Genomic DNA, 46824 nt, shown 5'->3' with positions numbered 1-46824 from the left:
CCTGGTCTTGCCACCGGCCTGTGGGAAGAACTGCGCATCGCGCAGTTCTTCCCCAAATGGTCCAGGGCTTGCCCTGGTTCGGGTCGAGGGGCGAACAGCCCCCGCGGGGTCCGGGGCAGCGCCCCGGCGCGACGCCTCGCGATGAGACCAATGCTCAGTCCCAGGCGAGCTCCAGCGATTCGAGGCGGCGGGCGGTGGCGCTCGGGAAATAGGTGAGCTTCTGGCCCGGGACGAGGCGCAGGCCTGGCAGGCGCTGGGTCAGGACCTCCAGCGCGATGCGGCCTTCCAGGCGCGCGAGCGGCGCGCCGATGCAATAATGAATTCCGTGTCCGAATGCGAGGTTCGGCGCCGTTCGGCGGAGGTCGAACCGGAGCGGTTCCTCGAAGCGCGCTTCGTCGTGGTTCGCCGAGATGTACGCGATCTGCAGGCGCTCGCCTTTTTTGATGTGCACGCCGCCGATCTCCACGTCCTCGAGCGCGGTGCGGTACATCGCGTGAATGGGGGAGGCCGTCCGCAGGACCTCCTCGACGATGGAGGGGATGATGCCCGGGTCCTTCCGTGCCGCGGCGAAGAGCTCTGGATCACGTGCGAGCTCGAGCGCCGCGGCCGCGATGAGGCCGGCTGTGGTCTCGTAGCCGGCGAAGAGAATCTGCAGGAGCATGTTGACGAGCTCGGCCACGCCGAACGGCGGATCCAGGGCCGCGGCGCCGGTGACGATATCGGAGAGTGCGTCGTCGCGGGGGTTTTTCCGACGGTCCTCGATCGCGTCGGCGAGGTAATGCTGGAAGGCGACGAATCCCTTCGCATGCTCGAGGAGTGACGGGAGCGGATCCTGTCCGGCGAAGACTGCGGTGCTGTTCGTGGTCCAGCGATCGACCTGATCGAGGTGCTCGCGGGGCAGCCCGAGCAGGTCGACGATGAAGTTCCCCGGCAATGCGATCGCGAAGGCGTGCACGAGCTCGACGTGGCCTTTCGTGAGGAAATCGTCGACGAGCCTTTCGGCGATGTCGCGGAGGATCGGCTCGAATGCGGCGAGACGGCGGAGCGAGAGGGCCTTCGTGACGAGGGCGCGCCCGCGCGTGTGGATCGGGGGATCGCTGTCGACGAGGCTCGGGAGGAGCGGATACCCCTTCATGAGCTCGGCGAGGAGCTCCGGCGGGGGAGGCGCTGTGGCGGCCTTGGGCGTGATCGAATCGAGCGACGAGAACCGCGAAGCGTCTTTCGCGACCGCGCAGACGTCCTCGTACCGGGTCACGACCCAGAGGCCGAGCGAATCACTCCAGAAGACGGGCTCGTCGCGGCGCGCGCGGGCATAAAAGGGCCGCGGATCGTCGAGCATGGGCGAGGCGAGCGGGAAGTGCTCCCGGCCGCAAGCGGACCCTCCTCGGCTCGTCACACGGGATTCGGACATGAATGCCTCCGTGGCGCGCGACGTGGCGCCGCGCGCTCGTTGTACGGGGATGTACTGAACCACGAGGGAGCGACGCGCGTCCACAAAATGCGTATGCTGCGGCCTGCGTAATGCGGAAAGGCAGGGCGGTGTGATGCATCGAGGTTTCTTGGTGGCGCTCCTCGGGATCGGGCTCCTCGCGTGCTCGTCGAATGAAACGGGCGTGAGCGGAAGCGCGAGCGGAAGCGGAGGCGGCGGCGGAAGCGGCGGCGGAAGCGGCGGCGGAAGCGGCGGCGGAAGCGGAGGCGGGAGCGGCGGCGGGGGCGGAAGCGGCGGCGGAAGCGGCGGCGGCGGCGGGAGCAGCGGCGGCGCTTGTGATCCGGCGGCGGGGACCTATTTCGTCGAGAATACGGGCAACGACGACGGTCCGGGCACGTCGGCCGAGCCGTTCCGGCACATCGCCGTCGCCCTGGAGGCCGCCCAGCCGGGGGACACCGTGGTCGTCCGCCAGGGCACGTACGACGAGCGCATCACGTTCCCGCGCTCGGGCGCGCCCGGGGCGCCGATCACGGTGCGCGCGGCCTGCGGCGCGCGGCCGATCCTCGATGGAACGAACCTCATCGGTATGGGCGAGGTGGGGATGTTCAACATCGTCGATCAGGCGCACATCGTCGTCGAGGGGTTCGAGATTCGCAACCTCACGGGCGTAAATGGCAATTTCCCCGCGGGCGTCTGGGTCCGCGGCGCCGCGCACGATATCGTGATTCGCGACAACGTCATTCACGACATCCTGGCCGAGAACGGAGGCGACGGCACGGGCGCGCACGGCATCGCGGTGTACGGGACGGAGACCACGCCGGCCGAGCGAATCTCGATCCTCGGCAACGAGCTCCACGATCTCGTCCTCGGCTGGAGCGAGGCGCTCGTGGTGAACGGGAACGTGCGTGATTTCGAGGTGCGCGACAACCACGTCCACCACGTGAACAACATCGCGTTCGATTTCATCGGGTTCGAGGGCGATGTCTGCGGCTCCTGCTCTCAGGACGACGTGATCGACGCGCCCGACGTGAACCGCGTCCGCAAAGGCCTCATCGTGGGCAACCTGGCGCACGACGTCACGAGCGCCGGCAATCCCGCCTATGGCAACGAGAAGGCCGCGGGCTGCTTCTACGTGGACGGCGGGGCGGATCTCATGATCGAGCGGAACACCGCCCACGATTGTGATCTCGGCGTGGAGCTCGCGAGCGAGTGGTTCGGCAAGTCGACACGCGCCATCGTGGTGCGGAACAATTTTCTGCACGACAACGACGTCACCTGCATCGTGACCGGCGGGTACAGCAGCGGGAACGGCGGTGGGGGCGGGGCCGCGAAGAACAACGTGATCGTCAACAACACGCTGTTCAATTGCTCGCGCGACGGCTGGGCGGACGCGGCGATCCTCTTGCAGAACCGCAACGAGGGCAACGTGGTTCAGAACAACATCGTGGTCGCGACGATGGGCACGAGCGCGGTCGTCATCGCGGGCAGCGGCAACACGGGGAACGTGTTCGATTTCAACATCTACTTCAACGGGGGCCTCGACGGCGCTTCGGGCGGCGCGAATTCGCTCACTGTAGACCCGAAGCTCGTGAATCCGCTGAACGGTGATCTGCACCTCTCGCCCGACTCTCCCGCGAAAGACAAGGGGAGCGGCGCGGTCGACGTGGGCGCGATGGACATCGACGGGGAGAACAGGAAAAACGGTCCGGTCGACATCGGCGCGGACGAGCTCTGATCAGCCCCACCGCACCTCGTAATGGGCGCGGCGCTCGCCAGGTTTGTCGCCCGGCCACGTGCACCAGGGCTCCCAGATGCCCTCGTCCTTGCGCAGCGAGCGCGTGTCGACGCGCATTCGCCCGAGATCCCGCGGAATCGTGATCAGGTTGTAGAGACGCGGCACGGACGCGGGGCGATGGTCAGCGGGCGCCCCGAAGCTGCCCGCGCCGACGACGTGGATCCGCCGCGCGGGATGCAGGTATCCTACGAGATCGGCGCGGTCCTCGTGGACGTGCCCATGCAGGACGGCCCGGACGTCAGCGCGGCGCAATCGTTCAAGGAAAGCGTCGTCCGTCATCTTTTCATTGCCCGTCACCGGGTGGTGGAAGACGGCGAGCCGCAGGACGGCGGCGTTCGCGTCGAGGTCCCCGCGCCGCTGCGCCTCCTCGATCTGCCGCTCGGCCTCGGCGAGGGCACGGGAGAGCGCGCCCGGGTGAATGGCCGAGCGGCCGCGGTGGTATTCGTCGATCTCGAAGGCCGAGTTCAGCGCGACGAACTGGACCCGCTCGGCCGGGAAGAGCAGGGCGATCCCTTGCTCCTCAGGTGTGAGCGGATACTCGCGCAGGCAAAGCGGGTGGTAGAGGTGGCGGGAAAAATTGCGGAATCGATCGGGATATCGCGTTTCGTCGCGCACGAGGTAGCCGCTCTCCTGCTCGACGAAGCTGCCGGGCGCGAGGCGCTTCGGGTCGACGGCGCGCCGCTTCTTGAAATCGTAGACCTCGGTGTCCCAGTCGAGATCGTGGTTGCCGGGCACGACGATGCAGCGCTCGGCGGTGAGGTTCATCGCCTCGGCAAGGCGCGAGAGGAAATGGCGCGCGGCCTCGAGCTCGCCGGGGCTCGCGCGGTTCGAGAGGTCGCCGGAGACGACCACGAAATCGAGCTTTTCCAGGGCGAGCCCCTCCACGCGGTCGCGCAAGTCCGTGAGCAAGGGCTGGAGCAGGGTCTCGGGGTCGTCGCCCTCGTGGAGGTGCAGGTCGCTGAGGTGGAGGATTCGAATGGGCGCGGGGGGTTTGTCCGAGGTGACGCGCGCGACGGCCATGGCCATCCGCGCGGCCTCGACGCTCTCCTCGCGCCGGCGCTCGGCCTCGCGCCGCAAGGCGAAGATCGGGGCGGCGAGCGCGTCTTTCCCTTCGACCCGTGGGACGAGCGGGGTGCGGGCGTCACATTCGGGGCAGCCGATGTCGGAATGGCCGCCGACGAGGCGGCTCTTGACGGTGTCCTCGGGCAAGACGTACCCGCACGCGCAGCGCACGGAGGCGCGCTCGACGAAATGGACGCCGCGCTGCTTGAGGTGATCCTCCAGAAACCCCGCGAAAAGCCGCCGGACCTCGTCGGGCGTGTCCGGCGAAAAGGCGACTTCGAGGCCCCCGCGCGCCTTTCCGCCCGGGGCTCGGGTCATGGATAGCCGCGACAGACCTTCGCCCGGGAGGCCAAAATCGGCGCGGCCGGGGCCGAGGCGCGCGGGGCCGAAGCGCCGGCCGAGGGCGAGGGCCGTGACGGCGGAGGCATACACCTCCGAGGCGGGGCGGCTCATTTCGTACCGAATGGCGGCCGGCAAAGCGGCGGCGACGGGATCGGCCGGATCGGCGGCGGGCGCGGGGGCCGGGAAGAGGGCGGGGAAAACGAGCAATCCCTCGTGGAGGAAACACGTGCCTTGTTCGAGCAGGAGCGCGATGACGCCATCGAGGACGCCGAGCTCCTGATCCTTGCGTAATCGCTCGCCGGGCGGGATGCGCGGGAATCGCGCGGCGGGGCCGAGCAGCGTGGCGATGTCGAGCGCGGGGACGCCGTGGGGGTTGTCGCGGGCGAGCAGGATCAAGGAGCCGGCATACCGGGCGATCTGCTCGACTTCGAGGACGAGGGCGCGGGTTCCATCGGACAAACGTATGTCCGCGACGAGGCCCTGGCGGGCAAGCTGCGAGGCGACGGCGGGGATCGCGACCGCAAGCTCGGCGTCGGTCTCGTCCTGGGCCACGCTGGCCTCGAGCTCGAGCAGCGTGAGCACGGCGCGGCCGGCCTTGCGGGCGCGCTCGACATGCGCGCGAATGCGCTCGAAGAGGACGGGGCGGCTCGTCGGGCCGAGCGAGGACCAATCGATGGCGCCAAGGATCGTGCTCTTCAATTCGGAGATGCCGCGGCCCGTGCGGGCGCTCGTGGGCACGTACGCGAGGGCGCCGACGTGGGTGCGGAGGCGCTCGCTCCCGGAGCGATCCTCGGGGGCGCGCTCGGCGTCGTCGAGTTTTGTACCGACGAGCAATCGGCGAGGCGCGTCGTCGTGCTCGCCTCCGTCGCCGAGGTGATCGTTCCACGAGGCGATTTCATTCTCGGCGGCCTTGCCGCGGCCGGGCTCGAAGACGAGCAAGGCGAGGGAGGTGTCCCGCAAGAAGAGGGGATGGACGAGGCGGTATTCGTCCTGGCCGCCGAGATCCCAGACGACGAGCTCGCGGCGATGGTTTTTCGGGACAGGCATGTCGCGCGGGAGGCGCGCGTCGCGAATGGGCCAGAAGCGCATTCCATGCGTGGAAGGTTGCTCCTCGTAACGATCCTCGGCGAGGCGGAGGGCGAGGCAGCTTTTTCCGGCGCGGCCCTCGCCGAGGAGGACGACCTTGGCCGTGGTGGTGTGGAGCGTGGTGGAGGAGGGGGCGCGGCCACGGAGCGCGTCGATATCGACGTTGAAGAGGGCGAGGGCGCCGGTCGGCGAGGGAATGGTGAGCGTGGGCTCGGTGGGGGAGAAGATGGCGCCTGCGAGGTAATTCGTGGCGGATCGCAATCGCGCGACCGGCTCCCAGGTATCCGTGCGCCAGAGCAGGACGAGGCCGTCGCGGGAGCGGGAGGCGAGGAGGCGGCCGTCGTGCGAGAAGGAGAGGCTCGTGACGGCAGCGGAATGGCCTTCGAGCTTGGCGAGGAAGGCGCCATCCTGGAGGCTCCAGACCGCGATGGTGCCGTCGTCGGCGGCGGAGGCGACGTGGGGCGTGCGGGGCCGGAACGCGAAATCGAGGACGGAGCCGCGGTGGAAATGGGCGGCGCGGGTGAAGCCATTTTGCGGCAAGGTGCCCGCCGGGATCGTGGAAATGGCGACGAATCCATCGCCCTTGCCGCCGGAGAGGAGGAACTCGCCGTCGGGCGAGAAGGCGAGGGCGAGGATTCCATCGGGGCAAAAGCCGTGATCGAGGTAGCCGATGGGGAGGAGCCCGTCGGCATCGAGGAAAAGAATCTTGCCGTCGGGCATGCCCGCGGCGAGGACGTTCTCGGGCGACCAGGCGAGGCTCGTGCCGGAGATCTCGTGCAGCGTGCGGAGGCATTCGCCGTTCGAGGCATCCCAGATGGAAAGGTTCGTCCCGGCACGCGTGGCCATGCGACGCCCGTCGGGGGCGTAGCAGAGGTCCATCGCGTCGGAGCCGGCGCGCGCGAGCCAGCGATTCGATTGCGTGTCCGCGTCCCAGACGTGGATCTTGCCCCAGAATGAAATGGCGGCGAGCGTGTCGCCGAGGGGCGAGAACCGGACGCGGGCGAGCGGGCCGCGGTCGATGGGCAAGGAGCGCAGGAGGGTGAATTCGGAGGGGACATCCGCGGAAGCGGGAGCGGATGCGGGCGCGGGAGCGCGTGCGGAAGCGGAGGCGGAGGCGTGCGCGGAAGCGGGACCGAGAGCGAGGCCGCGCGTGGCTCCGGGGGCGCGCGCGGGGACGGGGGAGGGAGCGAATGCGGCGACGGAGGGGGCGATGGGCGGCGGGCGAGGGGGCGGCGGGGGAGCGGCCTCCTTCTTCGATTCGAGCGGCTCGGGCGCGGGCGATAGGACGGGTTTTGCTGCGGCCTGCGGGGCGAATTCTGCGGCGATCGGCAATTCGAGGGCTTCGTCTTCCGCGAAATCGTCGGCCTTTGCGGGAAGGGCTGTGCGCCCGTGGACGAACGTCCGTCGGAGCGATTCGTCCACGCCGAGGGGAAGCAGCGTGGGGACGGGGACGAGCATGGCCTCGTTTTGCGGCGAGGAGGCCAGGGTTCGAGGCCATAACGAGAGAACCCCCTCGCCGAATGCGTCTGCGAACGTGAGCCGACCGACCACGTATCCATCCATGGAATCGGGCGTGATCCAGCCGCCGAAGAAAGGGGCCGTGCAAAGCGGCGCATGGGGCTCGTCCAACAAAATGGGGGCTTTTCCGCGGCTGCTCCCAGCCAAGTGGACGGCAAAGCGGCCAGGCGGGGCCATCCGTGCCAGCCGGTCGCGAGCACGGGGCGAGAGTCCGGAAGGCGGGTGGTGCGTGAGCAAGATACAAGCGTCGTGGCGCTCGGACCAGGCAGGAAGGTCGCCCGCTGCCGCCTCGATCTGACGCGGATCGATGTCGAGACGCCCATAGGCGCTCGACGCGGAGAGCTCGAGGAAGGCGGTGTTGAGGCCGGCGATTCCGTAACGGTGGCCGTCTTTCGTGACCGTGGCCGCAAAATCGCCGGGAAGAAGACCCGGGCGGAGGTGGAGTTCGATGTCGCCGGGGCGCTCGTGGTGGAAGGCCTTCATCCATTGCTTGAACGGGGCGAATGCAGCCTCCACCGCGTGCCGCATCGGGTGATCGGCGTCGTCGAAGAACGCCTCGCGTGTCGCTCCTTCCCAGCTTTCCGGCTCCGGGGCGGCGCCCCTGGCGATGCGGACGAGGTCGTGGTTGCCGGGCACCGCGAGCAGGGCAGGGCGTGCGCCGAGCCGGGCGAGAAAGTCTTGAAGCGAGGCGAGCCCCTCCGTGACGAGGTCGTACTCGCTCTCCGTGCCACTCGTCGCGAGGTCGCCGGTGACGAGGATGAGGTCGAGGGAGCCTGCGCGGGCGTGGAGCTGCGCAAGGTCCCGCTCGATCTCCTCGCGGAAGCGGGGCCTTTGCCACAGCGTGCCGTGGGTTCGGACGTGCAGGTCCGTGAGGTGCAGCCAGCCGAGTCCGGCCATGTAGGGGGCTCCCGGGGGGTGTCGACCGGCGCCCATCGTATCCCCCGGCCCTCGCGTCCGGCAACGACGGCGGGGGGGGCGTGGGTTGGTTTGTCTTGATGAACTGATGGGTAAACCACGTACCTATACGAATGTTGTGAATGTTTCTTTGTTCATGTTGTGTTTGGTTTGAAACATGTTGCTACCAGTCCTTTCGGGCATGTTTGTCCAGATAAACTGAAGTTTGGGCCACGGTCTGGTGCTGTGGATTTTTGCCCGTAGTGGAATTTGTTGATTGTTGTCACCCAAACATCTTGCTACCAGTACTTTGGGGCCGTTTTTCCTTATCGGCGAGGGGCCTGCGCGGGGCGCTCGGGGGTCCTCCGGAGCTTTTTCCGGTCTTCCGGGTGTTTTCGGGCCATTTTTGTCGGTTTTTGCGTCATGAACCCACCTGGATTTTGACGCGTTGCGTTGTTGTGTATTATGATCAATAATCTATAAATTAGATTGTCTAGTAAAACGTGTTTCTTGTAAAACTTTGGTTCGTGTTGCTTGTGATATTTATTGGTTTGTCGCGAAAATAAATTGTAGTTGAATGAAATAATGTGCGCGGCCATTGCGCCAAGTCGGCGCTCGATGGTCGCGATAGGCGGGAATGAAATGTCGGAAAATCGAATCAACGAGGGGCAGGGCGCCCCTCGGATTGCTTTTTCAGGCCGCGCTGCGGCTCACGAGAACGAGCGGATCCGGGCCGGGCGCCGCCTCGAAGCCGCCGAGGCCGTCGAGTAGCTCCCACGTCGCGCAGAGATTGGGCGTTTCCTCCGACGACGCCCAATCGCCCGTGCGCGCGAGCGGGCCGCCGACAATCTCCGGATCCGCGTCGATTCGCTCGCGCACCACCACCTCGCCCGCGTGCGCCGAGACGTTCACGTGCACGCGTGGATCCGATCCAGAACGCGACGCGAGCGCCGTGTGCAGGTCGAGCGCGAAATCGAGCGCCACCTGCCGCTCGTCCTGCCAGCTCACAGGATCCCGCGGCAGCAGCCGGAGGCCGAGCACCTCCGCGCTCGTGCTCGTACACAACGTGTAGCCCGCGCTCCGCATCCGATCCTCGGCGCTCGCCAGGATCCGCTCGATCTCGGCCGCGAAAAGATCCGGCGCGTCCTCGGCGTCGGCGCGCAGCCGGATCTCGATGAAGATGCCCACCGCGAAGCGCGGGAGCTGGTGCGAGGACGAGCGCAACGTGCCCGCCGAGGTCGCGTGGCGCAGCGCCCGCACGAGCGCGTGCACCGACTCGTAACGGCGCTCGGGCCGTTTTTCCAGGCACTTCAAGACCACCGCGTCGATCTCGCGCGAGACGGGGACGCGCTCGCTCGGGCGCGGCGCAGGCTCCTCCAGGTGCTTGCGCACAAGCTCGCCGGGGAACGAGGACTCGAACGGCAAACGGCCCGTGAGCAGGCGATAGAGGAGCGCGCCGAGCGCGTAGACGTCGGTGCGCGCGTCGACCGGCGCGCAGAGGAGCTGCTCGGGCGCCATGATCGTGAGCGTGCCGATCTGCCGGTTCACCGAGGTCAGGCCCGCGCTCGACGTGCCCGGATCGACGAGCTTCGCGATGCCGAAATCGAGGAGCTTCACGCCGCCGAGCCCGCCCGTCGCCATCACGTTGCTCGCCTTCACGTCGCGATGGACGATGCCCGCCGCGTGCGCCGCGCCAAGCGCCGCACACACGGGCTCGAGGATCTCGAGCGCCTCCTCCGGGCCGAGGCGACCACGCATCGAGAGCAAGACGTCGAGCGTGACGCCGGGGAGATACTCCATCACGAAAAACGGCGTTCCGCAGGAGAGCGCGCCGACTTCCTTGATCTCGACGATGTTCGGGTGGCGGATGCGCCGGAGGAGCTCGACCTCCCGGACAAACCGTTCGATCATCTTCGGCAGCGGCGCGAGCGTCGGATGCAGGACCTTGATCGCCACAGGCTCCGCGCGGCCCGCGGGATGCGCGCGGTACACCGAGCCACACCCGCCGCGCGCGACGAGCCGGTCAATGACGTAACCACCAACGGACGTCCCGACAGCAAGGGGGACGTCGTGATCCTCGCCGCCGCCCATCCCGCCTCCGCCAAGAAGCCCAGATCGACCCATCATGCCCTCCCCCGGTGCGATCGCGATCCTACGCCACGGGTATGACCCGAAATGCGCCGCGTCGGCAACCGATTTCCGCGGTATCCGTGCTTGTCGCGAAGCCCAATGATCGCCGCGACGCGCGATGGAATCAGGGTACGCACGGGCCTGATGGGGCCGCTCCCGATCCCCCCGACCCTAGCGCGGCATCAGGGCAATTCCCGATGCACTCGTCGAGGGTCACCCGTTCGCAGGACGCCCGTACTCCAAGTTCGTCGTGTCCTGTGCCGGCTCCGTGTTTCGCGCTATCGTGAGGGGAATCTCTGAGACGGGGGGGGTACATGTCTCGGAAATCAATGGTCGCGTTTTTTCCGTTCGTGCTCGTAGCGGTCATGCCGGTCATCGGTTGCGTGGGGGGGCCGGATCTCGACGAGGAGGACAGCACCGAGGTCGTGGGCGAGGGGGCCCTCGGCATCAACATTCTGAACGCGCTCGTTCCCGAGGCGCTGACGGCGGGTGGGGAGTTCGCCAAGGCGCCTCTTTCGGTGGACGCGATGGTGCCGGAGGCGCGCGCGGCTATCGAGGACTCCTCGGAGCAGGGGAGGCTCGCGCGGATGTTCCTCCGTTATGCCGTGGGCTGCGCCCTCGGACCGGACCAGGAGCTCTCGTACTCCTGGACGGACCTGCACGGCGATGTCCACAGAGAAGTGTACCAGGGCATCGCAGGGCTTGCCCCATCGTGGGAGCAAGCGCCGCTCGACGAGGTGGGCCAGCAGTGGGTGTCGGCGTGCCTCGGCGCGCGCACGAATCGTTACGGCAGGGCCGTGGAGATCTCGATGCATGGCTCCGCCGATGTGCTTGCGGAGGTGCATGACGCCGAGATCAAGGGATTCCCCTACGAGGAGGGGGCGTTCTGGGGAAACGTCTTCTTGCCCGAGCCCTATCTGCGTACCTGTTACAACCCGGCGAACGTCGAGCAGGCCCGGAACAAGTCGCGTGATTGCGCGGCAGGTCTCGCGGGCGCGGGCGACGAGGACTGCGGTATCATGGAGATCATGGGACCTTGCGCGAGCCAATGCGAAGCGCTCGGCGAAGGCCTGTACCATGCAGGCTGCACCGCACCCCAATCTGGGGTTCCTTCCGGAGGGAAAACGGAGTATGTGATCACCGTTTTCCTGCCGTAAAGATGATCGCACCACTGCCGCCGCCGGAGCACGACGCAACCATCCGTCAAGGACGGAAAGTATCGCGTTGTGCTTCGTGCGGGAGGCGGGTGGGGGCCTCCGGGTGTCCGGAGCATGGTCGTCCACTCGAAGGGGACACGGCGCCCGAGCTCGTATCCGAGCCCGAGGCGCCGCTGCCCGAGTTCCGCGGCTACCGCACCGAACGAATGCTCGGCCGGGGCGGGTTTGGCATGGTGTACGCGGCCGTGTCGACAGCGCCGCTGCCAAACGCCGGGCGCCGCGTGGCCATCAAGCTGGCCCGGGACGATCGGGCCGGCGCCGCGCAACGGCTCGCGCACGAGCTCGTGGCGCTGCGCCTCGTGGGCCCGCCGCACGTGCCCGAGGTGCTCGACGCAGGCGTGCTCGCCGCGGGTTCACCCTACATCGTGATGGAGCTCATCGAGGCGAGGACGCTCGCGGAGATCCTCGTCGCCCACGGCGGGCCTCTGCCCCCGGCCGAGGCCTGCGCGATCACCCGCGCCTTGCTCGGATCGCTGCGCGCCGTGCACGACGAGGGGCTGGTTCACCGCGACATCAAGCCGGAAAACGTCCTCGTGACGGAGCCGCCGGGCCGCGCGACGGTGCTCGACCTGGGGCTCGCGCGGCGCGAAGGCGTGATGCCGGCGCGCGTGACCCCGCCCGAGGAGGGCGCGATGGTCGGCACGATCGAGTACATGGCGCCCGAGCAATGCGAGGGTCGCGCGGAGCTCGATGCGCGCGCCGACGTGTACGCGGTGGGCGTGATCCTGTACGAGATGCTCGCCGGGCATCCGCCGTTCTGGGGGCCACCGGCGGCGGTGCGAGAGGGGCATCTCTCCCGCAGGCCCGCGCGGCTCGAACGTGCGGCCGGGACGCCGGTCCCGGCGGCGCTGGAAGACATCGTGCTTCGGTGCCTGGAGAAGGATCCGGCCGCGCGATACACGAACGCGACGGCGCTCGACGAGGCGCTCGCGGCGATCGCTCTCGGGACGGAGGCCGAGGTGCAGAGAATCCCGGATGTCGCCGGGGATCCCGCGACGAACGGGGTGGGAAAAACCCAGCCCCCGGATCGGGGCGTGTCGGCCGATGCTCGAACGAGGTCGTCCGATGCGTCGGCGTCCGAGCGGCGCACGGTGGCCTTGCTGCACTTCACGTCGCAGCTCGATCCGATCGCACTGCAGGGACGCATCGAGCCGATCGGCGGGCACGTGATGCGCGCCTCGAGCGGCCGGTACGTGGTGGCGTTCGGGCACGAGGCGGACGAGAACCCGGTGCGCCTGGCGATTCGCGCCGCGCAGGATCTCGTCGCGCGCGGGATCTGCGAGCGGGTGTGGATCGATCTCGCGAACGTGTCCGTGACGACGCGGCCCGACGGGTCGAAGCGGCTGCTTTCGCCGCACCTCGCGCGGATCGGGCAAGCGCCGCTGCCGGCGTCGACCGCGCCGATCCTGCTCTCGCCGACGGCGCGCGCGGTGCTGACGGAGGCCGATCTCTCGGAGCTGCTCTCGTTGTTCGGGGCGAAGACCGTCGAGGAGAGCGAGCTTTCGGGGGCGGAAGATCCGACAACGCGGCTCGGGCACGTGGGGCCGCCGCTCGTCGGTCGGGACGATCTGCTGGAGACGCTCACGCTCTCGGCGCTGCGGTCGGTCCGCGAAGGCGTGCCGTCGGTCGCGGTGATCGTCGGGGATCCGGGGCATGGCAAGAGCCATTTGCGCAGGCTCTTGGTCGAGCGTCTGCGCACGCTCGTGCCGCTCGGAGCGGCGGTGGATCTTCGCGCGCCGGAGCCGATCGTCGGCGGCGGCGACAGCGTGCGCGACTTGCTTTCTGCGGCGCTTGGTCTGCCCGCGTCGATGCCCGTGGAGGGGCGCAAGGCCGCGCTGCGCGAGCGCCTCGGGCCGGCGAGTAGCCCCGAGGCGGAGGCGGCGCTCGCGCTCGCGCTCGGCTGGGTGGGGCCGCCGCGCGGCGACGAGACCACGGACTTCCCGGGCCTGCGCGCCCTCGAGGCCGCGCCCTTCGCGCTCGGCGCGACCCTGCGCGTGGCTGGCGGCGAGGCGCTGCGGAGGCGCGCGGAACGGACGCCGCTCTGCGTGGTGCTCGACGACGCGCAGTTCGCGGACGAAGCAACGCTCGGCATCCTGGAGCACGCGACGCTCGCGGAGGCGCGGGCGCCGATCTTCGTGTGCGCTCTCGGCCGGCCCGTGTTCCGGGAAAACCACCCGTCCTGGGCCGAGCGCGCCGCGCACCGGGACGTCTTCGATCTCGGCCCGCTCGATCCGCAGAGCGCGGCCTCGCTGGTGCGCGCGCTGCTCGCGCCGGCGGAGAACGTGCCAGAGCTCGCGGTGCGCAGGCTCGTGGAGCGGACGCAGGGCATTCCGCTCTTGCTCGTCGAGCTCGTGCGTGGGCTCAAGGGCGCCGGAATCGTGCGCCGGCACGAGGGCGGCCGCGGGTTTTACGTGGCGACGGACGAGCTCGATCGGGTGCCCGATCTGCCGCTCATCGAGTGGCTCGCGCACCGCGAGATCGACGCGCTGTCGCCGGCGGAACGGGCGCACGCGAGGCTCGTGGCGACCGTCGGGGCCGAGGTCACGCCGGAGGAGATTTCCGGCATCCTGCGGGGGATCTTGCGCCGCCTCGATCAGAGCGGCGAGTCGAGCGAGTTCCCGCTCGACGCGCGGATCGGCATCGAGCGATTGCTCAACACGGGCGTGCTTCGCCGGCAGCGTCACGGCCGCGTCGGCTTCCGGCACGCGCTCGTCCGCGAGGCGATCGCCCGCGGCGTGCCCGAGGCGCTCCGCCGCAAGATTCACCTCACGTGCGCCGAGTACTACCGCGACGCGCCGGGGCCGCCGGAGGGGCCGCCCGAGGAGCAACGGCTGCCGCAGCTCGCATACCACGCGGCCTGCGCGGGGCTCTTCGACGTGGCGGAGGCGGCCTACATGGCGCTCGCCGAGGCGGCGCGGGCGAGGCACGCGTACGTCGATGCCGAACGTTTCTACACGCTGGCCCTGGAGCAGCAGGCGAGCACGGGGATGTGGCGTGGCAACGCGTACCGCGGCCGCGGGCTCATGCGATATCGCGTGGGCCGCTATCACGACGCGCTCGCGGATTTCGCCGAGGCGCGCGCGGCGGCGAGCGCGGCGGGCGATGAGATGGAGATCGTCGAGATCCTGCTCGACGAGGCGACGGCGCTCGACTGGATGGGCGAGCACGGGGCCTCGCGCGACAAGGTGCAGGAGGCGCAGGCGCTCGTCGCGGGCCGGGCGACGCCGCTGCTCTCGGCGCGCATTCTGCTCGGGATCGGGCGTTCGCTTTATCGCTTCTCGCTCAAGGAAGAGGCGCTCGACGCGCTCACGCGCGCGGCGTCCGAGGCGGCGGCGCTCGGCGAGGCGGGCTACGAGACGCAGGTGATCGCGCTGCTCATGCTGGGCTACCTGGAGCAGGGCATCGGCCGGCACGCGGAGGCCGAGCGCGCGCTCGATCGGGCCGTGACCTTGTGCGACGCCCACGGCGACGCGCTGCACCTCGCGGCGTCGATCAACACGCGCGGCGTGCTCCGCGGGTTCCAGGGGGATCGGCAGCGGATGATCTCGGACCTCGAGCGGGTCATCTCGCTCGGCCGCGAGCTCGGGCAGGACTACATCGAGTGGACCGGCCACTTCAACTTGGGCGAATGCCTCTACCTGATGGCCGAGCTCGAAGCGGCCGAGCCGCACGTGGCCCAGGCGCGCGCCATCGACGAGCGGCCCGTGGGCGGCGAGCCGCGCCTGGCGAGCATCCTGCTCCAGGCGCGGATGCTGCTCTATCGCGGCGACATCGAGAACGCGCGCGCGCTCGCCTCGCGGGCCCGCGGCGGGACGTCCGCGCCGCTGACGGTGCCTTCGGACGACGTGCTTTGCTCGATGATCGAGCTCGCGACCGAGGACGCGGGCGACGAGGCGTGGGAGGCGCTCGAGGCTCGCTCGGAGCGGTACTCGATCGGGCAGGAGCGCATCGAGGTGGTCGAGACGCGAGGCCTGTCCGCATTGCGGCGGGGGAGGCGTCGCGAGGCGGCGCGTCACCTCGAACGCGCGCTCGCCCTGTCGCGGCAGATCCCGAACGTGATCGGCAAGCGGCTGGCGCGGCACCTTGCCGAGGCCATGCGCGACTAGCGCCGCGATCGCGGGGTCGGGCCGGTTTTTCCACAAGCGGCGGACGGTTCGTAGTAGAAAAACCGAGGGGGCGTTCCGTACGTCGCGCGCCGCCCGGGGATCTCCGCCCATGCAGCTTTGGACCGCGATCGCACTCGCCCTCGGTGTCGTCCTCGTCGGAGCCGCCGGTTTCCAGCTCGCGCGGCCGAAAGCCCTGCCTTCGGGCGGCAAAGGAGAACGCAAAGGGGAAGGGGGCAAGGCGGACGACGCGCCCGAAGTCCCCGCGAGTACACGTGCGAGCAAGCCCGCGCCGGAGCGAACGAGCAAGCCCGCGCCGGAGCGTTCGAGCAAGCCCGCGCCCGAGCGTTCGAGCAGGCCCGCGCCCGAGCGTACGTCGTCGGACAGACTCCTGCCGAAGATCGCCGAGCCGAACGAGGACGAGGACGACAGCGAGCTCACGGTCATCACGTTGAGCCCGAAAATGCCGCGCCTCTCGGACCTCTCGAACGACGACGAGCGCGAGGTCGAGGAGCACCCGGACGCGCCGGCGAAGGCCATCGTCGTGGACGACGACGCGGCCGCGGACGAACCGACGCGCGCCTCGCCGTTCATCCTCGTGAGCGCCGCGGGGCAGACGGACAAGGGGCAGAAGCGCAAGAACAACGAGGACAGTTACGTCGTCGTCGACGAGCACGGCCTGTTCGTGGTGGCCGACGGCATGGGCGGGTATGCGGGCGGCGAGATCGCGAGCGCACTCACGGTCGAGGTGATCGAGAAGGCGTTCAAGACGCAGAAATTCGAGGGCCCGGCCTACGAGAACGTGCCGCGCCGGGGCCAGGAGCTCGCGCGCAGCATCCAGATGGCGAACAAGGCCGTTTTCGAGAAGGCCGCCGGGGACCCGATGCTGAAGGGCATGGGCACGACGGTGGTGGCCGCGCGCTTCTCACTGAACAAGCAACGCCTCTACCTTGGGCACGTGGGTGACAGCCGCTGCTATCGGCTGCGTGAGGGGAAACTCGAGCAGATCACCACGGATCACACGATGGCCGCGCTCGGCTTCACCGGCCCCGCTTTTGCACATCGCCTGAACCGCGCGGTGGGCACGCAGCCGTCCGTGGAGATCGATCTCATCATCGGGCGCCCGCGCCCCGACGATGCCTACCTGCTCTGCTCGGATGGGCTTTCGAAGATGGTGCCCGACGAGGAACTGCGGCAGATCCTGGTCGAAACCAAGCATCCGCAAGAGGCCATCGACAAGCTGATCGCCCGCGCCAACGAGAAGGGCGGGCACGACAACATCACGGCGATCCTGGTCTGCGTGAAGTCGCCGGCGGAGTACATTCGATCCCTGCGTGAAGCGCCGACAGCTGAACAAGCGAGCTGAGACGATCGTCGGCCGTTTTGCACTCGCCGCGTTGGGCGCGCTCTCCATCGGGGCGATGTCGTTCGTGGTCCTCCGCGATTTCAGCGCGCCTGCGATCACGGCCGCGGCGCATCTCCCCGCGCTCCCCTCGGCCCGGCCCCCGGAGCCGCCCAACGCCGCGCCGGAGGCGGCTCGGGAGCCGCAAGAGCGAGCGGATCGCAATATCTCGCGCGAAGGCTACACGCTCGTCTCCGCGGGCGCGCTTTTCGTCCCGTCGTCGTTCGCGTCGGCCGATGGCACGTTCGATCTGCTGATTCATTTCCACGGCAACGCCGAGCTCGTCGCGGAGAGCGTGGCCGCGGCGGGGCTCTCCGCGCTCGTGCTCGTGGTGAACGTCGGCGTGGGCTCGGGCGCGTACGACACGCGGTATGCGGCGCCCGCGATGCTCGATTTCGATGTGGCGCGGGTCGTCGAGACGGCGGCCGCGCGTGGGCTCCGCGGGGCGCGACTCGGGCGGCTCGCGCTCGCGGCGTGGAGCGCCGGCTACGGGGCGATCGGGCGTATCCTCGCGCGGGACGAGGCGTTTTCGCGGGTGTCGGCGGTGCTGCTTTGCGACGCGCTCCACTCGAACTTCGTGGACAAGGGCAGCCGCGAGGTCGACATGGAGCGTATCGCGCCGTTCGTGCGTTTCGCCGAGAAAGCCGCAGCCGGCGAGAAGCTTTTCGTGATGACGCACTCGGAGATCGGCGAGTTCCGTTATGCGACCACGACCGAGACCTCGGACGCGATCCTCCGCGTGATCGGCATCGAACGATCCCGCACGATCGGCTGGCCCGATCGCCCGAGTTTTCCCCTGGGGCGCGCCGTCATGTCGACCGAGCGCTGGCTCGAGCAACGCAGCGAGGCGCGGCGCGGCGAACTGCGTATCGCGGGGTATCGCGGGTTCAAGGAGGACGACCACATCGCGCACCTCGCGCAGATGTCGTCGACGGTGCTCCCTTCGCTCGTCGAGTATTGGAAGCGCCGGTAGGGAGCCGCTGCGCCGGGGTTTCACCCCGGACCCGACCAGGGGCTATCCGCCCCTGGACCTGGACCAGCGCAAGCGCTGGACCCGGGGTCGCTGAACTGCGCGATGCGCAGTTCAGCGAACAGGCCGAGGCAAGACCAGCGACGACCTTGCCAATCAAGACAGCGGCGCTGACGCTTCAAGCGGCAACGCCGTCCCACCGGCTCGTGGAAGAACCGCGCATCGCGCGGTTCTTCCAACCCGAGTCCAGGGCTTGCCCTGGTTCGGGTCGAGGGGCGAACAGCCCCCGCGGGGCCCGGGGCAGAGCCCCGGCGCGGCGGCCCCATGTTGAGGGTTTACCCCTCGTCCCGCAGCGCCGCCTCTGCCGCATTCCTGCCGCAGGCGCCGTGCACGCCGGCGCCCGGGTGCGTGTACGAGGAGCCGAGGTAGAGCGCGCGGATCGGCGTTCGATAACGGAAGTACGGGAACACGGGGCGGAAGAAGAGCTGGTGCTGGATCTGCGCCGAGCCGCCGCCGAGATCGCCGCCGAGGAGGTTTTCGTCCATCGCTTCGAGGTCCGGCGGCGTGACGATCACGCGCGCGAGAACGCGCTTCTTGAAGCCCGGCGCGAGCTCCTCGATGCGCGTCTCGATTCGATCGGCGAACGATTGTTTAACCGCCTCCCAGCCGCCGGGCACCGTGGGAGGAACGCGCGAGTAGGCCCAAAGCGTGTGTTTGCCGGCGGGCGCGCGTGTCGGATCCGCGAGCGTTTGCTGGCCGATGACGAGGTACGGATCCTCGGGCAGCTCGCCGCGGCGCACCTCGGCCGTGAAGCGCGCGAGATCGTCGAGGCTGTCGCCCGTGTGCACGACGGCCGAGCGCGCCGCGTCCTCGCACGACCAGGGCACCGGGCCCGAGAGCGCCCAGTCCATCTTGAACGTGCCGAAGCCGTGCTTGAAGTTTCGCATCGACTCCGCGAGCGGCGTCGGCACGAGGTCCGGATCGAGCAATCGCAGGTACAGCGCGGGCGCCGACGTGTCGGCGATGATCGCGCGATCGGCCTCGATCTCCTCGCCTTGCTCGGTCACGACGGCCGCGGCGCGGCCCTCGCGCACCACGATACGTTTGACGCGCGCGCCCGTCCTCACCACGCCGCCGAGCTGTTCGAGCCGCTTGATCAACGCCCGCGTGATCGAGATCGCGCCGCCCTCGGGAATCGCGAAGCCGCCGCTCGACGCGAGCATGGCCAGCATGAAGCCCACGATCGCCCCGAAGGGATCGTCCGGCCCGACGTCGGTGTGCAGCGCGAGCGCTGGAATGATGCGGCGCGCGGGTTCGGTCCGGAACGTCCTCTCCGCGTAGCCGCGCCCGCTCGACGCGGCCACGGCCGCGAGCCGGAGCAGGTTTGCCGGGCCGAAGCGGAGCATCTGCCCCGCGGCGGGCAGCGTGGAGAGCAGCGCATCGAGCAGCCCGTCCCGCGTCTGCGCGTGCCAGCGCGCGAGCTTCTCCCAGGCGGGTCCGTCCTCGCCGAGGCTCTGCTTGCTCGCGTCGAGGTCGCGCCCGATGGCGGCGCACGTGCCGTCCTTGGCGGGGTGGGCGCTGTCGAGGGGCGCGTGGCGCCAGACGAGGCCGGCGTCGTGCAGGTCGAGGGGGAGCAGGGCGGGGCTCGTGGGGCCGAAGGGGAAGAAGGCGGCGCCCACGTCGTGGAGGAAGCCGGGCAGGGTGCTCTCCTCGGTCCAGACGGCGCCACCGGGCCGGCGCTGGGCCTCCAGCACGAGCACGGACCACCCGGCCTGGGCGAGGTAGTTGGCGGCCACGAGCCCGTTCGGACCTGCGCCGATCACGATCGCGTCGGGGGTGATCATGGAGTTTTGTGTAGCACGGTGAGAAGCGCCGGTGTTCGTCCGGTCGTGTTCCCGTAGCGGCCGGGGCGCCACAACGCGTACCCTCGGCGAACGATGAACCAAGGCCCTGGTGCGTCCTCCACGTCCCTTCCGATCGAGCGAGGCGAGCCTTCTGCCCTCGTCGAGGACGCAAGGACGCGTCGCGGACGGTGGACCGCGTGGGTGCTCACGTGGGTCTCGTACGCGACGTATTACTTGGGGCGCAAAGGGATCAGCGTCGCGAAGGCGCCGATCATGGAGAGCCTCGGCAAGGACGTGCTCCGCAACGTCGAGACGGCGTACCTCGCGGCGTACATGGTCGGGCAGTACGTGAACGGCATGCTCGGCGATCGCGTCGGCGCACGGAGGCTCGTGGGCGTCGGCATGCTCGTCTCGGCGGGCGCGTGCCTCGCGTTCGGGGCGTCGAGCGTGGGGATCGCGTTTCTCGTCGCGTTCCTGGTGAACGGCTTCGCGCAATCGTCGGGCTGGCCGGGCAACGCGAAGGCGATGGCCGAGTGGACCACGCCCGAGAATCGCGGCCGCGTGATGGGCGTGTGGGCGACGTGTTATCAGGCCGGCGGCATCATCGCGACGTGGTTCGCCACGTTCATGCTGAGCCTCTACGGCTGGCGCGCGTGCTTCTGGGGCCCGGCGGTCGGGGTCGCGCTCGTCGGCGTGCTCGTGCTCCTGTTTCTGAAGCCGGGCCCGAGGGCGGTGGCGGTCGTGCCCGGGCGCGACGTGACGACGATCGTCGATTTCGGCAAGATGGATGAAGCCTCGATCCGAGCGCTCCAGCGGGAGGAGCGGAACCGCGTGCTCCGGAGCCCCACGGTGTGGTTTTACGGCGCCTCGTACTTCGGGATGAAGCTCATCCGGTACAGCATCCTGTTCTGGCTGCCGTTTTACCTCACGACGGCGCTGCATTATTCGAAGACGGGCGCCGGGTACATGTCCATTTCGTTCGAGGTCGGCGGCGTGCTCGGCACGATCACCATGGGGGCGATGTCCGATCGATATCGTCATATCTCGCGCTCGGTCTTCGCCGCGGCGTGGCTCGTGCTCCTCGCCGGCGCGATTTTCCTCTACGCGCAGCTCGGCGCCACGGGCACCGTCGCCAATTTCGTGATGATGGCGCTCGTCGGCGCGCTCCTCTTCGGGCCGGATTCGCTCATCAGCGGCGCCGCGGCGCAGGACGCGGGTGGGGCGTACGCGGCCGCCACCGCATTGGGCGTGGTGAATGGCGTCGGCTCGATCGGGGCGATTCTTCAGGAGTACGTCACGCGGGGCGTGAGCGAGCGCTACGGGTGGGACAAACTGTTTTACGTCTTCGTCGCCCTGGCGGTGTTCTCGGCGGTCTGCCTGATCCCGACGTTCCGTCCGCGGAAGGCGTGAGTCACTCGCATTCCTTGTACGACTCGCCGAGCGAGCACCAGGCGGCCTCGCAGGAGGCTTGATCGCCGCCCTGCTCGAGCTTCTTCGCGGCCACGCAGCTCTGCGAGCTCGCGCAAGCGCCGCTCTCGCCGCACGTGTTCGTCACGAGATCCGCGCAGGTGAAATCGCTCGGGCAGGACCTTTGCCCCTCGTCGGAGCAGCCCGCCGCCGCCAGACACGCGAGCACGAGCGCGCCAAAGAGCCCCCGAAAAACGCGCCCGCTCATGGCGTCTCCACGACGAGGCCGAGGTTTTGCCCGAGCTTCTGGAGCAGCGTGATCTCCCGCTTCAGGTTCTCGTCGGACAGGGCCGCGTCGGCGCTCGTGAGCCGCGCGATCGCTCCTTCGAGCCGCGCGGCCGCGTCCTCGGCGTCGAGGCTCCCCGTGTGGTAATCGCCGCAGAGCCGCTTCAGCACGAGGTATTCGTTCGTCACGGCGAGCGTCCGCGCGATGTGCGGGGTCGGCAAGAGCGCGTCCGTCGGCCCCGGCAGCGTCTGGAAGGGCAAGCGCATCGAGAGCGTGTCCTTTTCGAGAACGCCCTCGGGCGTCTCGTATTCGATCGTCACCGAGCCCGCCTCGATCGCCTCGCCGGAGACGAGCGGCTCGAGGTTCGACCCATCGAGCCGGAGCACGATCCCTCCTTTGCGTTTGCTCAGGAACACCGTGCTCACGTCGAAGAGCTTGCCGCTGCCGTGCTCGCCGATCTGCGGCACGCCGTAGACGTCGGAGACCTCGGTCCCCTCGGCCGCCGCCGTGGAGACCTTGAGATCATACGCAATGGGCGTCACCAGGAAATCGAGCTCCTCCTCGAAGATCGGTTTCACGTCCTCGGCGCCCACGAATCGATAGTTTCCGCCGCGCAGGTGGGCGATCTGGTCGACGAACGAGGCGTCGAAGTCCGAGCCGAAGCCAAAGAACGTAAAACCGATGTCGAGGGCCGAGGCCGCAGTGACCATCGACTGGAAGCTCGCGGCGTCGGTCGCGCCGACGTTCGGCATCGCGTCGGTGAACACCATCAGCCGCGAGAGCGTGTCGCGCTGCACGTGCTCGTCGATCACGGCATACCCGAGCATCATGCCCTCCTCCATCGAGGTCGAGCCGCCGGTCGTGATCTCGTCGACCGCGGCGTGCAGCGATTCCTTGTCGGAGACGGGCGTCGATTCCTGGATCGTGTTCGCGCTCGAAGCGAACTCCACGATGGCCACGCGATCATCGGGCCGGAGGTGGTCGACGAGCGCGTGCAGCGCGTCCCGCACGTGCGGGAGGTTGCCCTCCATCGAGCCGCTCGTGTCGATCACGATGCCGAGGTTCAAGGGCTTGCGGACGAATTCATCCTCGCGGATGTTCGATTGCATGCCGAGCTGGACGAAGATGTCGCGCGCGTCGTCGTCGAGGCCCACGTCGAGCCCCGCCGCCGTGTCGATGCAAAGGGGTTTTGCGCAGAGCGTGGGGGCCGCGAGGGCGAGGTCGTGCTCGGAGTAGAGGCCCTCCGGGGTGAAATCGTCGAGCGTGGGGACGCCGCCCGATTCGATGATGCTGCGCGCGAGCCCGATGTCCTGGGCGCCGCCGGGCGTGGCCCCGAGAAAATCGCCCCCAGCCGAATACCCGCCACCGCACCCCGCAGGCGCGGCAAGGGCGAGCACGAAGGCGAGGGGACGAAACGAGGGACGGAGCTTTCCCGCAAACGATGTTCGTCGATGCATGTCGATTCCAATCCAAGGCAAGGGTTTTCTCGACGCAGGGGCATCCCACCCCGGCGTCGAGACCCTCGATGAAATCGCGCGTTCCGGGCGGCGTCAAGGGGGCCTCCGCCGTCAACTGGGAAAGGTAGGCCGCCTCCGTTACCATGAGCCCTTGGAGGTCTTCATGGTGTCCTTGTCTTCTCGTCTCGGTCCCACGCTTTGCGCGCTCGGCGCGGCCGCCGTCCTCATGGCCCCCGGCGAGGCGCGCGCGGACGACGACATTCACTGGTTCTCGCCCGGGCTCATGCTCTCGCTGAGCTTCGGCGACAAGATCAACTTCGGCCTCGGCCTCGACGCCCGGTATTCGCTTCTCTTCGTCGGGGATACCGGCTGCTTCTCCGGCCCCCGTGGTGCTATCGGCGCATTCGCGCAGGCGTCCTGGCTCAACTTCTCGTCCGCGGGTCGGTTCGCCGCGGGCATTCATGGCGGCGTTGGCCTCCGGGAGACTCCGTTCGGCGCGAACGCCGAGGTCGGCTGGACATATCGCACGGCGCTCTCGGACCAGCACCCGGGCGGTCACGGGATCCACGTGGGCCTCGGAGGCATCGGCGCCGAGATCGTCGACCTGGCCTTCCGCGGCACGATTCCCTGGCCGGGCGACGAGAGGAAACCCGAGTTCACGGTCGCCTTGGGCGCCCATTTCCCGCCCATGTACGGAGAACCGGGCATGTGTATCGTCGGGCGGCCTTTGCGCATGAACGGCCGATACGTGTTGCCGGGCATCGCCGGGAAACCGCGCCGCGGGAGCGCGCGCCGGGCAAGGATTGACGAGACCACGCGGGCCGCGCTCGCGCAGGCCTTCCAGGACGACGCGCGCGCGGAGTGCGCCTCGATTCCGGCATTTCTCGCCCTGGCGCGGGATCTCGCAGCGGTGGGTGCGCCGCGGGATCTCGTGGACCGGGCGCTCGTCGCGGCGGCCGACGAGGTGCGGCACACGGAGCTTTGTGCCTCGATTGCAGGGGATCTCGCGTCGATGACGCTCGCGCCGGAGCTCTTGCCGGCGCCGCGGCGCTCGGGGCTCGATCGAAGGCGGGAGCTTTCGCGTCTGTGCGTCGAGTCCTGGGAAGACGGCTGCCTCGGCGAGGGCGCCGCGGCGGAGCGGGCGCGGAGGCAGGCGAGGGGAGCGAAGGATCCGGGCATGGGCGCGGCGCTCGGGGCGATTGCGGAGGACGAGGCGCGGCACGCGGAGCTCGGATGGCGGGTCGTAGAATGGTGCCTGTCCGAGGGCGGGAAGCCGGTGCGGGACTCTTTGGGGGAGGCCGTGGCGGCGTCGCCGGAGGGGCCGGCGCGGGAGGAGGTGCCGGAGGCGGAGCCGGCAGCGTGGCGCGCCCATGGAAGGATCGGGCAGGCCGAGATCGACGCGTCGTGGGAGAAGACGCTGCGTTTGGCGCGGAACACCGCGGAGGGGTTGCTTTGAGCCTGTCCGTGACGTGATTGTCAGGGGTCCGCCGACGGCGGCGCCTCGAATTCAAGCACCCCTGCGGAAGGCATGCGCCGTGCATTCGGGCCCGGCACCACCGGGACAACCCCCCACGGAGGCCTCGATGAATCCTGCGCATGTCTTCCGCCGTTCGCTCGCCCATCGTCTTTTCGCCCTGCTCGCGCTTCCAGCCGCGGGCGCCGTCGTCTCCGGATGCTTCATCGGCACGAGTTGCCCCGACAATGACGAGCCCATCGCCGCCGAGCGATGCTTCACCTGGCCGCCGGAGGACGCAGGCGCAGGCGGCGGCGGCGGTGGGAGCGTCGATCCGCTCGTATGCCCGTCGCGGGACGAAGCGGTGACTCGGCTCAATGATCAGTTCTTTGCGTCTCACACGGTCAAGAGCGACGGGACGCTGAAGAACGGCCAATGCTGCTATGCCACCGAATTCATTCCCTACTGCGAGGGGCGGCCGTACCTCGTCGGCGAAGTGGCCCGCACGGCGCCCGCGATCCGCGGCCGCGGGGATGGCGGGTGGGGCGCGCAGGCCTCGAGCGGACCCGATGTTTCGGCCATCGAGCCCGACCTCCGGGCAGCGCTCGCAGCAGAATGGACGCGCGACGCGCTCTTCGAGCACGCATCGGTGGCCTCATTCGGGCGCTTCGCGCTGGAGCTGCTCGCCGTGGGCGCGCCAGCCGAGCTCGTGGAAGAGGCGCACCGGGCAGCGCTCGATGAAGTGCGGCACGCGCGTCTCTGCTTCGCCCTGGCGAGCGCTTACGCAGGCGAGCCGGTGGCGCCGGGGGCGTTCCCCTTCGGAGGCGCTGCGGAGGTGGTGGCGGATCTCGCGTCGATTGCAGCGCGCACCGCGAAGGAGGGATGCATCAACGAGACGATCGCAGCCGTGATCGCGGCGGAGCAATGCGCGAGGGCCGAGGATCCCGCGGTCGCCGAGGTGCTCGCCGGCATCGCGGCGGACGAGGCGCGGCACGCGGAGCTCGCATGGCGCACGGTGGCGTGGGCGATCCGCGTGGGAGGCGAGCGTGTGCGGGCAGCGGTGGAGGAGGTCTTCGTGGGCCTGGGGCAGGGAGCCGTGCTGGATGCGGGCGGCGCGGAGGATCCGCGGCTCGCAGCGCACGGGCGGCTCGCGGGGGCGGCGCTCTCGGAGGCGACGGCGCGGGCGCTGGAGGAGGTCGTGGGGCCCGCGGCGGGTGTGTTGTTCCAGAGCGTAGCGCCGGGGTTTCACCCCGGACCCGAGCAGGGGCTATCCGCCCCTGCACCCGGACCAGCGCAAGCGCTGGACTCGTGACGATGAACTGCGCGATGCGCAGTTCATCGAACAGGCCGAGGAACGACCCCTGCCAAGCAAGACAGCGGCGCTGTCATTTCAACTGGCAACGTCATTCCTGGTCTTGCCACCGGCCGCTGGAAGAACTGCGCGAAGCGCAGTTCTTCCACAAAAGGTCCAGCGCTTGCGCTGGTCCGGGTCGAGGGGCGGACAGCCCCCGCGGGGTCCGGGGCAGCGCCCCGGCGCGGCGGCCGCCCCGGGGTCACGCCCGCCGCGCGCGGTCGGCTTCGAGGAACGCGCGCGCTTCGGCCTCGGTTTCGACGAATATGAAACGCGTTTTACCCGGACGAAGGACACGCATGGCGTGGTTGAGCATCGTGAGGAGCGTGCGGGTCTGGAACGAGGCGCCGTAGCTGACTACGGCGGCGATTTGGTCGAGGGGCAGGCCCTTGACGAGGGCCTCGCGGGCCTCACGCGTGGGCGCCCCGCCCCCCCGCGCGTCGCGGAGGATGTAGATGCGCCAAGCGGGCGGGAAGGTGGCGAGCGCGTCGAGGAGTTCCTCCACGTGCTCGCGCGTGATGTCCCCGTCGATGCGCGTGTGCAGCACGTCGGGTGGCTCGACCCAGGCGAGGTGCGGACCGATGCTCCGCCGACCGCTCGCGTCGTCGTCCGTGGCGCCCATGCAGGAGCACTGTATCCGGGGTAGGGGAGCGTCGCGACGGGGAGCAGGGTATCGACTGGCAAAGCTGACCGTGGCATGCGCGCGCGTCGGCGGAGCGCTCGTCCGGTGTGACGGGCTGATCTGCGAGGCCGCGAGGGGCGCCCGTCCGTTCGGACGGGTGGATCTTGTGGTGGCGCAGATCACGCGTTCCGTTCGGACGGGTGGAGCGCGGGGTGGCGCAGATCACGCGTTCCGTTTGGACGGGTGGAGCGCGGGGTGGGAGCGGGGCCTCCGTCCGCTTGGACGGGCGGGCCTCGCGGCGGGTCAGCCCTCGGGGGGCGCGGAGGCGTCGTCGTCCTCGTCGTCCTCATCGGCGACGGCCGAGCCCGACTTGTTGAGCTCCGGATACAGGCTGTCGATGAAGTCCTGCGAGAAGTGCGTGCGGAGGCGGCCATCGATTTGATCGAGCGTCTCGCGCAGGTCGAAGATGCCCTTGTTCACGGCGGCGCGGAGGGGCGTTCGTTGCTCCTCGAGCGCGTTGGCGGACTTGTTGAAGGTGCGCAGCAGGTTCGCGGCCTGATCGAGGGTATCGGCGAGCGGCCCCGTGCCCGGGATCTTCGCGGGGAGCGAGCGAAGCGCGCTGGCCGCGCGTTCGGCGTGCTCGACGGTCTTCGCGTGACCGGCGCGGAGGACACGCGAGAGGGAGGTTTTCGCGAGAATGGCGCCGAACCCGCCCGGCAGAATGCTGTCGATGTCCTTGCGATGCGGGCGCATGGCCCCATCGGCCGCGCGCTGGGCCTCGTCGCAAAGAAAATTGGCGACGCGCTGACGCGCGCGAATGTCGAGGTGCGCGTGCTCGACGAAGGCGCGATAGGGAGCGACGGCGCTTTCGAGCCCCTCGACCCGCGGCCCGAGCACCTCGATTTCCGCCGCGAGGGCCTTCTTTTGAACCTCGGAGAGGCGATCGTTGACGTCCAGATGAGCGATCATCGTCCGGAGGATCTCGCTGCTCCAGCGGACATGGCGGGCGCCGGAGGCGGCGCGGCTGAGTTTTCGCATGGGGTGGGAGGTTACGGAAGAAGGGACGGGGAGGGCAAGGGGAAATACGATCGATCGCCGAACTCAAGCATTCACGATCACAGCCGCACTCTTCGCCAGGATCACCACCCGCTCCGCCGGCTTCCCGTCGAACGCGAGCACGTTCCCCCCGTCGCGATACCCGCCCTGGCTCGCGTGCCCCGGCAACCCCGCCCCCGACCTCCACTCCGCTGGCCCGAAGACCTCGATCTCGTCGCCGTCGTTCACCACGATGGATAGCGGCTCGTTCCAGTCCTTCGCCGTCCCGCCGAGCTGCGCGACCACGAATGCGTCGTCGTCCACGAGCGCCGTGCCGGACTCGTCTTCGACCAGGAACACGCCTGCCGCGCTCAGTTCCTCCACGGTCACGGCCGTCACCGCTTCGACCTGCGTCCCGCGCTTCGCCGAGACGAGCCCAACCGTCTGCCGCTTACGGCGCTCCAGGAACGCCGCGACCGGCTGGCCGAGCGGACCCTTTACGGGCTCGAGGACCCGGACCCGACCCCGCACCCGGCACACCCCGCTCGCCGACCCGATCGGGGCCACCGCGGGCGCAGAAGCAATGCGCGCTTGCAGGACGCGGAGGCGCGCGCGAAGGCGCTTGATGCGCGCGCCGATGAAGGATCGATACGCCGCGTAAATCCCACCCCAGACCACGACCTGCACGCCGATCAAGAGCACGACCAGTTCGACGTTACCGGTCCCGTACTGGTGCGACGTGAAGAACGTCAGCACGAACGCGATGATCGCGATCCACCGCGCCCACGGGTCCACGAATGCCGCGAACGTCGGGTGCCCCAGGAACACCGCGGGCGGAGAGAGCGCCGGGACGCCGGCCTTGTCCACGAGCTCGAGCTTGCAGCGGAGGCACTTGTCTCCGCCCAGGCCCGTGTCACCGCATTGCGGACAGGAGAACGGAGGCTGATTGCGCATCGCTCATCCCACGAGCAGAGCGCTCGCCATGTTTCGATTGGAAGCAATCGCCTGCCCGTCGCGCGAGGCCACGAGCAAGCCCACGTCCACGATCTCGGGGAACTTCGCAATGCCCCGCTGGGCCGCGCGCGCGGCCGGAATGCCCTCTTCGAGCCAGTCGTAGACCGTCTTCGACAGGAACCGCCGCACGATCTCCTCGCCCACGCCCGTCGCGGCCACCGCGCCCGCCGGGCCCGCGTAGACGCCGCAGCCCATGAGGGGCGAATCGCCCACGCGGCCCTTCAGCATGTACACCGTCCCGCCCGTCGACGCGGTCGCCGCGAACCTTCCCTGGCTGTCCCGCACGACCGCGCCCACGGTGTCCTGGAAAGGCGCCTCCGCGCCGAAGTTCCACAGCGACTTCCAGTCGATCGAAAGCCACGGCGCCGCGTCCGCCGCATAATCGCCGTCGCCCTGGCCCCGGAGCTCCGCCATCGCCCGCGCATGTTTGGCCTGCGCCTTCTCCGTGAGCGGATCGTAATCGGGGAACCGATGCGCCCGGGCAAACTGCGTCGCACCGTCCCCCACGAGCAGCAAATGCGGCGTCTCCATCACCTTCGCCGCGACGAGGATCGGATTCTTCACGCGCTGAATGCAGGCGACCGCGCCAAACCTCGCGTCGCTCGTCATCACGGACGCGTCCATTTCAATGGTGTTCCCATCGAAACGCAGGTTCGAGCCCGTCCCCGCATTGAAGCGCGGATCGTCCTCCAGGATGACCGTCGCCGCGAGCGCCGCTTCGAGCGCGTCACCGCCGCGCTCCAGCACCGAGCGCGCCGACTCCGCGGCCTTCACGCAGCCGTCCGAATGGACGTGCGGCGAGGCCGCGCCCCCGTGCGTCAGAATGGCGTATTTCACGTTCAGGCCTCGTCCGGCAGGGAAGGCAGGTGCGACGTGCGCTCCTTCCCCCAGTAAATGACCTGCTTCCAGCAGGCCGTGACGTCGTCCGCGAACACCACCACGAGATCGCCCGGCCGCGCCATCGAGAGCGCCGTCTCCACGGCCTCCTTCTCGTCGAGCTTCTTCAGGATGTGCTCCTCGCTCTTGCCCGCCTCCCGCGCGCCTTCCGCGAGGAGCGACGCGATCTCGCCGGGCTTGCGGCCTCTGCGCGCCGCATCCTCCTTCGCGATGACCACGTCGAACGCGCGCGCCGCCTCGCGGCCGACCGCGCGGATGTCGTCGTCGCGCCGATCACCCGCGGCCATGAGCACGCCGATCGAGCGCTCGCGCCGGAGGCCCAGGACGAGCTCGGCCATCTTCGCCATCGCCGCCGCGTTGTGGCCGTAGTCGACGATCACGCGGAACGGGTGCTCGTCGAAGACGTTGCAGCGGCCGGGCGCCTGGAAGAACGAGGTCGTGAACGTGCGCAGGCCCTGGCGGATGTGCTCGAGCGAGACGCCCATCGAGAAGGCGATCGCCGCGGCCGCGAGCGCGTTCTCGACGTTGAACTTCGCCTTGCCCTCGAACGTCGCCGGGACGAGGTGCGTCCACGTGACCGGGACGTGCCTGTCGCCGTCGTAGATCGTGATCATGTCGCCGTTGACGCCCTGCTCGAGCACGACCGCGCGCCCGCCCGCGCGCACGTGCTTGCGGACGGTCTCGTTCGAAGGCGAGCGCGTGAACCACATGATGCGGCCGCCTGCCTTGTCCGCCATCTCGCGCACGAGCTCATCGTCGGCGTTGAGCACGCTCGTGCCGCCGTCCCGCACGACCTCGACCACGAGCCGCTTCACGAACGCGAGATCCTCGACGGTCTCGATGCCCGCGAGGCCGAGGTGATCCGCCGAGACGTTGAGCACCGCGCCGACGTCGCACCGATCCCAGCCGAGCCCTTCACGAAGAATGCCGCCGCGCGCGGTCTCGAGCACCGCGGCTTCGACGGTCGGATCCGTGAGCACGACGCGCGCGCTCCACGGGCCCGTCATGTCGCCCTTCAGGATGCGCTCGCCGTCGATGTAGATGCCGTCCGTCGTGGTGAGGCCCGTGCGCTTGCCGCTCATCTTGAGGATGTGCGCGACCATGCGGCTCGTCGTGGTCTTGCCGTTCGTGCCGGTGATCGCCGCGAGCGGGATGCGCGCCGGCGCGCCGTTCGGGAAGAGCATGTCGAGCACGGGCGCGGCGACGTTGCGCGGCGTGCCCACGGTCGGCGAGACGTGCATGCGGAAGCCGGGCGCGGCGTTGACCTCGACGATGACGCCGCCGTGCTCGCGCACGCTCTTCGAGATGTCGGGGCAGATGAGATCGATGCCCGAGACGTCGAGGCCGACGACCTTCGCCGCGCGCACGCTGACGTCGATGTTGTCCGGGTGGATCACGTCGGTGCGGTCGATCGCGGTGCCGCCCGTGGAGAGGTTGCCCGTCGAGCGGAGCGCGAAGACCTGGCCTGCGGGAAGCACGGTCTCCAGCGTGATGCCGGCCTGGCTCATGAGGCGGTTTGCCTGATCGTCGATCTCGATCCGCGTGAGGACTTTTTCGTGGCCGACGCCGCGGCGCGGGTCGCTGTTCACGACGTCGACGAGCTCTTTGATCGTGCTCTTGCCGTCGCCGACGACATGGCCGGGCACGCGCTCGGAGACGGCGACGACTTCGCCGTTCACCACGAGCACGCGATGATCCTTGCCGGGCTGGTAGGTCTCGACGAGGACGTAGCTCGAGAGGTCGTAGGCCTTGGTGTACGCGTCGCGCACGGCCTCGGGCGTCGTGAGGTTCAGCGCGACGCCGCGGCCGTGCGAGAGGTCCATGGGCTTGACGACGACGGGGTAGCCGATGCGCTCGGCGGCAAGGGCGGCCTCGTCGGCGGAGTAGACGCGCTCCTGGTGCGGCACGGGCAGGCCCGCGCGCTCGAGCAGCGAGTTCGTGAGCTCCTTGTCCTGCGCGATCTCGACGGCGATGTGCCGCGTCTCGCTCGTGACCGTGGCCTGGATGCGCTTCTGATGCGTGCCCCAGCCGAACTGCACGAGGCTGTGCTTGTTGAGGCGCATCGTCGGGATGCCGCGGCGCTTCGCTTCGTCGACGAGGCTACGCGTCGAGGGGCCGAGCGCCATGCGCTCCGCGAGCCGCGCGAGGTCCTCGATCTCGGCGTTCAGGTCGGCGAGCTTCGGGAGGTGATCGGGGAAGTGATCGGGCAGGAGGCCCTGCAAGTAACGCAGCGCGAGCTCACCGGCGCGCCTACCGACCGACTCCTCCTCAAAACTGTAGACGACGTGGTAGACGCCCTCGCGGTACGCCGTGCGCGTCTTGCCGTACGTGACGGGCGTGCCCGCGAGGCACTGGAGCTCGAGCGCGATGTGCTCGGTGATGTGGCCGAACCACGTGCCGTCGTGGAGCCTGCGGATGAAGCCGCCGGGCTCGCCGTAGGAGCAGCCGTGCTCGTGCAGCGTGGGCACGTCGGCGAGCAGCCGATCCACGAAGCCAGGGATCTTGTTGCTCGGGTACTGCTCGAGCTCCTCGAGGTCGAGGGTCAGGCGAATGACGGGGCGGTAGCCGTAGAGGTTGGGGCCGCGGTAGACGCGCGTTTCGAGCAGTTTCACGGTGCCTCTTTGCTGCGGGATGGCCACGAGGGCTGGCGGCCGTCGATGTCGTAGCCGCAGCCCTGCGTGAGGACGTGGACGGACAAACCAAGCAGCGCCGCGGACGAGTTTCGCGGGACCTCGTGGATGTCGGTGTGCTGGATCTTCGAGCCGTCGATGACCGTGACCGTGCCGCGGCCGATGACGTCCATCTTCTTGTCGGCGCGCAGGACGATCGCCGTGTCCTCGTCGATGCCGACGCCGATCAAGAAGGGGTTCATCGCGACGGCGGAGAAGAGGCGGCCGATGCGGTGGCGCTGCGCGAAGTGCTGGTCGATGACGAGCTTGCGCGTGAGCCCGAGTCCCGGCGCGAGCATGACGAGCTCGCGGCGCGGCGCGTAGCCCTTCTTGCCCTGCGCGATCATGTGGTCGCAGAGGACGCTCGCGCCCGCGGAGGTGCCGGCGACGACGCAGCCGCCCCGGTGCGCGCGGCGGATGGTGCGCGCGAGCTCGGTGCCGCCAAGCATCGTCACGATGCGGCCTTGATCGCCGCCCGTGAAGAAGATGCCGGTCATCTCCTGGATGAGCGCGAGGGTGCGTGGATCCTCGCCGTCGGCGCGCGTCTCGATGCGGACGACGTGCACGTCGGCGCCGAGCTCGCGGAAGATCGCCTCGTAGGTCCCCGCGAGCTCGGTGGGGATGCTGGAGGCCGTGGGGAAGACAGCGATCCGTGCTTGCTTCGGGCCGCCCGCGTGACGGACGACTTCACGCAGGACGTTCCGCGCGCCGACTTTGTCCTCCGCACCGCCGATGGCGATGAGGGGTCCGCGCTGGAGATGGCCATCTTTACCGTGCGCGCCGGGCGCGCTCGCTTCGGGCTTGTCGTGGGCCAAGGCGCGCCACGGTTATCACGGTTCCCGTTTTTCGCGGAGGGGTTTGGGGTAAGTTTGCGGGGGGCTCGTGTTCGCTTGTTCGCCCTCTCGCCGGAAAAGTGATAGAGGCGGCCGCGGAGGAACGACTGTGGCCAAGAACGACGCCCCGAAGACTGCCATCAGCCCGACCCGCGCCGAGGACTACGCCGAGTGGTACCAGCAGGTCGTGCGCGCCGCCGATCTCGCCGAGAGCTCGCCCGTGCGCGGCTGCATGGTGATCAAGCCGTGGGGCTACGCGCTCTGGGAGAACATCCAGCGCGAGCTCGACCGGATGTTCAAGGCCACGGGCCACAAGAACGCGTACTTCCCGCTCTTCATCCCGAAGTCCTTCCTCGAGAAAGAGGCGGAGCACGTCGAGGGGTTCGCGAAGGAGTGTGCGATCGTGACGCACCACCGTCTCGTCGCCGGGCCCGAGGGCGGGCTCGTGCCGGATCCCGAGGCGAAGCTCGAAGAGCCGCTCATCGTGCGTCCGACGTCGGAGACGATCATCGGCGCGGCGTTCGCGAGCTGGGTGCAGAGCTACCGAGATCTGCCGCTGCTCATCAACCAGTGGGCGAACGTGGTGCGCTGGGAGCTTCGTACGAGGCTCTTTTTGCGGACGGCGGAGTTCCTCTGGCAAGAGGGGCACACGGCGCACGCGACCGAGGAGGAGGCGCGCGCGGAGACGAGGCAGATGCTCGACGTGTACGCGACGTTCGCCGAGGAGTTCATGGCGATGCCCGTGATCAAGGGGCCGAAGACGGCGAGCGAGCGGTTCCCCGGCGCGGTCGACACGTACGCGATCGAGGCGATGATGCAGGACCGCAAGGCGCTGCAAGCCGGGACGTCGCACTTCCTCGGGCAGAACTTCGCCAAGGCGAGCGGGATCAAGTTCCAGACGGCGAAGGAGACGGAGGAGTACGCGTGGACGACGTCGTGGGGCGTGTCGACGCGGCTCGTCGGCGGCCTCGTGATGACGCACGCGGATGACGACGGGCTGATCCTGCCGCCGCGGCTCGCGCCCGCGCACGTGGTCATCCTGCCCGTGCTGCGCGGCGACGACACGAAGGCGAAGGTGATGGAGTACGTCGACGCGGTCGCGGCGGAGCTCAGGAACACGAGCTACGCAGGTCGGCCGATCGAGGTCGAGGTCGACAAGCGCGACATCCGCGGCGGCGACAAGCAGTGGGAGTGGATCAAGAAGGGCGCGCCGATCCGGATCGAGATCGGTCCGCGCGACGTCGACGGGAACGTGGTGATGGTGGCGCGCCGCGATCGCGGGACGAAGGACAAGGCGACGCTCGGGCGCGCCGAGCTCGTCACGAAGATCCCCGAGATCCTCGCCGACATCCAGAGCGGTCTGCTCGCAAAGGCCAAGCAGAACCGCGCCGCGAACACGAAGCGCATCGACGACATGAAGGACTTCGAAAAGTTCTTCACCGCCAAGAACGAGGACAAGCCCGAGATCCACGGCGGGTTCGCGCTCGCGCACTGGTCGGGCGAGCCCGAGGTCGAGGCGCATCTGAAGGACAAGTTCAAGGTGACGATCCGCTGCATCCCGCTGACGGGGATCGATGGCGTGGCCGACGCGAAGGACCTCCAAGAAGAGGGGCGCTGCATCGTGTCCGGGAAGCCGAGCCGGCAGCGGGTGGTGTTCGCGAAGTCGTACTGAGGTTGTCCGACGCGAGGGCGCCCGCCCCTGGTAGACTCAGGGGCAATGTCTCAACTCGATGACGTCGTGGAGCGTGTCCGGGTCGACGCGGACGCGATCTATGCGTTCGTGCTCTCCCGTCGTGGCGAGCTCGTCACGAAGGGAGGGCCGCGGGAGATCCCCGAGGGAGCGCGAAAGACGCTCTCGTCGGCCGCAGACGTCGTAGCAGGCACGGATCGCGTCGTCCTGGTCCGGCTCGCGCACGGCGAGCTCGTGTCACGAGCAGGCACGCTAGGACTCGACTGTCACGTCGGCGTGGCGGCAAACCGGGCCGTGCTCTGTCTCGTCGTGCGGGGCGGCACGGAGGCGCGGCGTGTGACGAACGCACTCCGGATCGGCCTCCGCGCGATCGAGCCAATGATCAACCGCGCAGCCGAGAAGGTGGCGCACGCGGGCGAGATGGTGCCAGCCGCGTCGAGCCGAAGGTCGCGGCGCGGCCGGGACACGTCACCAGAGATCTCAGTCGAGCCCGCGCGAAGGGTCGGCTCCGAGACGATCGACGCAATCGAGAAGGAGATGGCCGCGTCAGGTCCCCACGTGCCGGTGCCGCACATCCCACGCGAGGTGCTGCGAACGACGCTGCCATACCGGAGCAGCCCGGTGACGCCGCCGCCCGAGCCTGCGTCGGCGAAGGTTCTTCCGCGTAAGAAGAGCTAGAGCCGGGGGCGCCGCGCCGGGGCTCTGCCCCGGACCCCGCGGGGGCTGTTCGCCCCTCGACCCGAACCAGGGCAAGCCCTGGACTCGGGGTGGAAGAACTGCGCTGCGCGCAGTTCTTCCAGCAGGCCGGTGGCAAGACTAGGGACCGCGTTGCCAGTCGACACGTCAGCGCCGCTGTCTTGGTTGGCAGGGGTCGTTCCTCGGCCCGTTCGATGAACTGCGCGTAGCGCAGTTCATCGACCACGAGTCCAGCGCTTGCGCTGGTCCGGGTCCAGGGGCGGATAGCCCCTGGTCGGGTCCGGGGTGAAACCCCGGCGCTACGCTGCCTTCGCTGCTGCGCGCTTCGGCCGGCTCCAGATCCCCATCGCCGCGATCGCTGCGGTTGCGAGGTACCACGGCGCGTCGCCGATGGCTCCGTAGAGCGTCCATGCTCGCATGAAGCGACCTTCGCCGACGATCGTCTCCTCGCGGAATGTGCCGCCGTGTGCGACCACGCGTCCTGTTGCGTCGACGATCGCGCTCACGCCGCTGTTCGTTGCGCGCACGAGGAAGCGCCGGTGCTCGACGGCGCGTAGCTTTGCCAGTGCGAGGTGGATCCACGGCTCGGTCGAGTCGCCGAACCATGCGTCGTTCGTGAGGTTCACGAGCAGATCGGGATCGCCGTGCTTCACGAGCTTCTGCACGAATGAGGGCAGGATGTCCTCGTAGCAGATGAGCGCGCCGATCTTGTGCTCGCCCCAGGGCAGCGAATCGAGCGACGTGCCCGGCGTGAAGTGGCCCGAGTTCGGCGACCACTTGTAGAGCACCGGGAAGATGTCGCCGAACGGCAGGTACTCGCCGAATGCGAGCAGGTACTGCTTGTCGTAGCGACCGAGGATCTTGCCCTCGTCGCCGGCCATGAGTGCCGTGTTGAAGTACGTCATCCGACCGCCTGGCGCGCTCGGTGGCGTGCGCAGCACTGAGCCCACGATCGTCGGCACGCCGAGTTGCTTCGTGAGACTCTTCTGGACCTCGTCCTTGTAGCTCGCCTCGGTCACGGTGCGCGGGGCGGGCACGGCGCCTTCGCTCCACACGACGAGGTCGACCTCCTTCGACTTCGCGAGCTCCTTCGTGCGGTTCACGTAGACCTGGTAGGCGTTCTTCCGATCGAAGAGGCCCATGTTCCCCTGCACGATGCCGATGCGCACCTTCTTCGCTTCGGCCATCGTCTGGCCGATCGTACGAACCCGTAGGAATCCGTAGCCGGCCGCGAGCAGCGGGACCGCGATGCCGATCGCGACGATGCGGTTGTCGGCCTTCTCCTTCCGCCGCCAGGCGAGGATGATCTCGGCGAGGCCGAGGTTCGCGCAGACGAGCACGAGGCCGACGAGGATTGGGCCGCCGAGATCGGCGACCTGCATCAGCACGGGTGCGTTGTGCACCGAGGCGCCGAAGTACCAGGGGAAGAGCAGCGGGAAGACGAGCTCGCTCGCGGCGAAGGCGAGCGCGAAGACGATCGACGCGGGCCATCCGCGCGACTCGGCGCGTCCGTAGAGCCAGCCGGCGAGCGCGATGCGACCGCCCTGGTAGGCGCAGAGGATCGCCATGAAGAGGATGCACAGCGGCACCGGGAAGCCGCTGAAGACCTTCAGCATCTCCAGCAGCCAGTAGAAGCCGGTCATCGTCATCGTGAAGCCGGCCATCCACCCGAGCCCCGCGGCGCGTCGCACGGGCTGACCGCGCAGCGCCACGATCAGCGGCACGAGCGCGACGAGCGAGAGCGGCCAGATGTCGACGCCCGGGAAGCCGAGGAAGTAGAGCAAACCGCTCAGCGTCGCGAGCGCGTATGCCTGCTTCGCCGGCAGCGCGCCCACGGGGTTCCACGCCTTGGCGTCGTCCTTGGCCTTCGCCTTCGCCTTGGACTTCGCCTTCGTGGCCGTGCCTTTGGCTTCGCCTTCCGGCGCGTTCGCCTCGTCGGCCTCGGCGCTCTTCGTGACGTCCTCGGCGCTCGGATCCTGCGTCGCCTCCCCTTCAGACATGGTCACCTGGTCCGCTTGATGATGTGGAAGCCCTGGGCCGTCTCGACGACGTCCGAGATCGTGCCGACCTCCATGGCGAAGGTCGCGTCCGCGAACGCCGGCGGCATCGCGTTGCGTTCGAAGTTCCCGATGGCGCCGTTTGCGGCCTTCGAGATCTCATCGTCCGTGTACTTTGCGACGAGCTCTTCGAAGGTCTGTTTGCCGTCCTTCACGAGCTTGTGCACTTCCTGGGCGCGCTTTTTCGCCTCTTCCTTGGAGCGCGTCACCGTCTTCGGCGCGCGCTCGGCGCCCTTCCAGGCGACGAGAATGTGCGCGGCGCCCGCGATCTGCCGCTCCGCCGTGGGCGCGGGCGCGGGCGTTTCGGCCGCGGACGGCGCGCTTGGCGCTGCGGCCGAGGGCAAGGGGGCCGCGGCGCTCTCGGCCGGCAAAGCGTTCTGGCTCGAATCGGAGCCCGCGTTGCAGCAACCGGTGGCCACGAAGAGGAGCGCGATGTTCGCGAGGAGACGCAGGCGCATGGCCGGCACGTATTGCCGACGTCCGGCCGGCCGTCAACCTGCGCGTTTGCAGCGAAAGGTCGCCCAGGTCGGGGTACGATGACCCCGAGAATGCCCCGAATCCTGCACATCGAGGACGATCCCGCGAACCGCCTGCTCGTGCGCAAGCTTCTTCAGAAGGCAGGCCACGAGGTGATCGACGCTGCCGACGGGCTCGAGGGCGTCCGGCTGGCGGTCAGCGGCATGGCGCCCGACCTCATCCTGGTCGACCTCAACATCCCCGGGCTCGACGGGTTCGAGGTGACGCTGCGCCTGCGCGGCGAGCCCCAGCTCGCGGGCGTGCCCATCGTGGCCATCACGGCCGAGGGCGATCGCGAGACGAGCCTCGCCGTCGGCTGCGACGGCTTCCTGCAGAAGCCGATCGACGCCCGCTCGTTTGCGAGCGTGATCGAGCGTTACATCCAGCAAGGCACGCGCGAAAACATGCCGGTCTCGGCGGGCGCGGTGCGGCTGCGCCAGCAGAGCCAGCGCATCGTGCAGCACCTCGAAGAGAAGGTCGCCGAGCTCAGCCGAGCGAACGCGCGTCTGCGTGAGCTCGATGCCGCCCGCACCGAGTTCTACCGGAACATTTCGCACGAGCTGGCCACGCCGATGACGCCGATCGTCGGCTACGTAAAACTCTTGCTCGACGAGGAGCTCGGGCCGCTCACGCGGGCGCAGGGCAAGGCGCTCCGCGCGATGGACGACTGCGTCCGGCGGCTGCGATCGCTCATGGACAACCTGCTCGACGTGACGGGGCTCGAGACGGGGCGCATGCGCTTCATCCACGTCGACTACGACTTTCTCGACACGACGCGGCGTGCCGTCGCGCAGGTCGCGGACAACCTCGCCGAGGCGCGGATCCACCTCGTCGAAGATCTTCCGCGCGGCCCGCTTCCCGGCTGGGGAGATGCGGGAAGGCTTCAACGCGCGATGGTGCATCTCCTGGAGAACGCGGCGAAGTTCACGCCGTCCGGCGGCACCGTGGGCGTGCGTGTGGCGCGCCTCGCCTCGGGGCACTACGAGCTCTGCGTGGCCGACACCGGGCCGGGCATCCCGCCCGATCAGCAGCAGAGGATCTTCGACCCGTTTTACCAGGTCGACGGCTCGGTCACGCGCGAGCACGGGGGCGTAGGGGTGGGGCTCGCGATCGCGCGGCGCACGGCCCGCGGCCTCGGCGGCGAGCTGAAGCTTGCTTCGCCCTGCAACGAGATCATCGAGAGCGTGCGGCTCGGCGGTGCGGCGTTTTTCCTGACGGTCGCGCAGCGCGCGCCGGGCGAGCTTCCGTCGCCGGACGCGGAGAAGGAGCGGTGAGGGTCGTCTACCTCGACTGGAACGCGACGACGCCACCACACCCGGACGTCGTCGCCGCGATGGTCGAGACGGCAACCTCGTCGTGGGGCAACCCGGCGAGCGTGCATGGGCCGGGGCGGCGGGCGCGGTCCCGCGTGGAGGATGCGCGCGAGGCGGTCGCCGCGCTCGTGGGGTTCGATCCGCGCGACGTCGTGCTCACGTCGGGCGGGACCGAGGCGAACAACCTCGCGCTCCACCATGCGTTCGCCGCGGTGAGTGGTGGTTCGGCGCAGCCGGCGCTCGTCGTCAGCCGCATCGAGCACCCGAGCGTCGTCCGGTTCGCCGAGCACCTCGCGGCGCGTGGGGTCCTCGTCGCGTGGGTGGAGCCGGAGCCTTCGGGGCGGATCGCGCCCGAAGCCGTGGCCGAGGCGATGGATCGCGCGGCTTCGGCCGGGGCCTCCGTGCGGCTCGTCGCGCTCCAGGCCGTGAATCACGAGACCGGCGTCATCCAGCCCGTCGCGGCCGTTGCTTCGCTCTGCCGGTCGCGAGGTGCGCTCCTCCACGTCGACGCGGTGCAGGCTGTGGGCAAGCTGCCGCGCTCCACGTTCGAGGGCGCGGACCTCGTCAGCGTGGCCGCGCACAAGATCCGGGGGCCCAAGGGTATCGGCGCGCTGCTCACGGCGCCGTCGGTGCGGCTGTCGCGTCTCTTGTACGGTGGCTCTCAAGAGCGCGGGCTCAGGCCGGGGACGCAGGATCCGGTCGCCGCCGCGGGGTTCGCCGTCGCGGCCGAGCGGGCCCGACGAACGCCCGCCCGTTATGCCGAGCTCGCGCCGCTCCGTGATCGCCTCCAGGCCGAGCTCGTCCGGCTGGGCCACGAGGCCGGGGCCGAGCCTCTCCCCAACGGCGACGCCGAACGCGCGCCCCACGTGACGAACCTCTCCTTTCCGGGTTGGCGCGGCGAGGAGCTCTGCGCGGCGCTCGACCTCGAGCGTGTGGCCGTCTCCAGTGGGTCGGCTTGCAGCGCGGGCACGGCCGAGCCTTCGCCGGTGCTCGCGGCGATGGTGGGCGAGGCGCGCGCGCTCGCGGCGGTGCGGATCTCGCTGGGCGAGGAGACCACCGCGGACGACGTCGACGAGGCCCTCGCGCGCTTCGCCCGCGTCCTCGGACGCACCCGCCCCGCTTCCTGAACGTTCGTCCTGCCGACCGGCTCACGTTCGCGCACGCCGAACGGGTTCGTCTTCCCAAACCCGATGTTGGCGACCTTGCTTCGAGCTGGTTCCCGGAAGAACCGGATCGATATCGCGCGCTTGGCGGCCGGCCGGTCTCCCTTCGCGTATCGCCTGAACTATCTGCGCGAAATGCGAGAAGTTTCTCCGAGCGGCATGTCCAAGTATGCGAATTTGATCAACAATTCGGCGATCTTCTGACGCGCGAGGGTCATTCGCTTGAAACGAACGAACAGGGCCATTCCCTGGCCGCTCGTTCAGTCAAATTCGGTGATGAAGTAGAACGTTGAAGGTTACTCGTTAAGTGCTCGGAAGTAATCGTTTATTTCTGAGCACGTTTCCTGGTACACACATCGCTCCGCGGCGGCGCCATAGGGGCCCACGCCGGGCGCGTCGACAGGCCCGTCCCCGGTCCGCCAGCCATGGAGGCGGGCGGTGGGATCAGCTCGGAGCGGCAGCGGCAAAAAAGGATGGATCGTGTGCGCGGCCGCGATCGCCGTGGGCACGAGGACGGCGAGCAGCATGGCAAGTCGCGCGCGCGGGGCCAAATCCTTACCAGTCCGGGCGAACGCAACGACGAGGATCAAAGCCGAAGGCGCATACCAGTTCGGCTCAGGGGGCACGGCCCGCGCGAGGGCCGAGCCGGCGACGAGGGCCGTCATGAGCAGGACGACGGCCCGGTCAGCAAGCGGAGAGGCGCGGAGGGCGCGAGCGCCGTGGAAGATAGGCCACGGCGTCCAGAGAAGCACCTGGGCAAGCGCAGCCGCAGCGAGGGCCCCGAGCGCACCGAGGAGCGTGAACGAGGGCGCCTGCTGGGCATAAGCATGCCGGAGCTGGAACGCGAGGCTCGGGGCGAGGAGCGGAGCGGCGAGGGCAAGGGGCGCAAGGGCGAGGAGGCGCTCGCCAAGGCGGCGGCGCGCAGCCAGGACGACGACGAGCGGGAAGAGCGGCAGGACGACCACCTTGGCGAGCGCGCCCGCGGCCCCCACGAGCCCAAGGCCGAGCGCGACGGCGAGCCTGCGTGGGAGGGACGCGGCGGCGGTCTCGGGCGCCGGGTCGGCCCAGAGCAAGGCGAGGACGAGGGCAAGGAGGGCCGGTCCATCCGGGGTGGCGACGAAGCCACCCGCGACCGGGAGGAGCGCAAAGCTCGAGAGGAAGGCCGCGAGGTTCTGCCCGGAAGCCTCCGCACCACGGCGTCGCGCGAGGGCCACGGTGGCAACCGAGAGTCCCAGCGAAAACACAAGCGGGACGAGCCGGACGCGGAGCTCGACAGGCAACGTCGTGAGCCGATCCACCAGCCGGAGCAGGAGCGGGACGAGCGGCGGGTGGTCGACAAGCGGCGGGAGCAGCCCCGGCGCACGCGCAGCCGCGAGGTAGTACGCCTCGTCGGGGGAGAGATCCGTCCCAAGCGCAAGCGCGAGCCGAAGCGGCACGGCAGCGAGGACGATGAGCGCAGCGTAGCGCCGGGGTTTCACCCCGGACCCGACCAGGGGTTGTCCACCCCTGGACCCGGACCAGGGCAAGCCCTGGACGCGGGGCGCCAGCGCGCGATGCGCGCTGGCGACAGGGAAAACGTCGCCACCTGGCAGGGCAGCGCTGCTGTCTCGGTTGGCAACATGGCTCGTGGTCTTGCCACAGGCCCGTCCGAGAAACCGCGCATCGCGCGGTTTCTCGGCCCTCGGTCCAGGCCGTGCCTGGTCCGGGGTGCAGGGGGCGGACAGCCCCCTGCTGGGGTGCGGGGCAACGCCCCGCCGCGCACGCGCATCGTCCCTCTCAGGCGGGCACCTGCCGCTGGCGGAGGACTTCGTACAGCGCGAGCGCGCCTGCGACCGAGGCGTTGAGCGAGCCGATCGGCCCTGCCATCGGCAGACGCGCGATGTGCTGACAGGCGCGGAGCACGGGCTTGCGTGCGCCCTTGTCTTCGGCGCCGATCACGATGGCCACGGGCCCGCGCAGATCGACCGCGCCGAGCGTGGTTGGACCCTGCGCGTCGAGCGCGATCACGGTCACGCCTCGATCCGCGAGGGATCGCAGCGCCTCTGGCAAGGACGAAACGCGACAGAGCATGGCGTGCTCGATGGCGCCTGCGGATGCGCGGAACATCGCTGGCGAGAGGGGCGCGGAGCTGTGCTCGGGCCAGAGGATCCCTGTGGCGCCGAGTGCGACGGCGCTGCGGACGATCGCTCCGAAGTTTTGCGGATCCATGATCCCGTCGAGCGCGACGACGATGGACGTTGGCTCGACGGCGAGCTGATCCACGCCGCGGATCTTGAGATCCGGCGCGACTGCGACGACGCCCTGGTGCCTGCCGCCGCCGGTGCGACGATCGAGCTCGGCGCGTGGTGCGGTCTCGACGCGGACGCCGCGGCCCTCGGCGAAACGTCCGACGGCCTGGATCTTGGGGCTCCCGCCTTGCTCGACGACGACACGTTCGAGCGCGTCGCCGTGCACGCGCACGGCTTCGCGGACTGGCTGCAGGCCATATACGAGTCGGCTCATGTGCTCCTCGCTGCGAGCGCGCCTTCGATCTCGGCCACGACGGAACGTGCGGCATCGAGCGGGCTCGCTGCATCGCGGATCGGCCGCCCGACGACGAGCAGATCCGCCCCCGCTGCGATCGCCTGCGCTGGCGTCGTGATCCGCTTCTGATCCCCGGCCGCGCTGCCGGCGGGCCGAATCCCTGGTGTGACGAGCAGCGCCTCCGGACCGAGCGCGCTCCTCAGCGTCGCTGCCTCCGAAGCGGACGCGACGAACCCTCGCACGCCTGCGTCCCATGCGAGCCGCGCGACCCGCTCTGCTTGCTCCGCGGGCGACACCGACAAACCGAGCGCAGCGAGATCTGCCGCGTCGAGCGACGTCAACACCGTCACCGCCAGGATCGTGAGCGGCGCGCTTGCGCGTGCGGCTTCTGCGGCTGCGCGTTCGAGCATCGCGCGGCCTCCATGTGCGTGCACCGTCAGGTACCGGACGCCGAGTGCCGCTGCGCTTTGCACTGCGCGGCCTACGGTCTCCGGGATGTCGTGCAGCTTCAGATCGAGAAAAACGTCCCGGCCGAGATCGTGACACGCCGCGATCGCGGCTTGCCCTTCTCGCACGAAGAGCTCGAGCCCGACTTTGAGCACGCCGACGGAGGGAGCGACGACACGCGCGCCGGCCCGGGCTTCGTCGAGCGAACCGTAGTCGAGCGGGAAGACGAGCCGCCTCGTCGCGTCGTTCATCGGGGCTTCTTCGGGGTCATGGGGGGACGGGGATGGGCTGCTGGACGAGGTGTCCGTAGCCGTCTCGGGAGCCGTGCGCTTCATGCGTTTGCACCTGGGGGATGCAAACGGCGGCCCGCGTTGGGATTGTGCGGGCCGCTCGCTGTTCTCAGAGGCAGCTGCAGAGCGGATCGCCGGGCGCGCAGTTGCAGGGCTTGGCCGCGCCGCCGCCCGCTGCCGGACGACCACCACCACCGCCGCCCTTCTTGGCCGCGTCCTGCTTCGCCTTCTCTTCGTCGAGCTGCTTCTGCAGGGCGAGACGCGTCGCCTCGTCCTTCGCGCTCGTCAATTGGCTGAGCAGGCTGTCGATCTTCTGCTGCTGCTCCTTCGCCTGCTGCTCGGCCTTCTTGCGCTCTTCCTCGGCCTGCCGCGCCTGATCGGCGAGGGCCTGGCGCTCCTGCTCGGCCTTTTGGCTCTGGTTGATGATGATACCGGCCGTCGCGCCGCCGAGAACGACGACCGCCGCGACCACGCCGTAGAGCGTCTTGCGCAGCTTCTTCTTCGACTCGTCGTGCTGCAGCTCGGCGAGCTTGCGCTCGTGCTGCTGCTGCGCGTTCATCGCCTCGAGGCGGGCCCTCTGCTCGGCCTCGACGCGGGCCTTCTCGACCTCGGCCTGACGGATCGCTTCGAGACGCGCGGCCTCTTCACGGGCCTTGCGCTCTTCCAGGGCCCTGCGCTCGTCCTCGGCCCGGATGCGCGCTTCTTCTTCGTCGCGCTTCCGGCGTTCCTCGTCGAGCCGGGCTCGTTCTGCGGCGGCCGCAGCGGCGGCCTTCGCATCCTCCTCCTGCTTGATTCGGTCCTCCTCGAGGTTCATGAGCTCCTTGAGGGAGAACAGGACCGAGCTTTCCTTCTGTTCGGACATGCGTCGTGGCTCCTTCGAAAGCAGCGCGCTCGCCGTTCGCCCCGGGGGAGGACCGCCGTGCTTCCACAGCACGACCGCACCTTTCCGAGGACACCCGCCAATGTGAGAGTACCGCGGCGCCTGTCGGTATCAACTCCCCAAGATGCCTGTCAATTGGGTGGAGTCGATTCTTTTCCCGAGGGGTCACCCCGCTTCGGGATTTCGTCCCGGAAGACGGGTGAACTCCGTGCCCGAGGGCCCCAATCTGCGTTTTCCCGCTTGACGACCGCGCCGTTTCCGGGATCAGCCGCGGCCCCGGACGCGGGGCGCACCCGAGGACCGGTTCGTCCACGCTTCCCATCGAGACGGACCTCCGCTAGCGTCGCGGCCCCATGGCAAAGGTCATCAAGGCGCATATCACGGGCAACGTGTGGAAGATCGAGGTCAAGGTCGGCGACAGGATCGAGGAAGGGACGACCGTCGCGATCCTCGAGTCCATGAAGATGGAGATGCCCGTCGAGGCCGAGGACGAGGGCACGATCTCGAAGATCCTCACGGAGGAGGGCAAGGCCGTGAAGGAAGGCGAGGCCCTCTTCGAGTTCGAGTGATTCGCGTGAGCTGAGGCGGCGCGAGCTTACTCGCGCCAGAAGAACTTCCAGGGGTTGTGCTTGAGGTCGCGCACGAGCTCCTGGAGGTCGTCGTAGAGTTGCTCGTCCATCACGAGCGCGCCCACCGTGCCCTTGCCGCGCCGCACGCTCGAGGCGATCGTCTGCGCGTCCTGGGTGATGCCCTTCGTGTTCTTCGCGATCTCGGCGAGGTCGCCGATCGCCTGCCGGATCTTCGCCTGCTCGTTCTCGCCGCCGACGGTCTCGCTCACGCGCTTGACGTTGGCGAGCGTGGCCTTTGCGTCCGCGAGCAGGGGCGGCGCGTCCTCTGCGAGCGCGCCCGTCGTCTTGTCCACGTTCGCGAGGATGCGATCGATCTGCGGGTTCTCGACGTACTTCTGCTTCGCCTCGCGCACGGTGTCCTGCGTGTCCACCGTGATCTGCTCGACGTTCGCCGCGATGCGATCGAGCCGGTCGCCGTTCTTCTCGAAGAAATCTCCGGTGCCCTTCAGCGTGCGCGAGAGGCCGTTCAGCGCGGTGCCGATCTCGTCCTTGTTGCCCGAGAGCGCGTTGACCGTCGTGTCGAGCAGGTCGTACGCCTTCGCGATCAGCATGTCGAGGCGCGGCGGATCGAGGCCTCGCACGATCGCGTTCTCCGCGAGTACGGGACGATCGCCCGAGCCCGGATCGAGCGCGAGGAACTGCTCGCCGAGCACGCTCGACGAGGTCACGTAAAAGACCGCGTTGTCACGCACGCTCGGCTGATACCGCTTCTCGAGCTCGACCTTCACCCGCACGAGCGGATCGCGTTTGCCCCCGCCGCCCGGCACCTCTCCACCCCGGAACTGTATTTCGGTGATTTTTCCTACTTTGACTCCGGCGATCTTTACAGGTGCACCGCTTTGCAGGCCGCCGGGGTTGTCGAAGTCGACGAAGAGGCCATACGTGGGCTGGAAGTTGATGCCGCCCATGACGAGGATGAACACCGCGAGGAGCACGGTGGCCGTCAGGATCAGAATGCCGACCTTGACCTCGATCGAACGCGGGCTCGCCATGCGTCCACTATGCACGATGTTCAGCGGCAAACCCAGACCCGCGTAGCTTCGAGCACGCGGCTCACTGCGTCATGATTTCCTTCCGCAACCTCGCCAAATCCTTCGGAACGAAGAAGGTCATCGAGGACGTCAGCTTCGACGTTCAAGACGGGGAGGTTTTTTTCATCATCGGTCAATCGGGCGTGGGCAAGAGCGTGCTCATCAAGCACCTCGTGGGCCTGCTCTACCCGGACGCGGGCGAGATCTGGCTCGACGGCGAGGAGATCAGCCGCTTCGACGAGGAGCAGATGTACCCGGTGCGGATGAAGTGCGCGATGGTCTTCCAGCACTCGACGCTCTTCGATTCGATGACCTGCGCGGAGAACGTGGCGCTGCCGCTGCGCAAGCACAAAGGCCTGAAGCCGAAGGAGGCGCTCGCCGAGGCGCGAAAGCGGCTCGATCAGGTGCACATGCGCGAGTTCGCCGACCGCTTCCCGCCCGAGCTCGGCGACGGCATGCGCAAGCGCGTGGCCATCGCGCGCGCGCTCACGCTCGATCCGCGTTACGTGCTCTTCGACGAGCCGACGACGAGCCTCGATCCGGTGAGCGCGCGGCGCGTGGACAAACTCATCCGCGAGCTCAGCGACACGCTCGGCGTGACGAGCATCGTCGTGAGCCACGACCTCGTGAGCATCTTCTCGATCGCCGATCGGATCGTGATGCTCTACAAGGGGTTTGTCCGTCTCATCGGGACCCCGGACGACTTCAAGGCCTCGAGCGACGCGATCATCCAGCAGTTCATCAACGGCCGCGCCGAGGGCCCGATTGAATGA

The 46824-nt window shown here is 69.0% G+C and carries 34 protein-coding genes (1 of these 34 cut by a window edge); 14 read left to right on the top strand and 20 right to left on the bottom strand.

The features are described 5' to 3' along the window. Positions 1-154 precede the first annotated feature (154 nt). On the bottom strand, positions 155-1411 hold the full coding sequence (locus KEG57_RS32985) for a cytochrome P450 (protein ID WP_272459178.1): 1257 nt from the start codon (positions 1409-1411) through the stop codon (positions 155-157). Between the two features lie 151 nt (positions 1412-1562). Between KEG57_RS32985 and KEG57_RS32980 the strand changes: the two genes are divergently transcribed. Continuing rightward, positions 1563-3164, top strand: a complete 1602-nt coding sequence (locus tag KEG57_RS32980) for a right-handed parallel beta-helix repeat-containing protein (protein WP_272424034.1) — start codon at positions 1563-1565, stop codon at positions 3162-3164. Here the strand turns inward: KEG57_RS32980 and KEG57_RS32975 are convergent, their stop codons facing one another. Both KEG57_RS32975 and KEG57_RS32970 read right to left on the bottom strand, forming a co-directional pair. Next, the gene (locus tag KEG57_RS32975) at positions 3165-8129 is read right to left on the bottom strand and encodes a metallophosphoesterase (RefSeq protein WP_272424035.1); all 4965 of its coding nucleotides are present in this window, start codon (positions 8127-8129) and stop codon (positions 3165-3167) included. Positions 8130-8819: 690 nt separating this feature from the next. Beyond that, on the bottom strand, positions 8820-10253 hold the full coding sequence (locus KEG57_RS32970; protein ID WP_272424036.1) for a serine/threonine protein kinase: 1434 nt from the start codon (positions 10251-10253) through the stop codon (positions 8820-8822). 317 nt (positions 10254-10570) lie between these two features. Here KEG57_RS32970 and KEG57_RS32965 point away from each other — a divergent pair, with 317 nt between their 5' ends. The 4 genes from KEG57_RS32965 (at position 10571) to KEG57_RS32950 (ending at position 17951) form a co-directional block, all read left to right on the top strand. Next, complete coding sequence (locus KEG57_RS32965; RefSeq protein ID WP_272459177.1) at positions 10571-11413, top strand: hypothetical protein; 843 nt, start codon at positions 10571-10573, stop codon at positions 11411-11413. Positions 11414-11502: 89 nt separating this feature from the next. Beyond that, positions 11503-15579, top strand: a complete 4077-nt coding sequence (locus KEG57_RS32960) for a serine/threonine-protein kinase (protein ID WP_272424039.1) — start codon at positions 11503-11505, stop codon at positions 15577-15579. Between the two features lie 109 nt (positions 15580-15688). Further along, complete coding sequence (locus tag KEG57_RS32955) at positions 15689-16942, top strand: protein phosphatase 2C domain-containing protein (protein WP_272424041.1); 1254 nt, start codon at positions 15689-15691, stop codon at positions 16940-16942. Next, positions 16911-17951: a hypothetical protein gene (locus KEG57_RS32950; protein ID WP_272424044.1), complete on the top strand. Its 1041-nt coding sequence runs from the start codon at positions 16911-16913 to the stop codon at positions 17949-17951. Before KEG57_RS32955 ends, KEG57_RS32950 begins: the two co-directional genes overlap by 32 nt. A gap of 332 nt (positions 17952-18283) precedes the next feature. Here KEG57_RS32950 and KEG57_RS32945 read toward each other — a convergent pair whose 3' ends face one another. Continuing rightward, positions 18284-19792 carry a phytoene desaturase family protein gene (locus KEG57_RS32945; RefSeq protein WP_272424046.1) on the bottom strand — a complete coding sequence of 503 codons (1509 nt, stop codon included), beginning with the start codon at positions 19790-19792 and terminating at the stop codon, positions 18284-18286. A 93-nt stretch (positions 19793-19885) separates the two neighbouring features. On the opposite strand from KEG57_RS32945, the gene KEG57_RS32940 reads away from it, so the two are divergent. Further along, entirely contained in the window at positions 19886-21202 is a 1317-nt protein-coding gene (locus KEG57_RS32940; RefSeq protein ID WP_272424048.1) for an MFS transporter, read from the top strand. A gap of 1 nt (position 21203) precedes the next feature. Here the strand turns inward: KEG57_RS32940 and KEG57_RS32935 are convergent, their stop codons facing one another. Both KEG57_RS32935 and KEG57_RS32930 read right to left on the bottom strand, forming a co-directional pair. Beyond that, the gene (locus KEG57_RS32935; RefSeq protein ID WP_272424049.1) at positions 21204-21467 is read right to left on the bottom strand and encodes a hypothetical protein; all 264 of its coding nucleotides are present in this window, start codon (positions 21465-21467) and stop codon (positions 21204-21206) included. Continuing rightward, a complete protein-coding gene (locus KEG57_RS32930; protein ID WP_272424050.1) occupies positions 21464-22942 on the bottom strand; it encodes a vWA domain-containing protein in 1479 nt (492 codons plus the stop codon). Before KEG57_RS32930 ends, KEG57_RS32935 begins: the two co-directional genes overlap by 4 nt. 163 nt (positions 22943-23105) lie before the next feature. Between KEG57_RS32930 and KEG57_RS32925 the strand changes: the two genes are divergently transcribed. After that, a complete protein-coding gene (locus tag KEG57_RS32925) occupies positions 23106-24398 on the top strand; it encodes a hypothetical protein (protein WP_272424051.1) in 1293 nt (430 codons plus the stop codon). Positions 24399-24525: 127 nt separating this feature from the next. Then, on the top strand, positions 24526-25707 hold the full coding sequence (locus KEG57_RS32920) for a ferritin-like domain-containing protein (RefSeq protein WP_272424052.1): 1182 nt from the start codon (positions 24526-24528) through the stop codon (positions 25705-25707). 241 nt (positions 25708-25948) lie between these two features. Here the strand turns inward: KEG57_RS32920 and KEG57_RS32915 are convergent, their stop codons facing one another. From KEG57_RS32915 to KEG57_RS32890, 6 genes are all read right to left on the bottom strand, one after another. After that, the gene (locus KEG57_RS32915) at positions 25949-26368 is read right to left on the bottom strand and encodes a hypothetical protein (RefSeq protein ID WP_272424053.1); all 420 of its coding nucleotides are present in this window, start codon (positions 26366-26368) and stop codon (positions 25949-25951) included. Between the two features lie 303 nt (positions 26369-26671). After that, a complete protein-coding gene (locus KEG57_RS32910; protein WP_272424054.1) occupies positions 26672-27406 on the bottom strand; it encodes a hypothetical protein in 735 nt (244 codons plus the stop codon). A 63-nt stretch (positions 27407-27469) separates the two neighbouring features. Further along, entirely contained in the window at positions 27470-28357 is an 888-nt protein-coding gene (locus KEG57_RS32905) for a hypothetical protein (protein ID WP_272424055.1), read from the bottom strand. 3 nt (positions 28358-28360) lie between these two features. Then, positions 28361-29254, bottom strand: coding sequence for an isoaspartyl peptidase/L-asparaginase (locus KEG57_RS32900; RefSeq protein ID WP_272424056.1), 894 nt, complete (start codon positions 29252-29254; stop codon positions 28361-28363). Positions 29255-29256: 2 nt separating this feature from the next. Then, a complete protein-coding gene (cphA, locus tag KEG57_RS32895; RefSeq protein WP_272424057.1) occupies positions 29257-31926 on the bottom strand; it encodes a cyanophycin synthetase in 2670 nt (889 codons plus the stop codon). Continuing rightward, a complete protein-coding gene (locus KEG57_RS32890; protein ID WP_272424058.1) occupies positions 31923-32798 on the bottom strand; it encodes a cyanophycinase in 876 nt (291 codons plus the stop codon). The genes cphA and KEG57_RS32890 overlap by 4 nt, the downstream gene beginning before the upstream one ends. A 127-nt stretch (positions 32799-32925) precedes the next feature. Here KEG57_RS32890 and proS point away from each other — a divergent pair, with 127 nt between their 5' ends. After that, the gene (gene proS / locus KEG57_RS32885; RefSeq protein WP_272424059.1) at positions 32926-34488 is read left to right on the top strand and encodes a proline--tRNA ligase; all 1563 of its coding nucleotides are present in this window, start codon (positions 32926-32928) and stop codon (positions 34486-34488) included. Between the two features lie 45 nt (positions 34489-34533). Next, on the top strand, positions 34534-35184 hold the full coding sequence (locus KEG57_RS32880) for a hypothetical protein (RefSeq protein WP_272424060.1): 651 nt from the start codon (positions 34534-34536) through the stop codon (positions 35182-35184). 317 nt (positions 35185-35501) lie between these two features. Here the strand turns inward: KEG57_RS32880 and lnt are convergent, their stop codons facing one another. Both lnt and KEG57_RS32870 read right to left on the bottom strand, forming a co-directional pair. After that, positions 35502-37202, bottom strand: a complete 1701-nt coding sequence (gene lnt / locus KEG57_RS32875; protein WP_272424061.1) for an apolipoprotein N-acyltransferase — start codon at positions 37200-37202, stop codon at positions 35502-35504. Between the two features lie 2 nt (positions 37203-37204). Then, on the bottom strand, positions 37205-37717 hold the full coding sequence (locus KEG57_RS32870) for a peptidylprolyl isomerase (protein WP_272424062.1): 513 nt from the start codon (positions 37715-37717) through the stop codon (positions 37205-37207). A 90-nt stretch (positions 37718-37807) separates the two neighbouring features. Between KEG57_RS32870 and KEG57_RS32865 the strand changes: the two genes are divergently transcribed. Continuing rightward, positions 37808-39049, top strand: coding sequence for a hybrid sensor histidine kinase/response regulator (locus KEG57_RS32865; protein ID WP_272424063.1), 1242 nt, complete (start codon positions 37808-37810; stop codon positions 39047-39049). Beyond that, positions 39046-40215 carry a cysteine desulfurase family protein gene (locus KEG57_RS32860; RefSeq protein WP_272424064.1) on the top strand — a complete coding sequence of 390 codons (1170 nt, stop codon included), beginning with the start codon at positions 39046-39048 and terminating at the stop codon, positions 40213-40215. Before KEG57_RS32865 ends, KEG57_RS32860 begins: the two co-directional genes overlap by 4 nt. Before the next feature lie 332 nt (positions 40216-40547). On the opposite strand, the gene KEG57_RS32855 is transcribed toward KEG57_RS32860, so the two are convergent. The 4 genes from KEG57_RS32855 to KEG57_RS32840 all read right to left on the bottom strand — a co-directional run bounded on the left by KEG57_RS32855 (position 40548) and on the right by KEG57_RS32840 (position 44373). Continuing rightward, complete coding sequence (locus KEG57_RS32855) at positions 40548-41729, bottom strand: hypothetical protein (protein ID WP_272459176.1); 1182 nt, start codon at positions 41727-41729, stop codon at positions 40548-40550. Positions 41730-42027: 298 nt separating this feature from the next. Next, on the bottom strand, positions 42028-42753 hold the full coding sequence (gene rlmB / locus KEG57_RS32850) for a 23S rRNA (guanosine(2251)-2'-O)-methyltransferase RlmB (protein WP_272424066.1): 726 nt from the start codon (positions 42751-42753) through the stop codon (positions 42028-42030). After that, entirely contained in the window at positions 42750-43472 is a 723-nt protein-coding gene (gene pyrF, locus KEG57_RS32845; RefSeq protein ID WP_272424067.1) for an orotidine-5'-phosphate decarboxylase, read from the bottom strand. Before pyrF ends, rlmB begins: the two co-directional genes overlap by 4 nt. A gap of 148 nt (positions 43473-43620) precedes the next feature. After that, complete coding sequence (locus KEG57_RS32840; RefSeq protein ID WP_272424068.1) at positions 43621-44373, bottom strand: hypothetical protein; 753 nt, start codon at positions 44371-44373, stop codon at positions 43621-43623. Positions 44374-44744: 371 nt separating this feature from the next. Here KEG57_RS32840 and KEG57_RS32835 point away from each other — a divergent pair, with 371 nt between their 5' ends. Further along, on the top strand, positions 44745-44960 hold the full coding sequence (locus tag KEG57_RS32835; RefSeq protein ID WP_272424069.1) for a biotin/lipoyl-binding carrier protein: 216 nt from the start codon (positions 44745-44747) through the stop codon (positions 44958-44960). Positions 44961-44986: 26 nt separating this feature from the next. On the opposite strand, the gene KEG57_RS32830 is transcribed toward KEG57_RS32835, so the two are convergent. After that, entirely contained in the window at positions 44987-46012 is a 1026-nt protein-coding gene (locus KEG57_RS32830; protein WP_272424070.1) for an MlaD family protein, read from the bottom strand. Positions 46013-46083: 71 nt separating this feature from the next. Between KEG57_RS32830 and KEG57_RS32825 the strand changes: the two genes are divergently transcribed. Next, complete coding sequence (locus tag KEG57_RS32825; RefSeq protein WP_272424071.1) at positions 46084-46824, top strand: ABC transporter ATP-binding protein; 741 nt, start codon at positions 46084-46086, stop codon at positions 46822-46824. Further along, positions 46793-46824 carry the 3' portion of a bifunctional DNA-formamidopyrimidine glycosylase/DNA-(apurinic or apyrimidinic site) lyase gene (mutM, locus tag KEG57_RS32820; RefSeq protein ID WP_272424072.1) on the bottom strand. It continues 811 nt past the right edge of the window, so 32 of the gene's 843 nt are visible here — the last part of the coding sequence; its start codon lies beyond the right edge, outside the window; it ends in the stop codon at positions 46793-46795. The two genes, KEG57_RS32825 and mutM, sit on opposite strands and share 32 nt — an antisense overlap.

The organism is Polyangium jinanense (assembly GCF_028435365.1).
This window is presented reverse-complemented; position numbering and strand designations above follow the sequence as displayed.

Bases quoted from the DNA above. Each gene is read 5' to 3' on its own strand.
- KEG57_RS32920 (WP_272424052.1), top strand. From the start codon at position 24,526: ATGAATCCTGCGCATGTCTTCCGCCGTTCGCTCGCCCATCGTCTTTTC.
- KEG57_RS32905 (WP_272424055.1), bottom strand. From the start codon at position 28,357: ATGCGCAATCAGCCTCCGTTCTCCTGTCCGCAATGCGGTGACACGGGC.
- KEG57_RS32865 (WP_272424063.1), top strand. From the start codon at position 37,808: ATGCCCCGAATCCTGCACATCGAGGACGATCCCGCGAACCGCCTGCTC.
- KEG57_RS32925 (WP_272424051.1), top strand. From the start codon at position 23,106: ATGGTGTCCTTGTCTTCTCGTCTCGGTCCCACGCTTTGCGCGCTCGGC.
- KEG57_RS32965 (WP_272459177.1), top strand. From the start codon at position 10,571: ATGTCTCGGAAATCAATGGTCGCGTTTTTTCCGTTCGTGCTCGTAGCG.
- KEG57_RS32970 (WP_272424036.1), bottom strand. From the start codon at position 10,253: ATGATGGGTCGATCTGGGCTTCTTGGCGGAGGCGGGATGGGCGGCGGC.
- KEG57_RS32935 (WP_272424049.1), bottom strand. From the start codon at position 21,467: ATGAGCGGGCGCGTTTTTCGGGGGCTCTTTGGCGCGCTCGTGCTCGCG.
- KEG57_RS32825 (WP_272424071.1), top strand. From the start codon at position 46,084: ATGATTTCCTTCCGCAACCTCGCCAAATCCTTCGGAACGAAGAAGGTC.
- rlmB (WP_272424066.1), bottom strand. From the start codon at position 42,753: ATGAGCCGACTCGTATATGGCCTGCAGCCAGTCCGCGAAGCCGTGCGC.
- KEG57_RS32945 (WP_272424046.1), bottom strand. From the start codon at position 19,792: ATGATCACCCCCGACGCGATCGTGATCGGCGCAGGTCCGAACGGGCTC.
- KEG57_RS32975 (WP_272424035.1), bottom strand. From the start codon at position 8,129: ATGGCCGGACTCGGCTGGCTGCACCTCACGGACCTGCACGTCCGAACC.
- lnt (WP_272424061.1), bottom strand. From the start codon at position 37,202: ATGTCTGAAGGGGAGGCGACGCAGGATCCGAGCGCCGAGGACGTCACG.
- KEG57_RS32915 (WP_272424053.1), bottom strand. From the start codon at position 26,368: ATGGGCGCCACGGACGACGACGCGAGCGGTCGGCGGAGCATCGGTCCG.
- KEG57_RS32930 (WP_272424050.1), bottom strand. From the start codon at position 22,942: ATGCATCGACGAACATCGTTTGCGGGAAAGCTCCGTCCCTCGTTTCGT.
- KEG57_RS32880 (WP_272424060.1), top strand. From the start codon at position 34,534: ATGTCTCAACTCGATGACGTCGTGGAGCGTGTCCGGGTCGACGCGGAC.
- KEG57_RS32835 (WP_272424069.1), top strand. From the start codon at position 44,745: ATGGCAAAGGTCATCAAGGCGCATATCACGGGCAACGTGTGGAAGATC.
- KEG57_RS32940 (WP_272424048.1), top strand. From the start codon at position 19,886: ATGAACCAAGGCCCTGGTGCGTCCTCCACGTCCCTTCCGATCGAGCGA.
- KEG57_RS32985 (WP_272459178.1), bottom strand. From the start codon at position 1,411: ATGTCCGAATCCCGTGTGACGAGCCGAGGAGGGTCCGCTTGCGGCCGG.
- KEG57_RS32955 (WP_272424041.1), top strand. From the start codon at position 15,689: ATGCAGCTTTGGACCGCGATCGCACTCGCCCTCGGTGTCGTCCTCGTC.
- KEG57_RS32830 (WP_272424070.1), bottom strand. From the start codon at position 46,012: ATGGCGAGCCCGCGTTCGATCGAGGTCAAGGTCGGCATTCTGATCCTG.
- KEG57_RS32840 (WP_272424068.1), bottom strand. From the start codon at position 44,373: ATGTCCGAACAGAAGGAAAGCTCGGTCCTGTTCTCCCTCAAGGAGCTC.
- KEG57_RS32870 (WP_272424062.1), bottom strand. From the start codon at position 37,717: ATGCGCCTGCGTCTCCTCGCGAACATCGCGCTCCTCTTCGTGGCCACC.
- pyrF (WP_272424067.1), bottom strand. From the start codon at position 43,472: ATGAACGACGCGACGAGGCGGCTCGTCTTCCCGCTCGACTACGGTTCG.
- KEG57_RS32910 (WP_272424054.1), bottom strand. From the start codon at position 27,406: ATGCGAAAACTCAGCCGCGCCGCCTCCGGCGCCCGCCATGTCCGCTGG.